We start from the raw sequence: 57347 nt of genomic DNA, 5'->3' as shown, positions 1-57347 counted from the left end.
TTACCATTAATCGTAGCCGCTGAGCGAACGTTTAATCCATTCACTTGGCTTTTTACATAAATTTTAGAAGACGCCTCTACTGGTTGTTGCGGTAAAAGCATGGCGAATGTCATGACCGTCAGTAATAAGACCGTTCCAATTTTTTTTAACATGAGGTTCGTCCTTTCCCAGTCGGTTTGTTTTGTCGTTTTTCATAGTTGTCAGTTCTTGGTGATTGTTACGTTTAAACATAAACACGATGCGTCAAGACGAGTAATGTTTCGTCCAGATAACTATATGACGAAACAACCGGACGTGCGTTTACAACTAAAATTCATTTGAGTGACACTAAAATTACAGGAGTGTTACAAAAGCGGACTATTTTAACGAGAGATGACAACTTTACAGAGATACCACTTTTTATGTCATATTAAATTCCAATTTTTGGTTGCAATATGACTCGAACGTTACAAACGTATCGTTTTTTGACTCTTTTTATTACAGCTCACATCTTTCGAATCATCCTTTAGACACAATTCCCCCGGATGAACTATGACAAAAGAACTAAAAAAAGTCGCGCTGTTCGAATGAACAGCGCGACTAGAGAGGTTAAATTGTGTGGATTAAGCGTGTGCTTCTACAAGGTTTGCGATCCGAACTGTATCGCGGGCGATGACCAATTCTTCATTCGTCGGAATGATGATGACTTTGACCGGCGAATGCGGATAGTTGATGAACAACTCTTTGCCGCGTGCTCCGTTGTTGAGCGATGGATCCCAGTAGACGCCCATGAATTCAAGCCCACGCAAGATACGCTCACGAATGACGTCAGAGTTTTCACCGACACCCGCCGTGAAGATGATGGCATCGACACCGTTCATCTCAGCAGCGTACTGACCGATGTAACCGTGAATCCGGTTCGAGAAGATTTTAAGTGACACTTCAGCCCGGTGGTTACCTTCTGCTGCAGCTTGTTCGATGTCACGTAAGTCACTTGAAATACCCGAGAGACCGTAAACGCCTGATTCTTTGTTCATGACGTTCAATACGTCTTCAGCCGACTTGCCCGTTTTTTGCATAAGGAACGGGATGAGGGCCGGGTCAAGTGATCCTGAGCGCGTTCCCATCGTGATTCCTTCAAGTGGCGTGAAGCCCATCGTCGTATCGATCGAACGACCGCCGGCAACCGCCGCGATTGACGCTCCACTGCCGAGATGGCATGAGATCAAGCGCAAATCTTCGAGCGGACGACCGAGTAGCTCAGAAGCACGTTGCGTGACATATTTGTGGCTCGTCCCGTGGAAACCATATTTTCGTACTCCGTGTTCCGTGTAGTACTCGTACGGGAGGCTGTACAGGAAGTTTTCTTCCGGCATCGATTGGTGGAAAGCCGTATCAAAGACGGCGACTTGCGGTACGTTCGGCAAAATCGTTTGGAACGCACGAATCCCAGTCAAGTTAGGCGGGATGTGAAGCGGTCCGAGTTCGACGAACGATTCGATGTTCTTCATGACTTCCTCATCGATCACGACTGAATCCGCGTACAGTTCTTTCCCGTGAAGAACACGGTGCCCGACACCCGAAATTTCATCGAACGAAGCCATGATTCCAAGGTCAATCAATTTTTCGAGCGCAAGCTCGACCGCTTCTTTATGTGTGTGAAGCGGCGTGACGACGTTGAACTTTTGCCCTTCGCCGTATTTAATAGTAAAGATCGCATCGTCTTTTCCAACGCGCTCGACGAGACCAAGCGCGAGCATGTTCTCAGATGGCATCTCGAGAAGTTGGAACTTCAGTGACGAACTACCTGCGTTGACTGCCATAATTTTTGTCATGTCATACACCTCTTACCTTTCGATTTAAACACGTTTCTTTATCTGTTCTCTTTAAAACCGATAACTGTATCATAATGAAGATACTTGATATGGCATATGTTTTTCAAGTCTTTTGCCCAATAAATATTATGTTGTTTTAAACCATTCATCAATCTGTTTCACAATATTGGCAACAGCTCGCACGTCAGTGAACGATGGTAACTCAACGAGGAGCGCTTGTTTCGGCCGTGTAACGCCCTCTCCTTGCTTCTGTAAGATGAGGATACTCTTCGCATACCGTTCATCTTTGAACATCGTTGTCGGTAGTTGGAGGACACCCTTCACGACCGCTTCTCGGTCCATCCACTGTTTTAATTTCCCTTCATCATCCTGTTCAAACAAATTGTTCGGGATGACGAAGACACCATGGCCTCCCGGCAACGTATGCCGCATCGCCTGCTCGATCATCAAGAAGTGAGAATAGGAATGACCTTCTTCTCGCTTCAACTCATAACCGCTCGCCACTTCGTCGTTCGGATAATAACCGATCGGCAAATCGACGAGTGTGAGGTCACTCGGCTCGACGAACAGCGGTGCAAGTGCGTCTTGATGGAAGTAAGAAACCGGCTTTTTGAGTAAATTGCTAATCGCATATGACAAACGAAGCATCAATTCATCGACTTCGACGGCTTGTGCGGTGGCGTCCTTCACTTGCGATAAAATGGCGTGGACGAGAGTCCCGGTGCCGCTTCCGAGTTCAAGCACGTTCGCTCCGTCTTTGACGAGCTTCGTCGCCAAATATCCGATAAATAAGCTGACTGCGTCCGGTGTCGGTTGATGGTTCGGCGGAAGCGTTGTCGTCTCTTCAAGCACAAGCAGACTCACTGCCTTGCGCACGTCATCCGGTTTCTCCGATTCAACGTCGACTCGCTCAAACACTTCGATCAATGCTTCGAGCGGCAATAAATCAAGGTCGGCCACCAATTTTTTCGTTTCTTTCTTCCAATCTCGGTACAATTGTTCAAATCGTTCCATAGTCGTTCATCTCCTCCATACAAAACCGGCTCTCGTTTCGAGAGCCGGTTGGTTAACTACAATATAGTGTAAGCTATTCGTCCACGTTTCGCCAAGTGAATCAGTTTGCCGCGTCGAACGCTTCAAGCGCCGCGTCAAAATCGACTTCGTCTGTCATCTCATCCATATACTGAACGTATTGGATAGTTCCTTCCGAGTCGATCACGAAGACTGACCGGGCTAGCAAACGAAGCTCTTCCATGAGCACGCCGTACGAATGCGCGAACGACTGGTCGCGGTGATCTGACAACATGATGACGTTATCGAGACCTGACGCCGCACACCAGCGTCGCTGGGCGAACGGTAAATCGTTCGAGACGGTCAATACCGTTCCACCGAGCGATGCCGCGTTTTCATTGAACGCACGAGTTTGCGTGTCGCATAGTCCTGTATCGATCGATGGGACGACACTAATCAATTTCTTCCCTGGGTAAGACGCGAGCGACACTTCTTCGAGTGCAGTCGTGAGGGCGGTGAAATCGGGTGCAGCATCTCCCACTTTCACTGGATTCCCTTGCAATGTGACTGTATTCCCTTTAAATGTTGGCATCAAATCATCCCCTTGTTCTGAATTTTACTTCTTCATCATATCGATGGTGCCGTCACGAAGACAAGCATCCTGCTTCAGACGGCCTGATTGTCATTTTCCCTATATAGGACGCCTAAAACAAGTTATAATGAGAAGGACACAATTGACAAAGGGGATGATTTAGATGAGAAACAACGTGTATCTGCACCATCGTAACGTCAACGAGTTCACGAAAGAGGTAAAAAAATTAAGAGAAATCGGGGAGAAACATGGTTTCAACATCATGGACCGCCCGGAAGATGCCAACATCATCGTCGCCATCGGGGGAGATGGCGCGTTTTTACAGGCCGTCCGTTACACCGGGTTCCGTCAAGACGCCATCTATGTCGGTTTTGGCCGCGGCCTCAACGAATTTTACTGTGACTTCGATATACATAAACTCGACGAAGTCGACCGTTTATTCTCGGATAACTCTGCCCGGATCGAAGCCGGTCTCGAAGTACGGAAATATCCGCTCTTATCCGCTTCGATTAACGAATCGTCGCCACTCCTCTGCCTGAACGAGGCATCGATCAAATCGAGTATCATCAAATCGCTCGCGATCGAAGTCTACATCGACGACCTCCACTTCGAGACGTTCCGCGGGGATGGAATGGTCGTATCGACACCGACGGGATCGACCGCCTACAATAAATCGTTGAATGGCGCGGTCGTCGACCCGCTCATCCCATGCATGCAAGTGAGTGAAATCGCTTCGGTGAACAACAACCGTTACCGCACGCTCGGCTCAGCATTCATCGTCCACGCATCACGCAAGCTGTCGCTCCGCATCGTTGAAGACGGAAACGATTATCCGATTATCGGCATGGATAACGAAGCGCTTAGTCTGAAATATACAGACCGGATCGACATCGAATTGTCGGACAAGGTCGTCAAAACGGTCAAGTTGAAAACCAACTCGTTCTGGCACAAAGTGCAACGCTCTTTCTTCTAAACTGACAAAGGCTAGTCGTCCATCGCGGACGACTAGCCTTTTCTCATGCTTTGATGACGTCCGCCTCGTAGACGGGCGAACCGTCGACGACGGTCATGACAAGTCGGTTGTTCAAAATATCTTGTCCGTTCAAGTCAAAGAAATCCTGCTCCCACACAGTGAACGTCGCGTTATAGCTTTGAATCAACAGGCCGTCACGGCCATGTGTTCCGGTCGCGACACGCGGCGAGTAGGTGAAACTCCGTAGCGCCTCGTACATCGATAGACGCTCGGACGGATTCAGTGCACCCGACGCTTCAAACGATTGTCGTGTCACAGCGGCATAGAGCCCCTTTCTAACATCGACAGAAGAGATCGGGGCATCACTACCCCCGAGTACGAGCGCGCCCGTATCGAGCATCGATTTGAACCGATACGCGTCATCGACCCGCTCGTTGCCTAGACGGTCGAACAACAAGTCCATATCATCCGACAAAAAGACCGGTTGCGCGTCGATGAGGACCGGCAACGCACTGATACGTTTCAACAGCGAATCGTTCAATAGCGAAGCGTGGATGATGCGGTCGCGCGTCCCTCGTTTCGCCGGATACTTCTCGAGCAGCGTGATGAACTGCTCAGCCGCCGCATCTCCGATGACATGAGCCGCAACGTTCATCCCGTATGAGCGCGCTTTTTTGACGAGCGCCTCGAGGTGGTCCGGGCGGTGGACTTCGATCCCGCGCTGTCCGACTTCATCTGCATACGGCTCAAACAAGAGCGCCGTCCGGCCGCCGAACGAACCGTCGACGAAAATCTTCATCGCCCCGAAGTCGAAGCGCAGGCGCTTCGCAAGCGCATCTTTTTGTAGCAATTGATCAACGACTTGTTCATGGACGAGCAGATGGGCATGGAACGGAAGTTCTTGAAGTACATCTTCATATGCTTGAATCGTCTCGAGCGGATCTCCGTGGTAGAACAAGTCTTCCGTGTGGGCTCCGACGATCCCATGGGCGAACAACGAGTCGACGGCCCGACGGATCGAGGCGACGTTCTTCTCACGATTTCCGCCGAGCTCTTTATGGAGCAGATCGAGCGCCGCATCGTACAACACGCCGTTCAATTTCCCGTCGTCATCACGTCCGAGCTTCCCGCCTTCAATGACGGTGTGATGAATGAGGCCTAAGCGCTCGAGGCCTTTCGAGTTGACGACGGCGACGTGGCGACAGACGCGCTTCAAGACGACCGGGCGATCCGGAATGACGGCATCGATCATCTCACGTGTCGGCATCTGTCCGAGCAGACGATCGTTAAAGCCTTCAGCGACGATCCAGTCGTCCCCTCCCGACTTCGCTTTCATCGCTTCGAGCAAGGCGTTTAAATCCGTCGTCTCGGTCGCGTCGATGCGGTCGAGCGCCTCGCCATATCCGATCAAGTGAATGTGCGAGTCTGTAAACGCCGGATACACGCTCTTCCCTTCGAGGTTCACAATCTGTTTGATCCGGCCCGCGTATGTACGGCGAAGATGACCTTCCTCCCCGAGTTTCAACACGCGTCCGTGCTCGACATACATCGCCCGTGCCATTTCATGTTCTTTGTTCAGCGTATAGATCTTTCCGTTTACCCAAAGCGTTCCCATCACAAAATTCCTCCTCGATTCAAAAAAGATTGACGTCTACGTTAATTCCCGTTTACGTCAATCTTCATGCATAGATTATTTTCGAAGCATATCTTGTTGTTCTAAACCTTTTTCAACACGTTGACGGATCTCGCGAGCCGCTCCTTCGTCGAAGCGCCCGAGCACACGTTCACCGATTTCGACGGCCGTACCGTACTCGCCGTGTAAAAACTTGTTCTCAGCGAGCGTCAAGGCGACATGCACCTCGTTATCACGACGACGGTACCGATTCGCATACTGGAGCAACTGTTCCGCATACGTCACTTGCCGGAGCAGTGCTTTGACGCGGTCACGGAAGTTATCCATCGTTTCCTCGACATCGTGACTGAGGCCGACGATATACGTCATGTTGAACGGTGCCTTCTCGAACTGTTCATCTAGCGACTGCACCCCTTTTTGAAGTTGTCGCATGTCACTCGTCAAATCAGTCGGAACGACCGGCATCGCGCTCTTCGCCAAGAGGCGACGGTGAGCGGACAATTCCTTCTTCCATGACTCGAGTTTATTTCGAACTTCGAGCTCTTCTTTACGAAGCGAGTTCGTATTTTCGATAAACCGTTCATGCATCGCACCGAACTGGTCGAGTGACCGTTTCGCATCTTGCACTTTTGATTTGATCAGACTGAACGGAATCACCTGAGCGACGAGTGCTTGTTCGATATCGAGGACGTTCGCAGCGAGCACCGCACGTTCCCGGTCCAATTGTTCGAACTCCTCACCGACCCGGGCATTGATTTCATAGTTGCTGACAAGCCGCGACATCTCTTGGTGAAGGCGCGTCATCAATTCGTTCGTCTGACGTTCGCGTTCTTTGACCCCAGCAAACTCTTTTTTTACGTACTGCCTTGCATCGACCTCGGAGCTGAACGCCTCGAACAATTGATCGATATCCGAACTGAGTTGCTGCATGTCCGTTTCAAAGTGTTCAAAATCAAGCTGTTCGATCCGAGTCATGAGCGCGAGACGGCGGTCTTCTGCCTGCTCGATCTCTTCGACTAAACCGAGCGTCTCGAGGGCGTAGCCATCCATCTGCATTTCTTTATGACCCGCACGCAGTTGATTCAGTTGGTGCTTTAAGTCAAATTGAACCGTCCGGACAAACTGGGGAATCACTTGAACGAGTTCACGGATCTTCGTCACCTTTTCAGACAGGACTTGGCCGGCCATGAACGCCTCTGAGACTTGTCCTTCTTGCTTGAGCGTCATCATCTCGGTCCGTTTCGATTCCGCAACAGCGATTTCGGTTTCGACGAGATCGTACGTCGGGCCAAAAGCGCTATTTTGAGAAATGAGCGTCTTGCGGAACTGATACAGTTCTTTCTCGTCTTTTTTGACGATATCTAGCAGGGAGGCATGATGGTCGTTAAACTCCGCCATTTCATCGAGCATCGCGTGAACCATCGATTCGAGTTCTTCGATCACCTGTTCGGTCGCAGCCAAGTCTGATTTGACTTTAAGGAAACGATATTTGTCGAGGTCTTCCTCTGAACGGTATAACGCCTCATCGATTTGACCCGTGTGGACGCTGACGAGTTCATCCCACGACTGGTGCCAGCGTTCGAATTTTTCTTTCGTTTCGCCTTCCATCGGCCACTGTTTGAACTTTTGAAGCTCGGCCGGGACACTCGCACTCAGGATGCCTTGTTTTCGCATATCCAAATCATCAATTTTCTGGTAAAAACTTCGTCTAGCTAGCATACTACCTAACATTGCTCCTAGAGCGATGACAATAATTCCAATTAAAATTCCGTATATTCCGTAATCCATCTCTGTAACAACCTCCAAGCCGCTTTCGTGGACTTATGTATCTTTAAGAAGAAAATGAAGTATTTTATAAGTATAGATATTAATAATCATATTATAGAAACAATGTTTTGCATAGGTTTTCCAACGGTTTAGGGAGAGAATGTTATTTTCCGCGAAATTCTTTTTGGGAGACAAAATAAAAAAATGCGTGTACCATGATGCTAATCTGAAGTACATCTTGATATAGGAGGGAAACAAATGTTCCAAACTACTACTTACTCTGGCGACCTGGCCGCCGGCTATGACTTACTTAACAAACAACTCGCTGCCCTGCTCGAAGGAGAGACGAACCAAGTCGCTAACCTTTCGAACGCGAGCGCTCTGCTCAACCAGTTTCTTGACCGCATCAACTGGGTCGGCTTCTATTTGACTGACGGTGACGACAGCCTCATTCTCGGACCGTTCCAAGGTCTTCCTGCTTGCGTCCATATCGCCTTCGGCAAAGGCGTCTGCGGCACCGCCGCCTCGACACAAGAGACACAGTTGATCGCCGACGTCCACCAATTCCCAGGCCATATCGCCTGTGATGCGGCCTCGAACTCTGAAATCGTCGTCCCGCTCATCCGTGACGGCAAAACGATCGGCGTCCTCGATATCGACAGTCCCGAGTTCGATCGCTTCTCAGAAGTCGATCGCCAAGGCTTAGAGCAATTTTGCCAGACATTACTTCGCTTCATCTGATTGACAAGCTGCTCGATCCATCGTATACTGATTTTTGTGCATGAAATGACGATAGCAGTCCTAGACAGACGTATCCACCTTTCGGGCCTCGACTGAGTCGGAGGAGCATCTTGTAGCTTCGCTATCAAGTGAAGGTGCTTGAACCTAGAAAGGGGCGTCACCCGTCTTTGACACCGTTGTTCTTTTGTGCAAAATACATGAACAACAAGGAGGAGTCCAATCATGGCTCGTTACACAGGTCCAGCTTGGAAACTCTCGCGTCGCTTAGGCATCTCGCTTAGCGAAACGGGTAAAGAATTAGCAAAACGTCCTTACGCACCAGGCCAACACGGCAATGGTCGTCGTAAAATCTCTGAATACGGTCTTCAGCTTCAAGCGAAGCAAGCACTCCGTCACATGTACGGAATCAACGAGAAGCAATTCCGTCGCATCTTCAACGATGCTGGGAAAATGCAAGGTATCCACGGTGAGAACTTCATGTTCTTGCTCGAGTCACGCCTTGACAACCTCGTTTACCGTATGGGCCTCGCTCGCACACGTCGTGGAGCACGCCAACTCGTCAACCACGGTCACATCCAAGTTGACGGTTCACGCGTAGACATCGCGTCTTACCGTGTAAAACCAGGTCAAGTCATCTCGGTTCGCGAAAAATCGAAAACTTTCAAAGCGATTGCTGAAGCTCTTGAAGTAGCACCAGCTACAAAAGAATTCATCACGTTCGACGCTGAGAAACTCGAAGGTACGTACGTACGTATCCCTGAGCGCGCTGAATTGAACGACCAAATCAAAGAGCAACTCATCGTTGAGTACTACTCACGTTAATGCTTTTATCCCCTTCTCTCGAGAAGGGGATTTTTTTATATCAAGATCTGTTCGCGAATCCGGCCCATCTGCGTATCGAGCGCGTCCGCCATTCGGGCCGCCTCGATGAGCTCTTGCCGTGACGTCTCGGGGATTTGATGCTGATATTTATATTGAAGCTTATGTTCGGTCGCCGCCCAAAAGTCCATCGCGAGCGTCCGAATTTGAATCTCGGCCGGCACCCAGATGACACGTTCCGCCAAGTACACTTTCGTCCGCACAATCAGATGGAGACTGCGGTAACCGCTCGGCTTCGGATGTTCGATATAGTCTTTGATGACGTCGATCTGTAAGTCGTCCCGCTTTTTCAAGTGATCGAGAATCGCGTAGATGTCATCGCGGAAACTCGTGACGATCCGTACGCCGGCGACGTCATAAATATTGTCCCATAACGCTTCCACTTCGAGTGGGAGCTGTTTTTGATTCATCTTCCGAATGATCGACGGCAACGTCTTCATCCGCGTCTTCACGTGCTCGATCGGCGAATAGCCAAGTCGGGTCTGCCAATCGAGGTCGATGATGCCAAGGTCGCTCTCAAGCTCCGTGATCGCCATCTCGTAATAACGGAACCGTTCCCGCCACTGATGAAACTGTTCGCCAAAAAACTCTTCGATATCCATTAGACGTCCTCCTCGGTCTCTATATTTGAAATGGTATCAGACCACACCTGATTTGACACAACAAAAAAAGTCCATGTCCGCAAACTTTGCGGACATGGACGGATCGGTTAGACGTGACGGATCACGAAGTATTTCTTTTTGCCTCGGCGGATGATTGTGAAGTCCCCAAGCGTGTCTTCACACGTGACGAGCTTGTCGAGCGCTTGCTCGCGTTCGCCGTTCAAGTAGATCGCCCCGTTTTGGACGTCTTCGCGCGCTTGGCGTTTTGATGGAGCGATTTTCGCCTCGACGAGAAGATCGACGAGATTGCGTTCGCCGTCGAGTTCGAACTGCGGCATCCCTTTGAACGCGGCATCCATATCCTCGGGCTCGAGCGTCTTCAAATCACCGCTGAAGAACGCTGTCGTGATGCGTTCCGCTTGATCGAGACCCGCTTCCCCGTGGACGAGCTTCGTCATTTCTTCGGCGAGACGGCGCTGTGCTGCACGTTTTTCAGGTGCTGCCGTCATTTCCGCTTCGAGCGCGTCGATCTCTTCATGCGTCATGAACGTGAAGTACTTGATGAACTTGATGACGTCGGCATCGTCGACGTTGATCCAAAACTGGTAAAACTCGTACGGTGTCGTCTTGTCCGCGTCGAGCCATACCGCACCACCGGCCGTCTTCCCAAACTTCTGTCCGTCCGACTTCGTGACGAGCGGCACAGTCAGACCGAACGCCTTCTCCGAATGGCCGAAGCGACGGATCAATTCAAGCCCGGCCGTGATGTTGCCCCACTGATCGCTGCCGCCGACTTGGAGGCGGCAATTCTCTGTCTCGTACAACTTCAAGAAATCAAACGATTGGAGCAACATGTATGAGAACTCCGTGTACGAAATCCCGTTTTCCATGCGCGAATCGACCGAGTCTTTCGCGAGCATGTAGCTGATCGGGAAGTGCTTGCCGATGTCACGTAAGAAATCGATGATCGACAGCTCTTCTGTCCATTCATAGTTGTTGCGGATCGTGATCGGGTTCTCCCCTTCGAGCGGGAGGAAGCGGCTCAACTGATCTTTGATCCGGTCCGAAAATTCTTTGACCGTATCGAGCGTGTTGAGCGAGCGTTCGTCCGACCGTCCTGACGGGTCGCCAATCATCCCGGTCGCGCCACCGACGAGCGCGATGACGTGGTGCCCCGCCTCTTGAAAACGCTTCAACGTCAAGATCGGTAGCAAGTGTCCGATATGGAGCGAGTCCGCCGTCGGGTCGAACCCTGTGTATAGTGTCGTCGGTTTGCTCAGTTGCTCTTTCAATCCTGCCTCATCCGTCATTTGGTTGACGAGCCCTCGAAATTCTAAATCTTTTAATAGTTCCATGTTTTCCACTCCTTCAATTGACATAAAAAAACGCCCCTTCTCAAATGAGAAGGGACGGAGATTCCGCGGTACCACCCTAATTGCCACAGCCGTGGCCACTTAAAACGAGAGATAACGGTCCCAACCCGGCCGAATGGCACGCTCCAAAAGTGTAATTCATCGTTGACATTGGCTAGTTCACAGCACCCACTAGCTTTCTGGACAAGCGGTCAACCGACTACTTCGTTTTTTTCATCGCGTCTACTATTATTGACTATGCTATCCATTTTATAAGTTCCGTTTCCTCGTTGTCAACTGCAAGATTGAAACTTGCATTAGTCTGCTCATTCACGATAAGGTGGGCAAGGACTTGTGCTATAATCGTATATAATACTGTCTAAAATAGTTTTACACCATATTAAGGAGGCTGTCATGCTGCAGAAGATTCGAGACATATGGAACACACCAAAGTCGTTGAAAGCCCGCCGTTATGCCACTGTATTTTATGATGTGTCGTGGAACGTTTTGCTCCTCACCATCATCTCTGTCGTCCTCATCGGTTTCTTAGGCGCCGGGATCGGGGCCGGGTATTTCGCATCACTCGTTAAAGATATGCCGGCTCCAGCCTATAAAACGATGACGTCACAAATCAATACGTACTCATCGACGTCCGATATTTATTTTGGAAGCGGTGAACGGATTGGGAACTATACGACCGATGAAGTTCGGGTACCGATCACGGTCGATAAAGTTTCACCTTTCGTCGTCGATGCCTTACTCGCCACCGAAGACGTCGAGTTTTATGAACACGACGGCGTCGTCCCGAAAGCGACGCTTCGGGCCATCCTGCAAGAAGCGACCGGTTCGGAAGAACGGACAGGTGGTTCGACACTAACCCAACAGCTCATTAAAAACCAAATGCTGACGAACGAGGTCTCATTCGAACGGAAAGCAAAAGAAATCTTGCTTGCCCTCCGTTTAGAGAAAGCGATGGACAAAGACGAGATTTTGAACGCCTACTTGAACGTCGTCTCGTTCGGCCGTAACTCGATGGGACGCAACATCTCAGGCATCGAGGCCGCCTCGCGCGGTGTCTTCAACACGTCGGCCGAGAAGCTGACGTTGCCGCAAGCCGCGTTCTTGTCCGGCATCCCGAAAAACCCGTTCCTTTACACCCCTTACTATCAAGGCGGGGTCATTAAAGAAGATGTATCACCGGCGATCAACCGGATGAAGACGGTATTGAACCGGATGTACGTCGCCGGCAAGATTACAAAAGCAGACTATGACGCCGCATATAATTACGACATCACGCAAGACTTCATGAAGACACAGTCGAAGCCGCGAGACCGGTATCCGTATGTAGTTGATGAAGCGGAACTTCAAGCGCGCCTAATTATCACCGACTACTTGCTCGCACAAGATAGCATCACGTTGTCAGAATTAAATGCTGATGATCAAGCCTCGATTAAGACGACATATGCCAAACGGGCGCATAATATGCTACGTCAAGGTGGCTTCAAGATTCATTTGACGCTCGATAAGCAAGTCCATGAAGCGATGCAGCAACCGGCCAAAAACGCAGGTAATTTCGGGCCGAATCAGTATGTAAAAGAAGAAAATCGCACGGTTCCTGAACAAACGTCGTCAGTTATGATTGAAAACAAGACGGGTCGCGTACTCGGATTTGTCGGCGGTCGCTATGTGAACGGTGAAACGGATGATTTGAACCGGGCATTTTGGATGGAACGTCAAATCGGATCGACAGCGAAGCCGATTTTAGTTTACGCCAATGCGATTGAATCCGGAATGGTCACACCGGCCACAACAGTCATCGACGAAGAATATTTCTATAAATTCACCGGTCCAGGACAACCTCCGAAACAAGTGCAAAACGAAGGAAAAACGTACCGTGGCCCTGTCACGGTTCGAGATGCACTTAAGCTATCTTTAAACGTCCCGGCAGTTAAGATTTACGAAGAGCGCAACCAAAAACCAACCGATACACAAAAACTAATCGACATGGGGATTCCAGTTTCTGATGGCAACCGCATTGCATCTGCCATGGCATTAGGTACTGGTGAAGTGAGACCTGTTGACCTCGCTTCAACATACGCCATGCTTGCCAATTATGGGGAGCACGTTGAACCTTACTTCATCGAACGAATCGAATATCAAGGCGAAACTATTTTTGAAGCTAAATCGAAAAAGACACGCATCTATAACGATCGCACTTCATTCTTGATTGTTGACATGCTTCGTGACGTTTACACGTCAGGTACGGCAACTTACGCCAAATCTTTGATGAACGTCCCTGGCGACTGGATGGGTAAAACAGGTACAACAAACAATCATCGTGATTCTTATCTTGTTGGATCAAACCCTGAAGTCACCCTCGCCGTTTGGTCCGGCTATGATTCTCAGCGAGCTGAAATGGTGAGTGATAATACGTCAGGTCAATACTATCAACGTACACAACGAATTTGGTCACAAACTATTAACCGTGTTTATGCTGACAACCCAGAAGCAATCAACGTAAACGCACGATTCAGCCAACCGTCTAGTGTCAAACCGGACGACTTCAAAGACTCTGGAACGTTCTCTGAGAAGAAAAAACTTGAAGAGAAGAAAGAAGAGGAAGCGAAGAAGAAAGCTGAAGAAGCAAAACAAAAAGCCGAAGAAGCCAAAGAAGAGGCTGAACAGGCGCAACAAGATGCCGAGGCACAGCGTGATGCTGATGCAAAAGCAAAAGCTGAAGCTGAAGCTAAGAAAAAAGCTGAGGCCGCAAAGAAAGCCGAAGACGAAGCGAAGAAAAAAGCTGATGCTGCTAAGAAAGCCGAAGCTGAAGCCAAGAAGAAAGCTGAAGATGAAGCGAAAGCAAAAGAAGAAGCCGAGAAAGAGGCGGACGCTTCATAACGCAAGCCAAACGAAAGGTCGACACATCGCGTGTCGACCTTTTTTATGCTCAATCTTCCATCGTCGATAAGTCTCCGGCCTCAAGGTTCAACTCCCATGCTTTGAGGACGCGACGCATAATTTTTCCGCTCCGCGTTTTCGGCAATTTGTCTTTGAACTCGATCTCACGCGGTGCCGCATGGGCCGCCAAACCTTCTTTGACGAATTTTTGGATTTCTGCTTTCAATTCGTCCGATGGCTCATAGCCTTTTCTGAGCGCGATGAACGCTTTGATGATCTCACCGCGGATCGGATCCGGTTTCCCGATGACTCCGGCTTCGGCGACAGCCGGATGCTCGACGAGGCGGCTCTCGACTTCGAACGGTCCGACCCGCTCTCCTGCCGTCATGATGACGTCATCCACTCGGCCTTGGAACCAGAAATAACCGTCCTCGTCCATATAGGCCGAATCACCAGATACGTACCAGTCACCCCAGAAGTAGCTCTCGTACTTCGCATCATTTTTCCAAATTTTACGCATCATCGACGGCCAAGGCGTCTTCAATGCCAAGTTGCCCATCCGATGCGGTGGTAGCGGTTGGCCACGGTCGTCTAAGATCGCCGCCTCACAGCCAGGAATCGCTTTCCCCATCGATCCCGGTTTAATGTCCATCGTCGGATAGTTACAGATCATCATCGCTCCTGTCTCCGTCATCCACCACGTGTCATGAATGCGTAGCCCGAACGATTCGTTGCCCCAGCGAATGACTTCCGGGTTGAGCGGTTCGCCGACCGATAGAATGTGGCGCAGTGATGACAAGTCGTACTTCTCGAACGCTTCCTCCCCCGCGCCCATCAACATCCGGAACGCTGTCGGCGCGCTGTACCAGACGGTGACGCCGAACCGCTCGATGACCGAGTACCAAAACTCAGGGTTGAACCGTCCGCCGACGATCACGTTCGTCGCCCCGTTCAAGAACGGCGCAAAAATTCCGTAACTCGTACCCGTCACCCAGCCCGGGTCGGCGGTGCACCAGTAAATATCGTCCGGTTGCAAATCGAGCACCCATTTCCCGGTCATCAAGTGCTGGATCATGGCGTTATGGACATGCAAGACGCCTTTCGGTTTCCCGGTCGAGCCCGACGTATAATGCAAGATCATGCCGTCTTCTCGGTCGACCCATGTAATATCGAGATCGGTCGATGCATCGTTCGCCAGTTTCCGGTAATCGATGATTTTCCCTGACTCGTCGACGTCGTCGCCAACAAGCAAAATCGTCTCAAGATGTGGCAATTGATCGACGGGTATACGCGGCAACAGCGCCTCTGTCGTCACGATGACTTTCGCTTCCGCGTCGAGCAACCGGTCGTGTACCGCCTGTTCCATGAACGCCTCAAATAGCGGTCCGACAATCGCACCGAGCTTTAACGCACCGAGTAAAATAAAATAAAGTTCTGGACTCCGCGGCATGAAGACAAAGACACGATCGCCTTTCTCCACCCCAACCGATTTCAGAACATTTCCAGCGCGATTACTTTCCTGTTTCATCTGCGCGTAAGTATACCGCTCTTCCCGATCCCCATCGAAATAGAGCAGTGCCAGTTTGTCCGCCAGCTCCCCTTCAGCGTGACGATCAATCGCCTCGTACGCCATGTTGACATTTCCAGTCAGGTTCCAAGACAATAATCCTTCTGCTTGCGTCCACTCGAACGACTGACAAGCCTCTTCATACGACGCTAATTGATGCTCCCCTGATAACGCTTTCAATTTTTCCATCGTCAAAGATTCGCCTCCCCCTATAATGAATGGTGTAACCACTTTCAGTATAGTGTTAATATTATGACAAATCAATGAATTTCCAAAAACTCCAAAACAGTGTGAACGTTGTGCAATGAAAGCGCTATAATAGAACGTGAAGAAGGTGGTGACTCCATGGAAAAACAATATCATTCAAAAGTGTGGGAAACCTCACTCGGAGCCGTAATCATCGATGGACCAATCGAGAGCGACGTGCTCGCAACGTATCGGCTTGATGAAGGCTTGACCGCGTTTCGAGAGCCAGAAGACCAACATAAGGCGCTCGTTGAAATTGCCGGGTTGAAAGAAGGACGGATCATCGTGGCGCGCGTTGACGACCTCGTCATCGGTTACGTCACGTATTTGTATCCAGACCCGTATGAACGTTGGAGTGAGGGGAATGATCCATATATTCTCGAGCTCGGCGCCATCGAGGTGAGTCCACGCTTCCGGGGACAACGGATCGGTAAACAGCTACTCGAAGTGTCGATGCTAGATCCCCATATGGATGATTTTTTAATCTTGACGACGGAATACTATTGGCACTGGGATCTAAAAGGAAGCGGTCTGTCGATTTGGGACTACCGCAAAGTGATGGAGAAAATGATGAACCACGGCGGTCTTGTCTTCTATCCGACGGACGATCCGGAAATCGCGTCCCACCCGGCCAACTGTCTGATGGCCCGCATCGGAAAAAACGTGCGGCAAGAATCGATCGATCACTTCGATTCACTCCGGCTTCGACGCCGGTTCATGTATGACTGAGGAGGGTTACGATGCTGATTGAGCAAATGATGAATCGCCACGTCGTGACGATTCAACCGACCAATACGATTGCGCACGCGGCAAAACTCATGCGCGACCATAAAGTACGCCACTTGATCGTCACCAATCCGGCCCGGCAAGTTGTCGGGATTATCGGTCAGTTCGAGATGAGCGGTGCCACAAGTGTATTTCATCCAGAGAGTGAGCGTGCCGACTTTAAAAACCCCGTCTCGAGCATTATGCGTCAAGACGTGACGACGGCCCACCCGTACGATTTTTTTGAAGACGCGGCCGCCCTGTTCTATGAATATCGTTTGACGTGCCTGCCGATCGTCGAGCAAGGGAAACTTGTCGGTGTGTTGACCGAAACCGATTTACTTCGTTATTTCGTCCAATTGACGGGCGCACTCGAACCGAGCTCACAAATCGAGATCCTTGTCGAGAATACGACCGGTGCACTTGAAAAAGTGACGCGGCTCTTAGCAAAAACGAACGTGAATATCATCAACGTCTTCGTCCATCCGACACCCGATCCATATAAGCGAATCATCTCATTCCGTGTTCAAACGATGAACCCGCTGCGCATCATCGATCGATTAAAGCGAGAAGGTTTTGACGTACTGGGTCCGGAGATGTTCCAATGAGACCCGCCTACATATTCGGGGAGAATGAGAACTCGTACCGCTTCCACGCGGATCATCCGTTCAATCCGATCCGTTTAGAGCTGACGACATCTCTTCTGGTCGATTCCGGAAAACTGTCAGCCTCTGAGTGGATCGCCTCACCGATCGCTTCAGTCGAGTCGCTCGCGCTTGTCCATGACGTTGACTACATCGAGGCCGTCCAAGCAGCTGCCGCGGGTAAACTGTCAGGGCTGAAAGCAAATAAATTCGGACTCGGGACGGAAGATACGCCCATCTTCCCAGCTATTCACGAAGGAGCTGCCCGGCTCGTCGGCGGAACGATGCATGCGCTTGAACTCGTCGCGAGCGGACAAGTCGAACGCGCTTTTCACGTCGGTGGCGGGCTCCATCACGGGATGAGACGAAAAGCGTCCGGCTTTTGCGTCTATAACGACGCCGCCGTCGCCATCGCTCACGTCCGCAAGCAATATGGGACACGGGTCCTCTACGTCGATACAGACGCTCACCACGGAGACGGTGTCCAATGGCTGTTCTATGATGACGAGGATGTGATGACGCTATCGATCCACGAGACCGGCCGCTACCTCTTCCCAGGCACAGGGGCGGTCACAGAGCGCGGCAACGGGAACGGCTACGGCTATAGTTGGAACGTCCCGATTGATGCTTTCACCCAAGACGAATCGTTCCTGCGCTGTTACGAGACCGTGCTCCGGGAAGCGTGTGAGTGGTTCAAACCAGATATCATCTTGACGCAGAACGGGGCTGATGCGCACGCGTTCGACCCGTTGACGCATCTCGCCTCGACGATTCATACGTTCGAACAAATCCCTCAAATCGCCTCTCGCCTCGCCGACGAGTACACGGAAGGACGACTCGTCGCCTTAGGCGGCGGCGGGTACGACTGGTTCCGAGCTGTCCCGCGCGCCTGGTCGCAAGTGTGGGCCGGATTGACACGCGAAGCTCCGTACGCAGGCGACATCCCGTCCGCCTGGATTGAACGGTGGCAAAACGAGTCAGACCAGCCGTTGCCGACGACATGGGATGACCATGCGTACACGTTCGACCATATTCCGCGACGGCAACAAATCGAAGAGAAGAACTGGGAAGTGACGAAACGCGCATTTTGGCCGTTCATCTCAAACGACCGCAAGTCACTTTACTTATGAAAAACCCGATGTAAGTTGGCAATTGCCAACTCACATCGGGTTTTTTGATTCAGTCTTTTCGTAACGAGTCACGACGCTCGATCCGGTGCGGCAAGACGACGTTCTTCTCTTCGATTTCTTCAGCATTCAAGATTTTCGTCAATAATCGCATAGCGACAGCGCCGATGTCATACATCGGTTGAACGACCGTCGTCAACTTCGGACGAATCATCGTGGCGAGACGCGTGTTATCGTGACCGACGACTTCAAAATCGTTCGGCACAGAATACCCTGCATCTTGGATCGCATGGATGACGCCGAGTGCCATCTCGTCCGTACCGGCGAAGATTGCTTTCGGGCAGTCATCGCGTCCGAGCATCTTTTGCATCGCTTCGAGGCCAGACGCATACGTATAGTTCCCAAGAATGACATCGTTCTCACGGAACGGAAGTCCCGCATCCTCAAGGGCACGGCGGTAGCCAGAGAACTTCTTCTCGCCATTGATTTGTTGCTCGAGCGGCCCCGTGATGAAGCCGACTTGTTTATGGCCGTGGCCGATCAACATTTTGGTTGCGTCATAGGCAGCCTGCTCATAGTCGATATTGACCGCTGGGAGGTCATACCCTTGGTTCAACGTCGCTGCAAGAACGATTGGGACCGGTGATTTTTTGAACTCATCAACGAGGTCTTCGTGAAGACGGCCGCCCATGAAGATGATCCCATCGACTTGTTTACCGAGTAACGTGTTCAACAAATGAATTTCCTTGTCGCGGTTCGAGTCCGAGTTGCCGAGGATGATGTTGTATTTATACATCGTCGCTACGTCCTCGATTCCGCGTGCTAAATCAGCAAAGAAGATGTTTGAGATGTCTGGCACGATGACGCCGACTGTCGTCGTCTTTTTACTCGCAAGACCACGTGCGACGGCGTTCGGACGATAGCCGAGTCGATCGATTGCGTCCTGTACTTTTTTACGGGTTGTCGGCTTCACGTTCGGGTTTCCGTTGACGACACGTGAGACGGTCGCCATCGACACCCCGGCTTCGCGCGCGACGTCATAGATTGTGATATTGTTACTATTCATTAAAACTCCTCCTACAAGCAATGATTTTCAAACGATTTTCAAAAAACGTATCAAAAAAGGAAGACAGGTATCTGTCATCATTTTACCCTGTCTTCACGCTATATAAAACGTTTCCAATTGGAAAGCTTATTTTTTCACCAAATCAAGTTGAGGGAACTGAGCTGTGAGCCCATCGATGAACTGATCAAATTGATTGAAATCAAGCTGCTGCTGGGCATCAGACAAGGCGATTGCCGGATTCGGATGCACTTCGACCATGACGCCGTCGGCACCGACCGCGAGCGCCGCTTTCGCTGCCGGAAGCAACAAATCGCGTCGTCCCGTTGAATGGGTGACATCGACCATGACCGGTAAATGTGTCTCTTGTTTTAAAATCGGAACGGCCGTGATGTCGAGCGTGTTACGTGTCGCCCGCTCATACGTCCGGATGCCGCGTTCGCACAAAATGACTTGGCTATTGCCGCTCGCCATGATGTATTCCGCCGCATAAATGAATTCTTCGATCGTCGCCGCAAGACCCCGCTTCAGTAGAACTGGTTTTGACGTCTTTCCGACTTCTTTCAACAAATCGAAGTTTTGCATGTTGCGCGCCCCGACTTGAATGATATCGACGTAAGGCAGCGCTGACTCGACCGCACCCGGTGTCATGATCTCTGAGATGACACGCAAGTCGTGGCGATCGGCCGCTTGTTTCAACAGTTTGAGGCCTTCAAATCCGAGACCTTGAAAGTCGTACGGTGAAGTCCGCGGCTTATAGGCGCCGCCGCGCATGATTTTCACGCCGGACAACGCTAACTTCTCAGCCACTGCATTCACTTGCTCGAACGATTCGACCGCACATGGACCGGCAATCAATTGCGGCCGACCGTTACCGATGACTACATCTTTCAATGTGACGATCGTATCTTCTGCTTGACGCTTGCGCGACACGAGCAACGTTTTATCTCGATCTTCTCCTTGCAACTCGGCAGACGCTTTAAACATTTCTTTGAACAAATGCTGAAGGCGTGACGTCTCGAAAGGACCGGGATTCGAGGCGGCGATGAAATCTAACATTTCTCGTTCTCGAATCGGGTCATACCGCTCCACACCTTGAAGACGTTTCACTTTTCCAATTTCGACCGCGAGCGTTCCACGACGACTAATCAAGTCGAGCATCTCCCGGTTCAACTCATCCATTTCACGACGTAATCGATTCAATTGATCTTGTGGACTCATAATTTCCCTCTCATTCCTAAGCCGTTCTTTCCAGAAACTTAATTATAGCGAACTTTATTCGCTTTGTCATAGACAAATGGGCTATGACACAAAATCCACAAAAAAAGTGTCCGGATTGTCCGGACACTTGAAGCATTATTTATTGCCGTTCTTCAAGTCGTTCTTCAATTCTTTCAGCTCTTGTTTTGATTCATCGTCGAGCAAGTCTTTGACAGGCGCTTCGAAATCCGACTCATAGTTCGCCGACTCGTCGCGACTATTCTTCGGCTCTTGCTTGCTCGCATTCGACTTATTCGTGTTCGACTTGTTTGCTTTCGAGTTTGATTCGCCTTTTGGTTGGGCCGATTCTGGCTTAGCGTCTGTGTCAGCTTGTTCTGTTGCTTCGCTTGACGTTTCTTCTGCTGCTTGATCGAGCTGTTCTTTCACTTCGGCTTCCGCTTCCGCGACGAGCTGATCCGCTTTTTCCATCGCTTCTTCGATAGAGAGTTCATCTTCGTCGACTTGCTGTTTCAGTTCAGCAGCCTCGCGTGCCTTATCCTTGACGAGATTGAGGACCGGAGCAGCCTTGTCGCTCGCTACTTTGATCCATTCTCCGACGACCGGCTCAGCTTTTTCACGTACTTCTTTTGATTTGACGGTCAAACGTTCACGTGAAGTCGATGTTTTCTCATCGAGATAAGTGCGTACTTCGCGTCCACTTTTTGGCGAGGTGAGCAAGGCAACGGCTGCACCGATGATACCGCCGAGGACGACGCCGGCTAGGAATCCGCCGCTTGATTGCTGATCTTGATTCGTTTGGTCTTTTTTAACGTATGTCATAATATATCCTCCTTGGGCTTGTTATGATTTGATTGTATCGTCTGTCGCGATTAATCCTGGTGAGACCGATGGCGTGTCTTGCTTACGCTCCCGGCGGCCACGACGGCGTGACGGGCGCTCTTCTGAAGAAGTTTCTGTTTTGTTTTTCTTGAATAGCTCTACCGCGACCGAGCCCCAACGTACGGCTTGGGCAATCTGGTCTTTATTTTCGTCTGCTGCCACGTGAACCGATGAAGAAACTGTTCGTACCGACTCGGTCACTTCATTTAGCGATGTGCCGAGCTCGTCGAGGGCATGTGCCACCGGTGCGAGCAACTCTGTCTTCTCTTCTACGTTATCTACGAGACGGTTCGTCTTATGTAAGAGCGCCGTCACTTCCATTGTAATGCCATCTAACTGACGTTCTAAATTTTCTGTCGTATTCGCGACGCTGCCGAGTGTGCGATTGACGTTCGACAAGACGCGAGCCAAGAAAAATACAAGTACGACAAATGCAAGTGCTGCGATGAGCCCTGCAATGCCTCCTAAGGTGATTTCCATTCGTCCATTCCTCCTGTTCGATTATGTGGTGGTTTCATTATAGCACCATTATGACTGAAAAGATTTGTCACTACCGTTTTCGCCATCCGGTCTGATTATTCCTTTACCCGTTTTTATGTTTTCGATTACACTAAAATAGAAATAAATTAAAAAAAGTTTAAGGGGTGTTTGTATGAGAGATCCAAGAATCACACAATTGGCAGACGGGTTGATCAATTATTCAACCGAATTAAAGCCAGGCGAACGCGTTCTCATCGAGAATTTCGGCGTCGAGGAGTCGCTCGTCGAGGCACTTGTCGAAAAAGCGTACGAAGCTGGGGGGCATCCGTTCGTCTTGTTGAAAGAAAGCCGTATCTTGCGGAAGTTATACACGCAAGCAAGCAAGGAACAACTCGAATTGATGGCCGACATCGAACGCAAGCAAATGCAAGCGATGGACGCCTATATCGGTCTCCGTGCGGGTGATAACATTAACGAGCTGTCGGACGTTCCCGCCGAGCAACAAAAGCTTGTCGGCGCCACAATCGGTAAAATGCATACGGAAGATCGCGTCAAAGGGACGAAATGGGTCGTCTTGCGTTATCCATCACCGTCGATGGCCCAACTCGCCGGAAAATCGACGGAGGCGTTCGAAGACTTCTATTTCAACGTCTGCACACTCGATTACGGCAAGATGGACCGGGCTATGGACGCACTCGTCACGCTCATGGACCAAACCGACCGTGTCACGATCAAAGGACCAGGCACGGAGCTCACGTTCTCGATCAAAGACATCCCAGCCATCAAGTGCTCGGGTCAAATGAACATCCCGGACGGAGAAGTGTTCACCGCGCCGGTCAAAGATTCGATCAATGGCGTCATCACGTACAACACGCCATCGCCGTACCACGGTTTTACGTTCGAGAACGTGACGCTGACATTTAAAGACGGAAAGATCGTCGAAGCAACGGCGAACGATACCGAGCGCATCAATGAAGTGTTCGATACGGACGAAGGAGCTCGTTACGTCGGTGAATTCGCGATCGGCGTGAACCCTTACATCCAACATCCGATGAAAGATATTTTATTCGACGAGAAAATCGATGGCAGTTTCCACTTCACCCCGGGACAAGCGTATGACGATGCCTATAACGGCAACAACTCTTCCATCCATTGGGACCTCGTCAATATCCAACGCCCTGACTATGGCGGCGGCGAGATTTGGTTTGACGACGTCTTGATCCGGAAAGACGGCCGTTTCGTCGTCGACACGTTACAACCGTTGAATCCAGAAAACTTAAAATGAACGAAAAAAGGTGCGCCTCCAAATTTGGCGCACCTTTTCATTATAGTTTCGTCTTTCTGCCGAGAGCGGCAGACATCATCCAAATTTCTTTTTCGAGGCGTTCGATGTGGGAAACGAACGTATCTTCGATCGCTTCGTCCCCGTCCTCAAAGTTTTCCATCGCATCTTGCATTTCTTGACGGATTTGTTTGAAATCAGTGATCACGTCTTTGATCATCTGTTCTGTATCGGCGTGACGATCACCTTCTTGTAGTGTCGAGTGCTCTAAATACTCTTTCATCGTCGCATACGGTTCCCCGTCATTCATGAGTAAACGCTCGGCGACATCGTCATACAGCTCAGCGACCAAGTTGTAAAGCTCCTCTAATTTTTCATGGTATGTGAAGAAGTGAGGTCCGCTAATATACCAGTGGTAGTTATGAAGTTTGACGAATAGTAGGCCGTAGTTGGCCACCTCTTTGTTCAACGTATTCAATGAGCCTTGGCTTGCCATTCTTAACATCTCCTTTTTTGTGTTCAGTCGATAATACTATTTCCTTCTTTATTCGAGTTTAAACACAAAAAAAGCGAATGGCCCGGGCCATCCGCTCACAACTTACGCTTCGAGTTTGACGAAGTTCTCATACTCGCGTTGATACGTCTGAATATCTCCTGCTCCCATGAACAACAAGACCGCATCACGATGTTGACGGAGAACGCCGACATCGGTACGTTTCAAAACGTTGGCACCGTCGATCCGCGACTGAAGGTCTTCAATCGTGACCGTTCCTTCTTGTTCTCGGGCTGAGCCAAAGATATCGCACAAATAAACGGCGTCTGCTTCGGCGAGTGATGACGCGAAGTCATCCATAAACGACTTGAGACGCGTGTACGTATGCGGTTGGAAAATCGCGACGACTTCCCGTCCGGCGTACTTTTTACGTGCCGCTTCAACAGTCGCACTGATTTCGCGCGGGTGATGCGCGTAATCATCGATCAGGACTTGCCCATCGAGCGTCGATTCACTGAAACGGCGTTTAACGCCGTTGAACGTCTCGAGGCGCTCTTTCACAAGATCTTTCGATAAGTTCTCGTAGTCGCACGTCGCGATGACGGCAAGGGCGTTCAAGACGCTGTGGTTACCATATCCCGGAATGCGGAACGTCCCATAGAAATCGTCACGCAAATAGACGTCAAACGTCGTCCCGTTATCCGTCGAGTTCACGTTTTCGGCACGGAAATCGTTATGGGCACCAAACCCGTAATAGACGATCGGCACGTTCGCTTGAATCTGTTGAAGATTCTCATCGTCACCACAAGCGATAATACCTTTTTCCACTTGTTTCGCCATTTCTTGGAACGCATCAATGACATCGTCTAAGCCAGAGAAATAATCTGAATGATCAAAATCGACATTCGTCATAATCGCATAGTCTGGGCGATAGTAAAGGAAGTGACGCTTATACTCACACGCTTCAAACACGAAGTTTTTCGAGTCTTCCACGCCTTCGCCCGTACCGTCTCCGATCAAGAATGATGTCGGCTCAATCCCACGCATGACATGAGCGAGCAGACCCGTAGTAGACGTCTTTCCATGCGACCCTGTGATGGCGACACTTGTATAATGATCCGCTAGTTCACCGAGGAACTCGTAATATTTATAAATCGTCAACCCGAGCTCACGCGCGCGTAAGATTTCAGGATGATCGTCAGTGAACGCATTTCCTTGAACGACGATTTGACCTTCAGTAATATTTTCAGGATCAAACGGAAGAATTTCGATACCTTTCCGTTTCAATGCTTCTTCTGTAAAAAATGTTTTGTCAACGTCCGAACCTCGGACTTCATTGTTCATATCATTTAAAATTTGAGCTAAAGGACTCATGCCCGTTCCTTTAATTCCGACGAAGTGATAACGGTTCATCTGTAAATAGCCCCCCTAATTCATTGCGGTTTGCAGAAAAAGCGACAAACCTTTGTCATTATAGCAAAACTCATGGAGTCGTGCTATTACAGATTATTGTTTTTTTGAGCAAGGCGTCGGCTGCGATACATCGCCATCCGGTCTTGCGGAGTCATCATGACGTTTAATGGGGGGCTATCCGCTTTGTAAGACACGTTGACAGCAGGTGTCAACTCGGCTTCGTCAAGAGCGTGAAAGGGCTCGTCGGTATCGGTCTGTAATGTTTTTGCAACATCCTCGACGACAGGAGCTACTTCTTCGACCGATGTCACTTCGATTGAAACGTCCGCTGAAGCTGCCTCTTCTTTTTCTTCACGGACGACGATCTTTGACGTTTTCAAATGGGTCGAACCCATGAACACAGAGGCAAAACCGTCTTCTAAAATAGATACGTCTCCGAGTAACGGTTTCAGATCACTCGACGAGTCCGATGCGTTGTCGGCCTCCGACACAGAAGACTCATCATCGAGCACGTCAGATGTTTCCGGGGAAATAGTCGTCTCTTCTGGCTCAGAAGGCTCGGTAACAGTCTGATGTTCTGCCGAGACCGTTTCCTCTACCACGAATGGTGACTCCATCGACTCGTTCACTTCCACGACAACCTCGTCTGGAACGAAAGATTCTGTAACTTGCACAGGTTCCTCTACGACTATTTCCTCGTTAGCAGGCACTGGAGTCGATGGTTCTGAATCAATATCAGGCTCGCTTTGATTGATAGACAAATCGTCTCTCGTCTCGGGCGAATGCTCGGTCGGTAAGTTGATCTTTGGTTTCGGTCGCGCATATCCATAAATCGGAGATGGGACGTCAGACGGAATAAACTCGCCCGTTGGTTCAGGTTTTGGTGCAGGCGCACTCTTCTTCCCTTCTTGGGATAGTTCGCGCCGAATTCGCTCTGCTTGCTGTTTTAATGAACGTTCATATGCATCCATACTTGATTCCTCGCTTTTTCGCTCAATCCTCATTTAGCAAAAAACCGGTCGAGTTTAGCGACCGATTTCAAATGCTTTCCCTACTTCATATTCGTCATCTAACACTAAAATTCCTTTTTCTTGCGGCGCATCAGGAAGGTTCAACTCGCGGGCTGAACAAATCATCCCGTGCGAGCTCTCGCCACGGAGTTTAGACGGCCGGATAATGAGACCAGACGGCATGACCGCTCCTGGTTTCGCGACGACGACCTTTTGCCCGGCCGCAACGTTCGGTGCTCCACAAACGATTTGAACCGTACCTTGATCGATTTCGACTTGGCAAATCGATAATTTATCCGCATCGGGATGTTTCTCAGCCGATTCGACATAACCGACAACGAACGTCGGCGTGAAGTTAACGCCCGATAAATCCACTTCGATATTTTGCTTGCGTAAAATGACACCGAGCGTCTCAATCAATTCTGCCGTCAAGTCGACCGGCCCGTGCCAGTCACTGACATTGAAATAATTACTCGCATTAAACACGTTGTAGCCGTTCACTGATCCGTCCGCCGCTTTAACGATGGCGACATCGTCTTTTCGTTCGACGACTTGATGATGGCGATCACCTTCTTTTAACAACACCATGAGAACATCGCCAATTCCTTCGCGGTTATAAAAAGCATTAATTTGCATACATAAATACGCCCCTTCTTTCAAACTAGACACAAATAGTTTAGCAGATTATGCGTCCGTTGGTGGGTTCTTTTTTCCAACAATAAAAATTGGTTCGAGAACGCCGTCCTCATAATGAAACGCAAGAGCTGTCACCGGGATGCGTCCGTTCGTAAAAAAGTCGAACATGAGCTGTTGCATCGCGTCGTATCCTTGATCGTTTCGGATATCGGCAATGATCATCACATCTTGATGCGGGACCCCGACTAACATGTCCCCTTCGATTCGTCGATCCATGACCCGTAAAAATTCGTCATTGAGGATACGGGACGCCTCGTATCCGTCGCGGGCAGACAGGAAATAGAATTTGTTGCCGGCGACATCGTCTTCTTTTAAGTCGGTCGGTAACTTTTTCACGTTATCCCGCGCCACTTGATCGACTCGCTCTTTCGTCATCGTCGCATTCAAATGCCGCTCTTCAATCAAACGATACCCGTGGCCAAGGTCGAGGGCATAGTAGATGGCCGTCTCCGCCGTATGCGGTGTCGTGAGGAGCGCTTGTCCGGTTTTTGTTTCTGTCGAGAACGAACCGGCCCGAATGACCGGGAAAATTTGGGCTTCGTTGCCGACTAATTCAATCTCTTGGTCGGCTGTAAGGGCCGTCTTTATATAGTCGACGACTTCTTCAACCGCAACATTGCCGCGAACTTTTGCTTTGGCAACAAGTGGGGCCAATCGAATGTTGACGCCGAACCGGTCAGCTGCCCGTTCGATTCGTAACACTTCATTTTCTCTGTCATAAGACGTCCGATACCCGTCAGTGAATTGACGTTCGATCGCTCGCCGCAGTTCATTCCGTTCCATCTAGATCACCCTAACTCGCTAAGAAATGCTTCGACTTGCTCCGGCGTTTTACGTTCGCGTCCGACATAGCGGTCCACTTCTTGTCCACTGTTGAAGGCGACAAAACTCGGAATTCCGAAAATATCGAGTTCTTGTGCGAGCTCCATCCAGTCGTCACGGTCGACGTAATAGAACGTCCACTCGTTGAACTTTGATTCTAGTTCGGGCATGAACGGATCGAGGAAGCGGCAATCGCCACACCATGTCGCCGAGAACATAAACACAGTCTTTCCTTGCTTCGCTTCCGTATATTCAGTCATCGTTGTCAGTCGTTTCATCTTCATCACTCCTGTTCTATTTTCCTCGTTAATGATAGCATAAGTCCGTTCTCACAATCCGCTCTCGTGTTTTGCTATAATCAAGGGCGAAGACTATTTGAAAAAGGTGACGATATGACAAAATGGACGCGTGAACAATTAAATCCGGATATGAAACACCCACTCGAACAGCTCGTCGGCGCCGTCGGAATGCTCTCCATTCTCCGCTACGGGTACTTGTTCATCGATACAGATAAGACACGAAGTCAGATTCTCGTTTGGCTCATCGTTGGATTCGCCATCATTTACATCGTAGAACGTGGGTTGAAACGCCTCGTCCGCTACTTGCCGATTGTCAGGAAACGTTTTTTACTTCCCATCTACGCGTTGATACTCACGCTGTTCTTCGTCAGCTTTAGAATCCCGCGCGAAACCGTCGAGACCGTCCGTAACTTCTTCGGCTGGTGATCTGCTCGGCGTCATATGAATAAGCGTCTCGCAACTTGGCGAGACGCTTATTTTTTGTGTGTCGGTTCAATATTCGATTTTCATATCATTCGGCTGAATCCGGTTCATCCGGGTCAATACTTGATATACCGCATAGCTGAGTATGGCCGGACCGACTATCAAGAAACCGAAGACGACGATCAACGTATGCCAACTGAAGCCCATCGTTTCGAGCATGACGATCGGACCGACGAGCCCGCTCGTCCCCATCCCGGCCCCTGCCGCGACACTCTCTAATTCAAACAGCAAGATGGCGATCGGGGCGAGCACCGCACCGGCAACCGTCGGGGGCAGTAGGATCCATGGATTTTTGACGATATTCCCGACTTGAAGCATCGATGTGCCGATCCCTTGGGCAACCGCTCCACCGATACCGTTGTCCCGGTAACTCGTGACCGCGAACCCGACCATTTGGGCCGCACAACCGACCGTCGCCGCACCGGCGGCGATCCCGCTAAGCCCGAGCATGAGCGCGATGGCCGCGCTTGAAATCGGGGCCGTCAACGCGAGACCCATGAGCGTCGCGACGATGACGCCCATAATGAGCGGTTGTTGTTCAGTCCCCCACTCGATCCACGTGCCGAGTTGGGTCATGAACAGACCGACATATTTCCCGATATACGTCGCACTCAAGTAACCAATCGCGATCGTCGTGAATGGCGTCACTAAAATATCAAGCTTCGTTGACTTCGAGACGAGCTTGGCCAGTTCGACCGAAAGAAGCGTCGCGACATAACTACCCGCCGGCCCGAACTCATAGCCGAACGTCCCGACGACGAGCGCTGAAAACAAGATGAGCGGCGGAGCCTGGAGCGCATAGGCGATCGCAATCCCGATGGCCGGTCCCGTCAAACTGATGGCGACGTCTCCGATTTGTTGGAGTGTATCGCCGAGACCGCTAACGCTCGTACCGAGCAGTTGTCCGCCAATCGTCTTCATGATCAACCCGATAATGAGTGTACTGAATAATCCGAGTGCCATATAGCTGAGCGCCGTCACGAAGTAGAGTGACGGGCTGAGCGTGATCCCTTTCTTCTTGAGCATGGGATTCACCCCTCTTTCTATTGTCTTGTCAGCCGTAAAGTTTATGTCTTCACACTTTTCTCAGTATAATCTTTTTCCGGTAAATATCAACAGGAAAAAACGCCACTCAGTTAAAGTGGCGTCGTTCATTAACGGGATGCGCGGAGCGTTTCCATCGTCGAACGGTCTAACCGTTTGACGAGCGCTTTTAGAAGCGCTTTGGCCGCATCGTAGTCATCCGTGTGCAAAATCGAGGCGTGCGTATGAATGTAACGGGCTGCGACGCCGATGACGGCGGTCGGCACACCTTGCCCACTCATATGAATACGACCTGCGTCCGTCCCACCTGGTGACACGAAGTATTGTGTCTTAATGTTTTCATCTGACGCTGTATCGAGCAAGAAGTCACGCATTTCCGGAGACATGACCATGACGCGGTCAAGAATCCGGATGAGCGCGCCTTCGCCGAGCTGACCGAATTCCGTCTTATTGCCGGAAGCATCATTGGCTGGCGACGCATCGAGCACGAGCGCGACGTCCGGCTGAATCATCTCGGCAGCCGTCTGGGCTCCGCGCAGGCCGACTTCTTCTTGGACAGTCGCACCCGAGAACAAAATGTTCGGATGATCTGCTTTGGTCGTCTCTTCGAGCAACTCGACGGCGAGACCGACGCCGTAGCGGTTGTCCCATGCTTTGGCCATAATTTTTTTCGGATGGTGGAGCGGAGTGAATTCACTCGTCGGCACGGCAGGAAGTCCTGGCCGGACGCCCCATGACTCCGCCTCTTCTTTTGAGTCGGCTCCGATATCGATGAACATCTGCTTGATTTCCATCGGCTTGTTCTGCGCCTCAGGCCCAAGTAAATGCGGAGGCGTCGAGGCGACAACACCCGGGATTTTCCCGTTCGATGTTACGATGTCGAACCGTTGTGCCATCAGTACTTGGCTCCACCAGCCGCCGAGCGGTTGTATGTACAGCATGCCGTTCTCTGTGATCCGTGTGACCATGAACGCGACTTCATCCATATGACCGGCGACCATGATGCGTGGTCCCGACTCGTCCCCGACTCGTTTCCCGAAGATTGAACCGATTCCGTCCATCATCACATCATCGACGTGCGGAGTGATCCGGTCACGGACAAATTGACGAACTTCTGATTCGAAGCCGGGCGCTCCTGGCAATTCCGTCAACGTCTTAAATAATTCTCTCGTTTTTTGTTCCATTTTATTTCATCCTTTCACTCGTTCTGGTCTCATTATATACAGAATATTTCGATGGAAGCGAATGCTTTTCATTCCAATGGGGTACAGGTTTTGGTACGATGTACATGATAGCCATAGTTCAAGGGGAGGTAGTCATATGAAGAAAAGATATTGGTTAGTTGGAATCGGGGTTGCCGTCGTTGCCGCACTTATGACGAAAAAAGTGTTAGATGAACGAAGCTTATCGGCTGAAGATGCGCTCGAGTACACGAAACGGGCGTTTTCAGCGAAAGGTCACGTCCAAGGCGCATGGATCTCGGCATCACCGGAGATCTATACTTATGACGGTCGTGAGTATGATGTTTACAAAGGCGGGATTTCGGTCCTCGAGAGCGACGAAGAAACGACGTACCAATTCACGGTCGATTCAGAGACTGGCGCTTTACTTGAATATGTATGAGACAAGGTCGGCGAAACAATTCGCCGACCTTTTTTGTTTAGTCCTTTCGAAAGAGTGGAAAATTGAAAATGGTAGTTTTCAAACTTAAAAAGGAGTGATCCCACGTGAAAAAACTGATTGGTGAAGCAAGTGAACTTGTGTCGCAAATGGTCGAAGGGATGGTACACGCCCATCCTGAACTGTACGGTCGCGTCGAAGGGGTAAACGTCATCTGCAGAGCGGACGGCGCCAAATCCGGAAAAGTCGGACTCGTCTCAGGTGGCGGAAGCGGGCATGAACCTGCACACGCCGGTTACGTTGGCGATGGGATGCTCGACGCCGCTGTTTGTGGTGAAGTGTTCACGTCCCCGACCCCAGACATGGTACTCGAAGGCATCAAAGCGGCGGACGGCGGCAACGGTGTGTTGCTCGTTGTCAAAAACTATTCCGGTGATGTCATGAACTTCGAACTGGCCGGCGAACTTGCCGACGCCGAAGGGATCAAAGTCGATCACGTCGTCGTCGCTGATGACGTCGCGATTTCAAATAAAGAAGACCGCCGTGGCGTAGCAGGCACGGTGTTCGTGCATAAGATTGCCGGAGCCGCAGCAGCGAGCGGGAAGTCATTGGAAGAAGTGAAAGCGCTCGCTAAAAAAGTCGCAGCTCACGTCCGCTCGATGGGAATGGCGGTCGAGCCGTGCTACATGCCAGTGAGCGGTAAACCTGGCTTTGACTTGAACGAGGAAGAGATGGAAATCGGGATCGGGATTCACGGCGAGCGCGGTGTCGAACGGAAACCGACGACCGACGTCGATTCGATTGTCGACGACCTGCTCGAACATCTGACAAAAGAAGTCGAGCCTGGAGAAGTCGCCGTCATGGTCAACGGTATGGGGGGGACACCGCTCTCTGAGCTTTACGTGACGTACCACTTCGTTGCCAAAAAATTAGAAGCGGCTGGTTACACGTTAAAACGTAAATACGTTGGTAACTATATGACATCTCTCGAGATGCATGGTTTCTCCATCACCCTGTTACCGCTCGACGATGAATTGACAAGCTATCTTGACGCGCCATCAGCGGCGCTCGGTTTCAAAATCTAACAAACGAGGTGTTTAATCGATGTTGACGATTGAAGGGTTCAAACAAGCGCTCCGACATGCCCAATCTGAGATTGAAGCGAATAAAGATACACTGACAGACCTAGACCGGGCGATCGGGGACGGTGACCACGGTATCAATATGTCACGTGGCTTTGATGCGGTCGTTGCGATCCTCGACGATGAGTACGCTTCTCTCGGTGAGTTGAGTAAAAAAGTCGGGATGACGCTCATGTCAAAAGTCGGCGGTGCGGCCGGCCCACTCTATGGCTCGGCATTCGTCAAGGCAGCACCGAAATTTGGTGACGCGACCGAGGCCGACTTCGCGCTCGTGAAAGAAGCGCTAGAGGAAGGGACGGCTGCGATCAAAGCCCGAGGCAAGTCCACCGCCGGGCAAAAGACGATGGTCGACGTCTGGGAGCCATTTTTAGACGGTTTGAGCGAGTCAGATAACTTTACCTCAAAGTTGGATCATCTCGTCAATGAGACGGAAAGGATGGTGGCGACGAAAGGCCGCGCCTCGTACTTCGGAGAGAACTCTCGCGGTACAATTGACCCTGGCGCGTTGTCCAGTTCAATCGTCTTGAAAGCGATTATGAAGGAGGTCGGTTAACATCGTAGAGCTCATCATCGTTTCGCATAGCGCTAAAATTGGTGAAGGGATTCAAGATTTGATGAAAGAGATGGCTCCAGCCGTTCCGATTCATCTTGCGAGCGGACTAGAAGACGGCAGTATTGGAACCGATGTGACCCGTATCCTCGAGGCCATCGAAACCGTCGACAAAGAGGCACTCATCCTGTCCGATATCGGATCGGCGACGATGAACGCTGAGCTTGCTATCGATATGTATGAAGGCGATAAGAAAATCAAGTTCTATGACGGCCCGATCGTCGAGAGCGCGTTCGTCGCAGCCGTCTCTTCAGGAAACGGCATGGGTCTTGATCAAATTATGGAACAGTTGAAAATGGCGTAAAAAAAGAGCCAATTCGCGAAAAGCGAATTGGTTCGTCTTTTTTTATGTTCGATGACCTTGAGGCGCTCTACCCGGCACAAGATTGAAAAAATGGTATGTATACGGTCTCTCCAGGCCAGTGAACTGGCCAGCTTCTTCATGTTTTATGCGGTGGCTGCCATAAGGTTGGCGCGATGGACGATGGAGAAGTCGACATGGCGGTCAATCTTACGGACGAGGTGGTTTTTCGGGACCAACTGGTCTAACAAGGCGTCGGTGCGGATCGGTTCATGATGATTCCCTTCCTGTTCGGAGGCGGTGACGGTCCATACATACCGTTTTCCGTTTTCATCGGTTCTAAGAACATATCCAGGGCTTTTTTCTTCGGCCATCGAGGCCTCAGAAAAAGACAAACGGCCGCCAGATGGCGACCGTTTGCGTTGCTCGTCCGACGGCGCCCCGACTCCTGCAGGAAAGCAATCCAACGGAGACCCAGCAGCGACGCGAGTCGCGATGCGGCTCCGGGATTGCCTGCGGAAAGCGTGGGCGCCGGAAGGACGAGCGATTCTATTGATGTTAGTCAACAAGCTGAAGAGCCTCTCGGCTCTTTTTTAACGTGGATTATCGTTTTTCTCATAAATCGGATTCATGTAATCTGTTGTCGAGTAGAAGCGTGGTACGACGAAGAAAAGAATGAGCGCCGGAACCGCGATTAAGAGCAACATGATCAGGACCGGCAACCAGTAGATGATCTGTTGACCGAGCATGTCGATGTTCGCGTCCGAAAACTCGGTCGCGCCTTCGACTTCGACAAGGTCAGCCGTCGTCAGAATCTTGTTGTCCGTCGCATCGTAATAATGGAACTCCGTCTTACGTGTGATGAAGATGCCGTCACGTACCGTATCGAGTTCGACGACCGCTGCGATGACTTCGTTGCCGTTCGAGTGCGTGAGCGTCTCTTCTTTGACGATCTTAGCCGTTCCTTCTTTATAGTCGTAATGCGTCGCTTTCAAATCCTCTTCGAGTGCGTCTAAGAACGCCTCGTTTGCCGAGGTATTGAGTGGTGCGATTGTTAGAATGAAGATTACTGCAAGCAGGCTTGCCCATGCTTTTTTCAACATCCCCATATTCCCCCTTCTCTAATTCCAATTTAGCGTCATTCCTATTGTACCAAGAAGAAAGAAAAAAGTGTGAAGAAAATGCTATCAAAATAAGAAAAAAGCGTGTCAAGTTTTCGGTCGGAACGCTGCTTCCATCCGGTAGATCGGCTGACCCATGGCGCTGAAGCGCTCTTCGTACTCGGTACGAACGTTGTCACCCGGTTCATTCACGTGCAAATCGAGTGAAATATCCGTGAAGTACATGCCGTATTGGCTCATGCTCTCGAGCGAATATTCGAACAGCCCCCGGTTGTCCGTCTTAAAGTGGATTTCGCCCCCACGAGGCAGAATCGCTTCGTATGTGGCCAAAAACGTCTTATACGTCAAGCGGCGCTTCGCATGTCTCGTCTTTGGCCAAGGGTCCGAGAAGTTCAAGTAAACGCGGTCGACTTCCCCTGCTTCGAAGTAATCGACGAGTTGCTTCGCATCGACGGTCAAGACGCGTACGTTTGGCATCGGCGTTTCGACGAGTTTTTGGACGATCGAGACGGCAACGCTCTCGAATAGCTCGATGGCGATGAAGTTGGCGTCCGGGAACTGTTGGGCCATCCCAAGAACGAATTGCCCTTTCCCAGAACCGACCTCGATAAAGAGTGGATTGTCGTTACCGAATTCGGTTTTCCAACCTCCTTTCAACTGTTCGGGATTCGTGATAAATACATGTTCTTGGGCCTGCATGTAATCTTTAGCCCAAGGTTTATGGCGTAAGCGCATTGAAATCCTACCTTTCGTTCATGAAATGTTCAAGTTTCTGCTGACTGAGCCGCTTCACGCGAGCAGTCCCCTTGCGATTATACACGAAATCATTGTTTAATGAACATGAATCATCCCTCACAAGGAGGTTAAATCAATGAGCACGTTAGATCAATTCTTAATCTTTTATGCGGCCCCGCTCACGTTTTTCGGCGCCGTCATCGCTACGTTCGTCTGGGCGTACTTTATGAAACCTGAAGATGTCTGATGTATATCGAAAGGGATGACTCACATTCGTGAGCCATCCCTTTTTTCATTGCGTCCGTTCATCCGCTTCGTCGAGAAGCTCACGAAGCACGGTCAAACCTTCAGCTCTTGCCATGGCGCTCTGTTCACCATAGATGGTCAACACCGTCTGGGCAATCGCGTACCAGTGCATCCGGTAATGCAGATCGGCGGTCAGCGTGATCCCGTAATGACTGAACCACTCTTCCCAATCGACTTCATCGACATAGCTATAGACGACCATCGCCAAATCAAACGCGCGATCCGCGATAATGGCGTCGTCCCAATCGGTCAAATAAAGAAGTCCCGACTCATCCTCAATCCAATTATTGTGATTGAGGTCAGAGTGACAAACGACCAGTTCGCGCTCGTCATCGGGCAGCCGATGGTCTGATAACCAACGGACCGCCTCATCGATCGTCTCATCTGCCTCATCCTGCTCATAGGCGGCACATTGCCGGTACAACAGTTCTGAAGTGACCGGTGTATGGTTTAACTGCTGTAACATGAATAATAGCTCTTTCGAATGATGGATCTTTCCGAGTTGCGCCGCCACTTCGGAACGCTCCATGTCGGCAGGCGATAACTCACGACCTTCGATGAACTGTTGGGCACTGAGAACGTCTCCGTTGAACATCCGCTTCGTCCACAATAGTTTCGGGACGATGCCTTCGGCGGATAGAATCGCTAAAAATGGAGACGAATTCCGTTTAACAAAGATTTTTTGTTGGTGCGTCGTCGCTACGTACGCTTCACCCGTAATCCCGCCTGCGGAAGCCACTGTCCACTCTTCACCGAGGGCACCGATTATATCTGAATACATGTTCATCACGCTCAAATCTCATTGGAAGTTAAAAAGATACAATCACAATATTAACACGCGATAATCGTCATTGACAACGACTCGACTTGAATCTGACTCGGGTTTCGAACAATCGGCGTCAAACTCGCCTTATCCCCTTGCACATATACGTTCCAGTCGCCTTCGGCTTGGAACGTCACTTGCTCGAACGTCCCGTTCAAATACACACGCACTCGCTGCCAAGCATCGTAAGAATGGCTCGCTGTCAGTTCGTAAGCGATCACGCCAGGCGGCGACGGGAGAAACTTGAACTGCTCGACTACTTTTTGACGGGTATCATATCGGAAACACGTGTGGCGCCGGCGTAACTTGAGCAGCGTTTTCACATACTCCACTTCTGTCGCCCGACTGTCACGAAGGTCCCAATCAAAATGATTGATTCGGTCAGGGGCGTTATAGCTGTTCTCTACGCCTTGTTTCGTCCGACCGAACTCTTGTCCGGCGTGAAGGAACGGAACGCCTTGTGACGTGATGACGATCGCTGTGGCCAGCCGTTGCATCCGTAACCTCGTCGTCTCATCCGTATCCTCACAAGCGAGCAGCAATTTATCAAACGTCGTATAGTTATCATGCGCTTCCACATAATTGATCGTATATTGCGGACTCGGGAACCGACCGACGGTGACGTTCGGAATCTGAACGGCACCGGTGATGCATTCACGAAGTTCCCACTCCCGCCATTCGTTCCCGGATACGAAGCCGCGCTCGCGCTCGTTGAACGATGAACCTTTCAGCGCATCTCGCATCATGTCGTTAAAATGACCAATTCGTGGCATATGCGCCGCATTATGGGAAGACGCCTTCAAGGACGGGCCGAGCGGTGTCGCCAAATCCCAACCTTCTCCATAAATCAAGATCGATCGGTCGACTTTATCAAGCGACATTCGAACTTGGTTCATCGTTTCCACATCATGGATTCCCATCAAATCGAATCGAAAACCGTCAACTTGATACGTCGTCGCAAAATAAGTGATGCAATCGACAATCATGCGACGCATCATATACCGTTCAGACGCTGTATCATTCCCGACACCGGTACCGTTTGCGACCGTTCCGTCGTGCTCATACCGGAAATAATAATACGGCACGAGCGCTTCGAGCGATGACTGTTCACGAATAAACACATGGTTCATGACGACATCGACGACGACGCGCATCCCGGTTTTGTGTAACTCATTCACCATTCGGGCATATTCGAGCACTCTTGTTGTCGGGGTGCTTGGATTTGAAGCGTAGCTCCCTTCTAAAGCGAACCAATGAATCGGGTCGTACCCCCAGTTATAAGGCATGCGTGTCAACTCGTCGACACTGCCGAAGTCATGGACCGGGAGCAATTGCAAATGTGTGACGCCTAACTCTTTCAAGTAATCGAGACCGGCACTCTTGTTACCGGTCGTCCGAATCCCGGTTTCGACGATGCTGCCATACAATCCGTTTAGACGGCTCGTCGAAGCGGGGTGGCTGGTGAAGTCGCGGATATGAAGTTCATAGATGACGGCGTCAGTCGCTTTTCGGAGCGGCGGCCGTAACACCGGTTCAACGTGTTTCGTAATCTCGGCTTCGACATCGACCAATACGCCAAATTCGCCATTCAGGCTGACGGCTTTCGCGTAAGGGTCGACGATATCGTTCGTTTCGACCGGTGTTTTGACGTGAAGACGATACAGCAACCCTTCGTAACCTTTCGGCACCTCGGCATGCCAGACGCCGCGGGTACCGCGCATCATCCGAAATCGCTCGATTTCCCGATGCGTGTCTTCATCATGCACCGTCACCCAAATCGAGAAAGCGACAGGCGACCAGACGAATACGTCAATCACATTTATGCCAAAGAGGAGTCCGAGCGGTCCATCGTAGGCGTATCTGCGTTCAAACTCATTCGTCTGGACAATTTCTCTCGGGACGACCACGATCGTTTTATGTCCAGGATGAAATACGGTATAAACCGATTCCAGCGTTACCGGGCGTGCGAGACGAATATCCCGTTCAATCGTCCCGGTCTCAGTTGATCGTTCTTCGAGCACCACGTAAGTGACAGGGCGCCCGTTTTGTTCGATTTGTACTGGAATAGACTCATATTCGGCGATGACTTCGAGTCGAATCGTCTCAAATGAGAGGAGCGTTGCCCGCTCGATCGTCACATGCGTTGTCGCCTGTTGGTCAGGTGTGTGATACATACTCGTTCCATCCTCTCCTACTGATCCAAAAATTGTCGAAACGGCATCTGAGCTGTCGTATCTAGAAGTTTCGCCACATCTCGAATTTGTTGGGCTTTCACGATGGGTGCCCTCGCATTGACTTGTTTCATCCATTGGTCGTAATCAGACCTTGAAACAAACTGGGTCGCGCGTGTCTCTGGCACATGATCGAAATAGCCGTTCGGAGCCAACGCCACTTTTTGGATGACCCCATCATAGGACGGAAGAAACTGTCTTACCATCTCTTCGGTGCGTGTCAATGCGATGAGCGGATTGACTACACGTTTATTTTCCCCTTTGAGCGGTTGATGAATCCAAGTCTTCTGTTTCGATACGTGATAGATGCTGCGGTCTCCTTCAAGCCATTCAACGAGATAAATATGCGACGGTCCAACGATGATATGGCTTAGTTCAACCATGGCCCCGTTCCACTCGACGACAGGACGATACATGAAAAAGTGATGCTCGTTCCATTCTGTGAGCATATGCCGATAACTATAGTCCCGCAAAAAAGCTAATAGTGGCACATCTGCTTCTGTTGCCCCTTCGCACGCAAATTGAAGCTTTTGGATGCGGCGCCGGTTTGTGAGCAGCGTTTGAAATTGCTTTTCCGTCAACGGGTTCGCTTCGAGCTCGATGCGCTCTGTACGACGCCAAAATTTCCACCACGGGTTTTCAAACTCCATGATTTCCGGCGGAGTTAGCCGATTCAAGTCGTGGAGCCTGCGCATTCGCGCCGTATCGGATTCGATATACTCTTGAAAACGATTGAATTGATCGAGCATGTTCCGTTCATATTTAGAAATTACGTCAAAAATTTTAATCGGGATCGCCATGTGTCCTCCTCTGAATGCGCTAGCGGAAATACTTCAACTGCTTCATAGGCAGGAGTCTGTGTCGGATTAATTCGATAGAGCACTACTTCTGTGATTGCTTCTTCCACGTCAAACGCAGGTGCGATATAAGGAATCCGCTCGCCGGTATCCCACTTCTTTGCAAGGGTGACGTGTGCTGCGAACGGTTTCCGATCGATGGCTGAAATCTCTTCTGTCAATTTTCGCCGAAGTGCACTGACGAATGTCGAAAGCGCTACAGACGGATTCGGGATGATTGTCAGCACGCGCGGACGATCGGGTCTCCCAAAATGATCAATCTGCTGAAAACGTAACGTGAACGGCGCCGTTTCGTGCGCCACGTCTCGAGTGATCTCTTTGACTGCCTCTACTTGGTCATCGTCTAACGCCCCTAAAAATTGAAGCGTCAAATGAAATTCCTCTGGCCGATAAACGCGGCGATAGGAATAGAACGGCAAGATGTCCCGTTGGATTTGTTCAAACTGTCGCGCTTCAATCGGGAGCGCTATAAAATAATGTGTCGACATCGCTCGTCATCCTTTCTCGCGGAACCGTCTCAGTCCCAAGAATAAAATCGCGCCGATGACACTGACTGCTGTGTACATCCAAAATACACCGATAATGCTGTCTACTTCAATGATTATCCCGCTCAACTGATTGAACGCGGCCGTCGCCAAGCCCGATGTGACAGCCATATAGACGCCAATCGCTGTCGAGGTGACGTTTAAGCTGACGAGACTTCGGACAAACTGAAGTGCAACCGGAATGAGCAACCCGACGACGAGTCCTTGAACGATGGCAAGCAACCAAACGACCCACAACGACGGTTCGAGTGCGAGCCAACCGTTCCGAAGCGCTGAAATCATAGCTGCCCCCGCGAGTACGTTGACGGTGCCGAGACGTGCGACAACTTGATGCGCCACTTTCATAAACGGGATTTCACAGAGCACCGCTACTAAAAACAACGTCCCGACGAGCGTCGTCGAGCCGCCGATGCTCGTCACATAAATGCCAAAGTAGTAGTTGTTTGCATAAATCGGACCGAAGACGAGCATGCCGCCGACTAAAAACGCCACGAACGGTGCATTCCAAATGGCTGACCAAGCGAACGGGGCGACTGTCGCCGTATGGGTTACACCCGTATCCGCAATTTGCTTCAAGGCGACGGTTCCGACGACGAGTACGATCGCACTAAGCAGAAACGTACTCGATAACCCCCATGACGTATCCGCAATCCGGCCGATCATGAAGACCGCGATGGCAAACCCGGCCGAGCCGAACAAACGGATGGCTCCGTAATCGATTTTAGCACGGGACGTGTAATCGAGCGTCATCATATCGACGAGCGGAATGTGGGCACATTGAAATATCGACCAGGCTACCATTAACAGAATGATCCAGACGTACGACGTCGCAAATAAAAATGTGATCGAGATCGCCGCAGCCGCAATCATTGCTAACATTAACCAGGCGCGGGTTCGGCCCGTGCGGTCGGCAAGCATGCCCCAGAGTGGTTGTACACCGATCGATAAAATAGGCAAGATGGCGACGATCGTCCCGACCTCACTCGGTGACAAATCAAAACGTGCTTGTGAGAAGAACAAGGCCATGTATGGGATGAGGGCGCCTTGTGCGAAAAAGATGGCGACATAAATCGATTGAAACGATTTTTTTTGCTGGTTCACGATCAACTTCCTTCCTAACAGACAGAGAGCCGACCGATGCAGTCAGCTCTCAAAGGTTATTATTTAGCGAGCTCGTAAATCGCTTCCGCATAGATTGCGGCAGCACGTAATAAATCTTCAACTTCCATATACTCGTCGACCTGATGGGCGACATCTTTCGCTCCCGGGAACAACGCACCGAACGCGACGCCGGCCTCGAGCGAGCGGGCATACGTACCGCCTCCGATTGCCATCAAGTGCGCTGATTCACCAGTCTGGCGCTCATAGACGCCTGCTAGTGTTGTCACGAGCGGATGGTCTTCCGAAACATGGTGTGGTGGCATATGGTGTCTTGTCGTCAATTCGAAACCGAATGACAACGCGATTTCTTTCAAGTTTTGTAGACGTTCCGTGAACTTCGCCGTATACGGATAACGGATGTTAACCGTCGCCATCCGCTCCGTGTCGTTGTAGCGGAAAACGCCACCGTTGATCGTCAAATCCCCGGTCTCATCACTCGCTTCAATACCGAGCGAGATGCCGCGTGAGTCCGCAAAGACGTGACGGACGAACTCGATGTAGCGCTCACCTTGAATATCGAGCGCGAGCGTGAGCAGGAAGCCTGCGAGCACGTAGGCCGCGTTCACCCCGTTGTCTGGTTCCATCGCATGGGCCGCGACGCCTTTTATTGTGAACGTGTACATCCCTTCTTCAAAAACACACGTCCCGTCCGCTTCATACTTCTCGAGATACGCCTCGAATTGCTCTTCGAGCACTTCATTCGTTTTCAACACCGCTGTCGCAACGTCTGGCACCATGTTCGGGCGTTCCCCGCTGATGAACGAGACGAGGTGATGTTTTGTTCCCGTGACGCGCTGGATTGGAAGTTGCTTGAGCACGCCATCGTATAGACCTTTCTCGGCGTTGATGATCGGGAAATCGGCGTCAGGCGCAAACCCATACGTCGGCATCTCTTCTTGTTTGAAGTACTCACGGACGCAACGCCACTCGCTCTCTTCGTCACAGCCCGCAATGAGCCGGACCCGTTTCGATAGCGGCAAGCCGAGTTCTTTGACGATCCGCAATCCGTAATAGGCAGCCATCGTCGGCCCTTTATCGTCATTGCTGCCGCGTGCAAAAATTTTGCCGTCGGTGATCGTCGGATTGAACGCCCCATATGTCCACCCGTCCCCGGCCGGTACGACATCGAGATGGCACAAGATGCCGACGAGTTCTTCACCTTCGCCGTATTCTAAATGTCCTGCATATCCGGCGACATCCTTTGTGATAAAGCCGTCACGTTGACCTAGCTCGAGCATATAGTCGAGCGCTTGACGGACTTCTGGGCCGAACGGCTCGTTCGGTCCTGTTTTCGATTCGTCTAACACGCTCGGGATTGTAAGTAATCCTTTAAGATCGTTTAAAAACGCTTCTTTTCGTAAGTCGACTTCTTGTCTCCAGTTCATGTCAATCTCCCCTTTGCGAATGTTCTCTCCCTTATTAGTATATCCAAATGTCAGAAAGACGAACATTTATTTCGAAAATATTTTTTTGTTCGTCTTTCGGTTCTATAATCGATTATTTACAGTTCATTCATTCGATATTTACGTTCATAACATGTTCTTTACATTGAAATCGTTCGTGCTTTCCCCTTGCTTTTCTGTATAGGAGCGTTATACTTAAGATGTAATTTTAGAAAATAACAATTTCATATTTCATTTGTCGTCCGTAGGTTTCGTCTTTCATCATTCTACGCATTGGGGGGTCATCCAATGAAAGGTTCAACAGATCGCATGCTAACCCGTATTAAGTCGATTTATTTATTTATCAACGAAAGGGATTGCGTTACCACTTCAGAACTAGTAGAAGAGTTCGGCATCACATCACGCACCGTCCAGCGTGATTTGAACGTACTTGAATACAACAATCTTGTAGAAAGTCCGAGCCGCGGCACGTGGACATCATCGAAACGTTCACTGAAGACGGCAAATTGAATATAATTACGAGGGGTTCCGTTCACGGATCCTCTTTTTTTTGCATAAAAAGTGAGACCGGATGCCTTTCCGACATCCGGTCTCACTGTTCACTCCTGATTCATGACAAAAACTGTTCGACTTCTGCTTCGGTCAGTTCACGGTATTCACCAGGCTGTAACGATTCATCGAGTTCGAGCGGTCCAATTTGGACTCGTTCGAGCCGTTCGACGTGCTTGCCGACCGCAGCGATCATCCGCTTGACTTGATGATACTTCCCTTCCGACAACGTCAGGCGGACGACAGATGTTTGGCCCGTCTGACTGAGCACTTCAAGACGCGCCGGTTTCGTCGTGTACCCGTCCTCGAGAGCGACTCCTTCCGCGAAAGTGCGGATGTCCTCGACCGTCATCTCACCGTCGACTTCGGCGATATACACCTTGTCGACGTGTTTACGCGGTGACATGAGGGCGTGGTTGAACGCGCCATCGTTCGTGATGAGCAGTAGGCCCGTCGTGTCTTTGTCGAGACGCCCGACAGGAAACAGCTCGTAATGGGCGTAAGCCGGGTCAATCAATTCGATGACCGTCGACTCAACTTTGTCCTCGGTCGCACTGATGACACCAGCCGGCTTATTCATCATCAAGTAGACGAACGGACGGTACTCGACCGGCTCACCGAGCACGGTGACCGTCTCACTGTCCGTGTCGACGTGACGTTTCGCATCTTTCACAGGTTGGTCATCGATTCGAACCGCTCCCTGTTTTAATAACAGTTTCACGTCTTTACGTGAACCATAGCCCATATTGGCTAACAACTTATCAATTCGCATTATTTTTCCTCCGATATTGGAATCGTTTTCCTAACAGTTTCCCGGCCAAGTGGCTTCTCCATCCGAGATAGCCATACACGACGAGCCCGATCCCGAAGCCGACGACGGTCGCGACGATGTCATTGCTCCAACTCGGTTCGTCATTTAGTGTGACGAACAACGACCCATACACCGCAACGAACATCGCCGCGCCCATCGCAAACATGAGGATCGTGCGACGTAACAGTTGTTTATATGGGAACTGAAGTGCCCGTTGAATCTTCCACACCATGAGGATGATCGCCACGATGTATCCGGCAATCGTCGCATACCCGGCGCCGATGCCACCGAGCGCGTACACGAACGGGACGTTCAAGACGACTTTCGCTAGTAACCCCATCGCTGTCGCGAAAATCGTGAAGTATTGTTTATTGATCCCTTGCAAAATTGCCGCAGCGACCGAGTAATAGGCGAGGAAGAATGCACTCGGTGCGTAATGGAGCAAGTAGACCCACCCTTCCCGGTCTCCCGGGAAGAGCGTCCCAAACAACGGCTCTGAGAGCGCGACGAGTCCGATGACGGCTGGAATCGTCACGAAGAACGACACTTGGAAAATATGATTGACTTGATTGCGTACTTTATCCATGTCCCCGTGTGTGAACGACCGGGTGACGAGCGGAATCGTCGCCATCGACACACTGGCCGCGATCGATACCGGGATCAAAACGATCTTGTGGGCGTTACCGGTCAAAAAACCGAACGCCGACGTCGCCTCAGCTACCGATTTCCCGGCGTTGAGCAGCGTGTTGACCATCGTCAACTGATCGACGAACTGGTAGAGCGGTGTCGACAAGCCGACCATGACGATCGGAATCGAATAGCTGAGCAATTCGAGCAAGAGCGATTTCATCGAGCGGACCGGCGTCCCTTCAGGGTTGTCGGTCTGTCGATGAATGTCTTTTCGTCTGCGCCAGTACATCGCGAGGACGACGATGCTTCCGATCGCACCGATGAACGCGCTGAACGTCGCGATCGTCACGGCGAGTACTTTCAATCCGTTCAGTTCCGTCGTCTCGACCGCCGCCGTCCCGCCGAGCGTGTCAGCGAGCGGACGGACGAACTCCGAGTCTGAGAAGACGAACAAGACGAGCATCGTTCCGCTGAGCAAGAACATGATGCGTACGATCTGTTCGATGACTTGTGAGATGGCTGTCGGGGCCATGTCTTGATGTCCCTGGAAATAACCACGGACCATACTCATCGCCGGGATGAGCAAGAGCGCAAAACTGACGCTTCGAGTGACGAGCGTGAGCGAGTCGATGTACTGTTGATTGTTTTCCGAATTGCGGACCATGAGCTCCGACAACCACGGAGCGGCAAAGAAGAGTAAGAAAAAGGCGACGACACCGGTCACGAGCATCAGCTTCATCCCTTGCCGGAACAGCCGTTGACTCGTCCCATACTCGCCGAGCGCGTTATACTTGGCGATGAATTTTGAGACGGCAACCGGGATCCCTGCCGTCGAGATGGCGATCATGAGCGCATAATACGTATATGCCGCTTGGTATAACGTAACACCGGCAATCCCGACCATCGCTTGGAACGGGAACGTGTACAGCAGTCCGAGCGCTCGGGAAATCAAGTTCCCGGCTGATAAGAGCAGCGTTCCTTTGACGAAGGATTCTCGTCCTGAATCTTGTTTGACGCTTGATGACATGAGATACCTCCATCTATTCATACAACGTTTGAAATGTCCTAGTTTTACAAAACGACCGTTTCTCATTATACTCTTACTGTTGCGGATAATAAAGTTACGATAATTTTACGTGTCGATTTGAAACAGAAACGAGGGATACTATGATGAAAGATGTCATCGTCATCGGAGGAGGCCCAAGCGGCCTGATGGCGACCTACGCCGCCGCGAAAGCCGGAGCGAACACGCTCTTGATCGATAAGGGCTCTAAGCTCGGACGCAAGCTCGCTATTTCAGGCGGCGGGCGTTGTAACGTCACGAACCGGAAACCGGTCGACGAGTTGATTCAGTTCATTCCTGGGAACGGCCGCTTTTTATATAGCGCCCTCGCCCAGTTCGATAACCAGTCCATCATCGATTTGTTCACGGGTTTCGGCATCCCGTTGAAAGAAGAAGACAACGGCCGGATGTTCCCGGTGACGGATAAAGCTCAGGACGTCGTCAACACGCTCCTCCGAGCGATCGATTCGCTCGGGGTCGAGAGTCGGAAGAACGCGAAAGTGAAAACGCTCCATTTTAATGAAGCAAATGAGTTCGAGGCGGTCGAGCTAGAAGACGGGGAACGAATCGAGGCCAAAGCCTGCGTCATCGCCGTCGGCGGACAATCCGTCCCCCACACTGGTTCGACCGGCGACGGGTACCCGTGGGCCGAGAAAGCGGGGCACACGATCACAGAACTATTCCCGACCGAGGTACCGATCCTCTTGAACGATTCGTTCATCGGGACGAAACAGTTGCAAGGGCTGTCGCTTCGTGATGTCGCCCTCACCGTGCACGGTAAAAAAGGCAAGCCGATCAAGACGCACCGCGGCGACATGATCTTCACCCACTTCGGTATCTCGGGTCCGATCGCACTTAGATGCAGTCAATATACGATCAAAGAACGCAAGCGCAGCAAAGAACGGGTCGTCGCACTGTCACTCGACTTATTCCCAGACATGGCGCGCGACGAGCTCGTTCAATCGCTATGGGATCAAGTGCAAGCCCAGCCGAAACGTGCCGTCAAAAACGTCTGGAAAGGGTTCATCCCGGAACGGATGCTCGACCTCCTCTTGGCTGAACTCGCTTTCGGCGAAGAAGACGCGAGCCAGTTGAAACGACAATCGGTCATCGATTTCGCGACGCGTCTCAAGACGTTCGAACTGCACGCGACCGGTACGCTCGACTTCGATAAGGCATTCGTCACGGGCGGTGGCGTCTCGGTCAAAGAGATCGCCCCGCAGACGATGATGTCAAAGAAAGCAGACGGTTTGTTCTTCGCCGGCGAGGTGCTCGATATTCATGGATACACGGGCGGCTATAACATTACGGCCGCTTTCACGACCGGCCACTGCGCCGGGTCACATGCGGCGGAATTCTCCACACTCGAGCCTACAACGTAAAGAGAGCGTGGACTAACAGGAGTGATATCGCTCGTCCTATCGGCGCCCACGCTTTCCGCAGGCAATCCCGGAGCCGCATCGCGACTAACGTCGCTGCTGGGTCTCCGTCGGATTGCTTTCCTGCAGGAGTCGGGGCGCCGGCGCCGTCTGACGAGCAACGTAAACGGTCGACATCGGGCTACTGCGGACTCGACTTCAATTTTATGTTAGGCAGAGCGCCTCAAGGCCCTCGAACATAAAAAAAGATGAACCAGATCGCTTTTTACGATTTGGTTCATCAACAAACTGAGAGCGTGGTCCTAGTGACCACGCTCTCTTATTTTTCTGCCATTTGGCGACGGACCTCAGCCTCGAGTTCCGGCTCAGGTGGCATCCACCCTTCAGGCTTCATGACTTTATTGTCTGACGCGCGCAGGATCGGCAATCCGTCCGGGCCGAGTTTCGCCATGTTGGCACGCTGGACGATTTCAAACAGCGGCACCGGGTCGAGCCCGAGCTCGACGAAACTCCCCATCACGAAATAGAGTGCGTCCGTGAGCGCGTCCCCTTGACCGACGAGCCGGTCGACGTCGTTCGTCGGCGGCGCTTCTTGGAGCGATTTGTGCACGGCTTTCTCAAACCCTTGTTGGAACGTCGCGACGGCTTGCAAAAACTCGTCTTCCGTCCGGGCTGACTGGTGCAAAAATTCGACGACCGCTTCTTCTGCCGTCCAGACCGACCGTTTCACGGCCCGGTCAAGTTCGAGCGGGCTCGGCACGCTTGCTTCCGGGTGACCGAACGTTTCGTGAAACTGACGTACTTCTTCATAAAAATAACGTTTACTCATTTGATCCGCTCCTATCAGTCGACCGAGACGAACGCGTCAAGATCGAACACGTCTGGTCGTACGATTGCAAAAATTTCATTGTCTTGCAGGAACATGCCGGTCGAACCGTAGACGCGAGGCGTCACCATTTGACCGTTCATCGTCCCTTCGCCTGGGTTGACCGTGTATAACACGAGTTCCTCCGAATCGAGGACGTAAATCCGTCCTTGCCGTTCGACAAGACCGACCCCACGGAACTTCTCAAACTTCTGTTGAATCGAGGCGCTCATCCCTTCCGTCGTGAGCGGCTTGCGTGATTCAATCGTCCACTCCGTCAACGGTTCGACGTCTTCTGTTTCTTCCGTTCCTTCCGATTGAAGTGCCTCGTTTTCCGGAGAGACAGCATCCGTCTCGATCGTTTCTTCAGCCGATTGGGTTGGTTCATCCGTTGCTGGTTCGGCTTCCTCCGGCGTTTCCGCCTTCATAATCCGTTCTTGAACGTAGATGAGTTCGATATCCGGTGTCGCTGCCGTGCGGTTCATGATGATGAGCCGTTCCGTCTCTTTGTCGTACCCGAGCCCGAACAGCCGATCGGTTGAGACAAGCCCGGCGATTGCTTTTCGTTCGCGCTCCATCCAACGTCCTTCTTCTCGCGCGATCGTCACGATGACACCGGTCGATGTAACGGCATAAATTTTATCTTCTGCAATCATACGCATCCCGATAAAGTCACCGAGCGGGAACGATTGATTCTCGGTCTCGAGCTTGAGCGAAGCGTTCACTCGATTCGCGTTTCCGCTCACTTCAAAGAAGTCGTGGTCTTTCGTCAAGACCAAATAAGCCCCGATTGTGTCGCTATAGTAAACCTCGTCGATATTCTGTATTTGTTCGAGCGCATCGGTCGTATCGATGTCTTCTTCGTCTGGCGAGGCCTCGACCGGAGGCATCGACGTCGCTTGATGACTCGTTTGAATCTCAATCTTTTCAAATGTCGCAGCGATTTGGCTTTGAATGTCTTCGTCTGAAAAAACGAACACGTAACAAAGAATCACGCCGACCACGACCGCAAACAATGTCGTGTACAGTACGTAAGATCGTTTCATGGACGCTTAGTCCCCTTTATATTCAGTGTCGCCCTTTAGTGTAACAAAACCGCCTCAAAAAGAAAACGGCATCCCCAAAAAGAAAGGAACGTGTGACAATGTCACACATTCCTTAACTTATCCTACGACGATGTTGACGAGTTTACCTGGGACGACGATCACTTTACGGACCGTTTTTCCTTCAGTGAACTCTTGTACACGCTCGTTCGCGAGTGCCTCCGCCTCAAGCGCTTCTTTCGAAGCGTCGCGCGTCACGTGCATCTTCGCCCGGAGCTTACCGTTCACTTGGATGACGACCTCGATCGTATCGCTGACGAGTTTCGACTCATCGAACGTCGGCCACGCCGCATACGTCAATTCTTCTTCCATCCCGAGACGCTCCCACAACTCTTCAGCCAAGTGTGGTGCGACCGGAGCGAGCATCTTGATGAAGTTGACCATCTCTTGCTTCGGTAACGTGTCTTGTTTGTACGCTTCGTTGATGAAGACCATGAGTTGCGAGATCGCCGTATTGAAGCGAAGCGCCTCGTAATCTTCCGTCACTTTTTTCACTGTCTGATGGTACGTGCGCTCAAAGTCGGCCGTCGCAGCGACGTCTTCGAGTTTCGCTTGTTCGAACAAACGCCAGACACGGTCGAGGAAGCGACGTGCCCCGTCAAGGCCGTTTGTCGACCAAGCGATGGCCGCGTCAAGCGGTCCCATGAACATCTCATAGAGACGAAGCGTGTCGGCACCGTGTGATTTGACGATATCGTCCGGGTTGACGACGTTGCCTTTTGATTTCGACATCTTCTCGTTGTTCTCACCGAGAATCATACCTTGGTTGTAGAGCTTTTGGAACGGCTCGTTCGTCGGGACGATCCCGATGTCGTAGAGCACTTTGTGCCAGAAACGCGCGTATAGCAAGTGCAGGACCGCGTGCTCCGTCCCCCCCACGTACAAGTCGACCGGGAGCCAGCGCTTCAACTTCTCAGGATCGGCGATCATGTCTTCGTTATGCGGATCGATGTAGCGGATGTAGTACCAGCAGCTGCCGGCCCATTGCGGCATCGTGTTCGTCTCACGACGACCCTTTTCACCCGTCACCGGGTCTGTGTACGTCAACCACTCGTCGGCGTTCGCGAGCGGCGACTCACCTGTGCCTGATGGCTTGATCTCATCGATGATCGGAAGTTCGAGCGGAAGCTCTTCGATCGATACCGTCTTGAGCGTCCCGTCTTCCATATGAACGATCGGGATCGGCTCGCCCCAATAGCGTTGACGGCTGAACAACCAGTCGCGGAGACGATACGTCGTCTTCGCCCGGCCCGTACCGGCAAGTTCGAGTTCTTCGATGATTTTGGCGATGGCATCGACTTTATTGAGACCGTCGAGCGCTCCTGAGTTCACATGTTCGCCGTCTTCCGTGTAAGCCGCCTCATCCAAGTTACCGCCTTTGACGACTTCGCGGATTGGGAGGTCAAACGTTTTCGCGAACTCATAGTCCCGCTCATCGTGGCCCGGTACGGCCATGACCGCACCCGTACCGTACGTCGACAAGACATAGTCAGCGATCCAGATCGGAAGTTTTTCCCCGTTGACCGGATTGACCGCGTATGCGCCCGTGAAGACACCCGTCTTCTCTTTAGCGAGGTCAGTCCGTTCAAGATCGGTCTTCTTCGAGACTTCTTCCGCGTACGCTTCGACCGCGTCGAGTTGTTCCGGCGTCGCGATTGCTTTGACGAACGGGTGCTCCGGTGCGAGTGTGACGTACGTCGCTCCGTAAAGTGTATCAGGCCGCGTCGTGAATACAGTCACGACTTTATCGTGCCCGTCGACTTTAAAGTCGACTTCGGCGCCGACCGATTTACCGATCCAGTTGCGTTGCATCTCTTTGACGCTCTCCGGCCAGTCGAGTGTTTCTAAATCATCAAGCAACCGCTCCGCGTAATGCGTGATGCGGAGCACCCACTGTTTCATCGGGACGCGGTAGACCGGATGGTTCCCACGTTCCGACAATCCGTCGATGACTTCCTCGTTAGCGAGTACCGTACCGAGGGCCGGACACCAGTTGACCGCCACTTCGTCGACGTAGGCGAGGCCACGCTCATAGAGCTGCGTGAAAATCCATTGCGTCCACTTGTAGTATTTCGGGTCGGTCGTGCTGATCTCACGGTCCCAGTCGTACGAGAAGCCGAGGTCTTTCAACTGACGGCGGAACGTCCCGATGTTACGCTCCGTGAACTCGCGCGGGTCGTTTCCTGTATCGAGGGCGTACTGTTCAGCCGGAAGACCGAACGCGTCCCAACCGATCGGGTGAAGGACGTTATAGCCTTGCATCCGTTTCATGCGGGCGATGATATCTGTCGCCGTATAACCTTCCGGGTGACCGACGTGAAGTCCGGCTCCTGACGGGTATGGGAACATGTCGAGGACGTAGAAACAATCCTTGTCCGGGTCTTCCGTCGTCCGGAATGAATCTTTCTCTTCCCAACGCTTTTGCCATTTCGGCTCGATGTCTTGATGTTTAAAATAGCTCAAATTTCTTCCTCCTCTGCATAATAAAAAGCCCTCCGCCCCGGTAAATGGGACGAAAGGCTTGAAAGCTCTCCGCGGTACCACCCATGTTGCATGTCTGCCACTTGAGACGCCGGTAACGAGGCGTAACTTCGGTTCACCTTACTTTTCGTTCAGGCGAACAGCTCCAAGGCGAGTTCTCGCGGTCCATATACCGGTTCACACCAACCACCGGCTCTCTACAATATCGACGCTACGATACTACTCCTTATCAACGCAATTTTCATCTCACCTCTTCATTTTAGCGCAAGATAAAAAACCACGTCAATGTGAACTTACAATCACGTTTTAATTTGTTTGAGCGTCGAGATCGTTTTCACCGCGAAGAAAGCGATCAATCCGAACCCGACCTTGTTGACCAAGTCGGCGACGTTGTAGATTAGCTCACGCACTAGCTGAACCTCCACCCCGGTCGCGAACAGCGTGACCGCGTAACCGATCGGGTAAATCGCCCAACCGATCAAGATGAACAAGCGCATGTTGAGTAGCGCTTTCCGAATCGGGGCCGGCGACGATTCAGCCGCTTTCGTAACGTTCGTGAACAGCAAGTAGATGATATAGATCCAGGCCAAACAACCGACTAGATAGCCCCACAATCCAAGTTGCGTGAAGCCACCGTTCAAGTTGATCGACGATTCACCGAGATATCCCGAAACAATCATAATAATGTCGGCGACGATCAATTTCGTCAGCAATCCAGACTTCATCTTCCCTTTCAAACTGAGTAGCAGCGGGAACTTCACGAGCAAGAGCGGTGTCGTCACGAGCCAGTCGATATAACGAATCTCGGTTGGGAAACCTGTGACCTCAGACAACAGTCCCGAATCCCCGACGGCGTCCTTCATGAAAAAGTAATGGATGGCAGCGACAAACGTGACCAAGGCAGCGACCGTGGCGACAGAACGATATTCTGGGTCAAGGCTGTTTCGTTCCACTAGAAAATAGAGCGTCGCGGCGGCCATTCCGACAAACCCGACCCAAAACATGTATTGGGTCGCGAGCACGAGTAAATTGACTTCTTCGTTCATGGTGTACATCTCCTCATCGGCTAGAAACAGGAAACGACGGAACGACGGAACGATTATGTGAAAGGATCCTCTGACTATATTTTACATGAATTTTACATGAGATTGCAATACCTCATGCGAATTGGATACGCGGTTGATGTGACATCCGGATCAAGTTTGACGATTCAACGAACTAATTTTCATAAAGAAGAACAGCGCCGTGACAATGAGTAGAAGCAGCAACCCAAATACAGCGTTCATCCCGAGTAAATCGAACGTGAGTCCTGAGAGCGTCGGTCCAATCATCCGCCCGACCGACGCGGCGATGTTGACGAGACCTTGGAACTGTCCGGCTTTACCCAGAGGTGCAAGTTTTGCGGCAATCGTTGGGACAGCCGGCCAGATGAACATCTCACCGATCGTCATGACGATCATCGCGACCATGAACATCGTAAATCCTCCCGCGAACGGGACGATGATGAAAGCAGCTAGGAAAATGATGGCACCGACGACGAGTTGGCGCTTCAAATCGTCTTCAAAGTAGCGCAGCGCCCGGTTGAGAAGCGGTTGGGCGAACACGATCAACGCCCCGTTGACCGTCCACAGCAATGAATATTGGCTGATCGTCACACCGAGGTCTTTCGAATGGACGGCGATCGTCCCTTGCCACTGGACGTAGACGAACCAGAGTGCGGCATAACCGATGGCGACAAACCACATCGATTTCATCGTCGCGCCAGAGAGCGTCGTCGCCGCGGCCTCGAGCTGAGACTGGACGATTGGGCGACCCGGGTTTTTTAAGTAACGCAGGCCGAACAGCAGCACAACGACGAAAAGGACCGACAAGAAGAAGTTCGCATAGAAGATCCACTCGATGTTGATTCGCGCGATTTGACCGCTCATCGCCGTCCCGAGGGCGACCCCGACGTTTTGGGCGACGTAGATCGCGTTGAACGAGCGCCGGCCACCTTCAGGCCAGATCAAACCGGCAAACGCGTACACGGTCGGAAAGACGAGTCCTCCCGAGAACCCGATCAAACCGAGCCATGCCAAATACCCGAAGAACGTGGCATGAAACAATAAGAAGCCGAGCGAGCTCGCGAGCAACAGCCCGACCGAGATGACGAGCGTCCGCTTCCCGCCGATGCGGTCGAACAACGTCCCGCCGATATAGTTACCCGCGATGGCGAGCGCTGAGTTGACGAGCAGCGCAATACCTGCGAGCGTCATCGACTCGCCTAAATATCCATTAATATAGAGTGTGTTAAATGGCCATAAAAAAGACGCCGCCGTTGTATTGAGCGCCATCGCAATGACTAGAATCCATACCGAAATCGGCATTTTATTGTTCATACCCGTTACTCCTTTCATTCCTTTAAACGATAAAAAATCCGGCACGAAGGCCGAATCTGTGATGAGTCCTTCTCCAAGCTAACGGAACGCTACATAACTGTCAAGAAAAATTACTTATTATGAAGTAAAGCAAGCCCCACCTTGTGATAGCATGAGCAAGGAAGGAGAGGATAGCATTGAATAACCCGTTTGGCCAAGCTAGATTTCACAAATTAAATGAAGCGTATCGTCGCGAATTCGGCGAGAAAGTGTTCAAAGTCCCGCTCGATGGCGGTTTCACTTGTCCGAACCGCGACGGCCTCGTCTCAAAAGGCGGCTGCACGTTCTGTTCGGATGACGGCAGCGGCGATTTTGCCGGCAACGCCTGTGATCCGATCCCGGTCCAGTTCGCCGAAGGCACGGCCCGTCTGCATCGGAAATGGAAGCATGCGTTGTATATCGCCTACTTCCAAGCGTTCAGCAACACGTACGCACCCGTAGAGCGCTTGCGCGAACTGTTCGAACCGGCACTCGTAGAAGAAGGCGTCGTCGGTCTGTCGATCGCGACACGACCCGACTGTCTGCCAGACGACGTCGTCGACTATCTCGCTGAGTTGAACGAGCGGACGTCACTCACGGTCGAACTCGGCCTGCAGACAATCCATGATTCAACCGCGAAAAAGATCAACCGGGGCCACGACTATAAGACGTTCCTCGACGGTCTCGCGAAACTGCGGAGCCGGAACATTTCCGTCTGCGTCCATATCATCAACGGTCTTCCTGGCGAAACGCCAGACATGATGCTCGACACGGCCCGAGAAGTTGCTAAAATGGACATACAAGGAATCAAGATCCATTTGCTCCACGTCTTAAAACAGACGCCGCTCGCCAGACAATACGAGTTAGGGCTGCTCGAACTCATGGACGAGACGACATACGTCTCGCTCGTCTGCGATCAGCTCGAGTACTTACCGCCTGAGATCGTGATTCATCGATTGACGGGCGACGGTCCACCCGACTTATTGATCGGACCGACGTGGAGCCGGCACAAAATGGCCGTTTTGAACGCCATCAACGCCGAGTTGGAACGTCGTGATTCCTTCCAAGGAAAAAAGAAGGATGAGATCTATGGGATTAATGAGAGTTTTACCGTTCGCGAAGCATCTATTAAGTGAACACGTTACAGACGGTGCCGTCGCCGTCGATATGACGGCCGGCAACGGACACGATACATTGTTTCTAGCAGAACGAGTCGGCAGCGGTCACGTTTACGCGTTTGACGTCCAAGAGGCGGCAGTCAAGGCGACGACAGACCGCATCACCGCCGCCGATCTGCTTGATCGTGTCTCGGTCGTCCACGACAGCCACGACACGGTCAAGGCGGTCGTCGCGGATGAAACCCGTCCGATCACGGCGGCCGTCTTCAATCTCGGCTACTTGCCTGGGAGCGACAAGTCGATCACAACGACCGGCAACACGACGATCGACGCCCTCGAGCAATTGCTCGACGTGATGGCCGTCGGCGGTGTCATCGTCGTCGTCATCTATCACGGTCATGAGAGCGGGAAAGTCGAGCGGGACGAGGTGCTCGCGTACGCCGAGGCACTCGACCAAAAACGAGCCGGCGTCCTCCGTTACGGCTTCGTCAATCAAATCAATCATCCCCCATTCATCGTGGCGATCGAAAAACGGGCATGAAAACAGGCGACTCGCGTGAGTCGCCTTTTGTCTATTCCCGAATCAATTCATAAAACGTGATGAGCGTCTCCGCGAACTTCGTGTTCAGCCGTTCATAGCCAAAGTGTGGGAACCCTTCGAGCCGACGGATGTAGACTTGATCGCCGCCGATTTTGCGGCAGACGTTCAACGTCAGCCTCACGTCGGCGAAACGATCGTCCGGCGCGTAGAAGCAAGCGAGCGGTAAGCGAGGTAAATGTTTCTTCTCCTCTTGATGCTCGACGATCTCTTCTTCGATTTCGCGGTACTGCGCGTATGTGATCTCGCCGAAACGAGACGACTCTTCCCCGCCGCCGGTGAACGTCATCATACTGAGCGGCAAATCGGGGCGGAACCGGTCGACCGCACTGGCGACGACTTGCTTGAGCCCGCCGATTTGGCGGGACGAATGCCAATCAAAGAGCGGGGAGATGTATGTCAAACTCCCGAGCGGCACGTCGTACTCTTGCAGGAGGCGGTTCGTCAAGAGCGCCCCGAGACTGAAGGCGATGACGTGAATCGGTAGTTTGGACTGACTCGCTTCCCGTAGCGTGTTCTTGATCAGCTGTTTATGGTCTTCTGCCGTCAGTCCGACCGTCTGTCCGGTCACGACAAGCACCTCATAGTCGACACTGAGTCGCTGCAAAAATGCTTCGCTGAGCCGGGACGTGAACTGCAACGGGTAAACGATCACGATAACCCCTTTTCGTGATTCTTCTTCATATGTCATGCTGTCACCTCATTATTAGTATATGTCTCATCAATTCTAACAAAAAACATCAGCCGCTGACTGATGTTTGAAAGAAAATCCGTCTGGAGTCTTAGCGTGGGTCGTAGCGCAAATGGATAAGCTCCATCGGTTGATCATACACTTCTTCTTGAATTCGGTTCAGTTCGGTGAACGCTTGATGGCTTAAGAACGCGATCGCCTGCTCGTTCGAACTCTCGACATACAGCTCGATCGGCTGCGCCTTCCGCTCTTGGAGATGTGTCAGCAGTTCTGCCCCAAGTCCTTGGCGATGGTGAGCCGGATGAAGATAGAGACGAAGCACTTCCCAAGTATCACCGCGGTCGATCGCATGGTAAAACCCGATGACGTCTCCTTCGGCCTCACCGACGATGAACAACTGTTCTTTCGCTTCTTCACTCGAACCGATGGCCCGGACGATCTCTTCTTGTTGATAGGCGCGCTCCATCACCTTAGACCGAACGTCATCTGTCACACTGATGGTCGCAAGTGCGATATCTCGAATCGTGGCGGCATCTTCTGGTACGGCTTCCCGCATCTTCATAACAGCTTCCCCCTTTTGGCCAATCTAGTACTATCATTCCCCATCACGTAAAAAATATCCTGCCCTTCTATTACTTTTTCGTGTCGAAATAAAGCAGAACGTTATTTTCTATTTTAACTAGGGTATATGAGTACCAATGCCAACTTACAAAGGAGTGTTTAGACATGGAACCAACATTACAAAACGATCCACACGCAGATAACGCCAACAACCCGAATCGCCAATTCGACCAAACCAACTCGGGTGGTCCTAGAATCAACGTCGTGACCGGGATGCTTCTCGGTGCGCTCGTCGGCGGTCTGATCGCCCTACTTAGCTCGTCGAACCGTGAGACGACGAAACAGTCGCTCACGAATGCGAAGTCGTCTGTCGGCGGTCTCGTCGACACGATCAAAGAAGATCCGGCCGGTAAAGCGTCTCAAGTCATCGAGCAAGTGAAATCGGCGTCAG

General features: G+C 51.3%; 58 protein-coding genes and 2 other annotated features (2 of these 60 cut by a window edge). Of the genes, 19 read left to right on the top strand and 39 right to left on the bottom strand.

Annotation, left to right across the window (positions count from 1 at the left end):
• The 4 genes from EVJ32_RS01105 to tpx form a co-directional block, all read right to left on the bottom strand.
• Window positions 1-152, bottom strand: the 5' end (the start) of a protein-coding gene (locus tag EVJ32_RS01105) for a 3D domain-containing protein (RefSeq protein ID WP_131456055.1). Its footprint begins 439 nt before the window's first position; 152 of the gene's 591 nt are visible here — the first part of the coding sequence; it begins with the start codon at window positions 150-152; its stop codon lies beyond the left edge, outside the window.
• A gap of 450 nt (window positions 153-602) precedes the next feature.
• Entirely contained in the window at window positions 603-1814 is a 1212-nt protein-coding gene (locus EVJ32_RS01100; protein WP_131456053.1) for an acetate kinase, read from the bottom strand.
• 126 nt (window positions 1815-1940) lie between these two features.
• Complete coding sequence (locus EVJ32_RS01095) at window positions 1941-2828, bottom strand: class I SAM-dependent methyltransferase (RefSeq protein WP_071397832.1); 888 nt, start codon at window positions 2826-2828, stop codon at window positions 1941-1943.
• A 100-nt stretch (window positions 2829-2928) separates the two neighbouring features.
• Window positions 2929-3417, bottom strand: coding sequence for a thiol peroxidase (tpx, locus tag EVJ32_RS01090; RefSeq protein ID WP_071397833.1), 489 nt, complete (start codon window positions 3415-3417; stop codon window positions 2929-2931).
• 163 nt (window positions 3418-3580) lie between these two features.
• Here tpx and EVJ32_RS01085 point away from each other — a divergent pair, with 163 nt between their 5' ends.
• A complete protein-coding gene (locus EVJ32_RS01085) occupies window positions 3581-4390 on the top strand; it encodes an NAD kinase (RefSeq protein WP_070329489.1) in 810 nt (269 codons plus the stop codon).
• Window positions 4391-4433: 43 nt separating this feature from the next.
• On the opposite strand, the gene EVJ32_RS01080 is transcribed toward EVJ32_RS01085, so the two are convergent.
• Both EVJ32_RS01080 and ezrA read right to left on the bottom strand, forming a co-directional pair.
• Complete coding sequence (locus EVJ32_RS01080) at window positions 4434-6005, bottom strand: amidohydrolase (RefSeq protein ID WP_131456050.1); 1572 nt, start codon at window positions 6003-6005, stop codon at window positions 4434-4436.
• A gap of 75 nt (window positions 6006-6080) precedes the next feature.
• A complete protein-coding gene (gene ezrA, locus EVJ32_RS01075) occupies window positions 6081-7811 on the bottom strand; it encodes a septation ring formation regulator EzrA (protein WP_131456049.1) in 1731 nt (576 codons plus the stop codon).
• Between the two features lie 237 nt (window positions 7812-8048).
• On the opposite strand from ezrA, the gene EVJ32_RS01070 reads away from it, so the two are divergent.
• Window positions 8049-8531 carry a GAF domain-containing protein gene (locus tag EVJ32_RS01070; protein ID WP_070329486.1) on the top strand — a complete coding sequence of 161 codons (483 nt, stop codon included), beginning with the start codon at window positions 8049-8051 and terminating at the stop codon, window positions 8529-8531.
• Between the two features lie 222 nt (window positions 8532-8753).
• Window positions 8754-9353, top strand: coding sequence for a 30S ribosomal protein S4 (rpsD, locus tag EVJ32_RS01065; RefSeq protein ID WP_016508465.1), 600 nt, complete (start codon window positions 8754-8756; stop codon window positions 9351-9353).
• Between the two features lie 35 nt (window positions 9354-9388).
• Here the strand turns inward: rpsD and EVJ32_RS01060 are convergent, their stop codons facing one another.
• Entirely contained in the window at window positions 9389-10012 is a 624-nt protein-coding gene (locus tag EVJ32_RS01060) for a GTP pyrophosphokinase (RefSeq protein WP_070329485.1), read from the bottom strand.
• A gap of 107 nt (window positions 10013-10119) precedes the next feature.
• Window positions 10120-11367, bottom strand: coding sequence for a tyrosine--tRNA ligase (gene tyrS, locus EVJ32_RS01055; RefSeq protein ID WP_131456047.1), 1248 nt, complete (start codon window positions 11365-11367; stop codon window positions 10120-10122).
• 47 nt (window positions 11368-11414) lie between these two features.
• Window positions 11415-11611, bottom strand: a binding site (T-box leader).
• Window positions 11612-11778: 167 nt separating this feature from the next.
• Here tyrS and EVJ32_RS01050 point away from each other — a divergent pair.
• Complete coding sequence (locus EVJ32_RS01050; protein ID WP_131456044.1) at window positions 11779-14262, top strand: transglycosylase domain-containing protein; 2484 nt, start codon at window positions 11779-11781, stop codon at window positions 14260-14262.
• A gap of 49 nt (window positions 14263-14311) precedes the next feature.
• On the opposite strand, the gene acsA is transcribed toward EVJ32_RS01050, so the two are convergent.
• Window positions 14312-16018, bottom strand: a complete 1707-nt coding sequence (gene acsA / locus EVJ32_RS01045) for an acetate--CoA ligase (protein ID WP_131456086.1) — start codon at window positions 16016-16018, stop codon at window positions 14312-14314.
• Window positions 16019-16174: 156 nt separating this feature from the next.
• On the opposite strand from acsA, the gene EVJ32_RS01040 reads away from it, so the two are divergent.
• The 3 genes from EVJ32_RS01040 to EVJ32_RS01030 are packed head-to-tail and all read left to right on the top strand — an operon-like array spanning window position 16175 to window position 18614.
• Window positions 16175-16804 (top strand): GNAT family N-acetyltransferase, encoded by a 630-nt coding sequence (locus tag EVJ32_RS01040; protein ID WP_071397839.1) that lies wholly within the window; start codon window positions 16175-16177, stop codon window positions 16802-16804.
• An 11-nt stretch (window positions 16805-16815) separates the two neighbouring features.
• Window positions 16816-17448 (top strand): acetoin utilization AcuB family protein, encoded by a 633-nt coding sequence (locus EVJ32_RS01035; protein ID WP_016508472.1) that lies wholly within the window; start codon window positions 16816-16818, stop codon window positions 17446-17448.
• The gene (locus EVJ32_RS01030) at window positions 17445-18614 is read left to right on the top strand and encodes an acetoin utilization protein AcuC (RefSeq protein ID WP_131456043.1); all 1170 of its coding nucleotides are present in this window, start codon (window positions 17445-17447) and stop codon (window positions 18612-18614) included. Before EVJ32_RS01035 ends, EVJ32_RS01030 begins: the two co-directional genes overlap by 4 nt.
• A 49-nt stretch (window positions 18615-18663) precedes the next feature.
• Here the strand turns inward: EVJ32_RS01030 and ccpA are convergent, their stop codons facing one another.
• From ccpA to EVJ32_RS01010, 4 genes are all read right to left on the bottom strand, one after another.
• Window positions 18664-19677, bottom strand: a complete 1014-nt coding sequence (gene ccpA / locus EVJ32_RS01025) for a catabolite control protein A (RefSeq protein WP_131456040.1) — start codon at window positions 19675-19677, stop codon at window positions 18664-18666.
• Window positions 19678-19803: 126 nt separating this feature from the next.
• Entirely contained in the window at window positions 19804-20895 is a 1092-nt protein-coding gene (locus EVJ32_RS01020) for a bifunctional 3-deoxy-7-phosphoheptulonate synthase/chorismate mutase (RefSeq protein WP_131456038.1), read from the bottom strand.
• A gap of 135 nt (window positions 20896-21030) precedes the next feature.
• Window positions 21031-21714, bottom strand: coding sequence for a YtxH domain-containing protein (locus EVJ32_RS01015; RefSeq protein ID WP_131456036.1), 684 nt, complete (start codon window positions 21712-21714; stop codon window positions 21031-21033).
• Window positions 21715-21735: 21 nt separating this feature from the next.
• Window positions 21736-22254 (bottom strand): DUF948 domain-containing protein, encoded by a 519-nt coding sequence (locus EVJ32_RS01010; protein WP_070329435.1) that lies wholly within the window; start codon window positions 22252-22254, stop codon window positions 21736-21738.
• A 172-nt stretch (window positions 22255-22426) separates the two neighbouring features.
• Between EVJ32_RS01010 and EVJ32_RS01005 the strand changes: the two genes are divergently transcribed.
• Entirely contained in the window at window positions 22427-23539 is a 1113-nt protein-coding gene (locus tag EVJ32_RS01005; RefSeq protein WP_071397843.1) for an aminopeptidase, read from the top strand.
• Window positions 23540-23579: 40 nt separating this feature from the next.
• Here EVJ32_RS01005 and EVJ32_RS01000 read toward each other — a convergent pair whose 3' ends face one another.
• The 6 genes from EVJ32_RS01000 to EVJ32_RS00975 all read right to left on the bottom strand — a co-directional run bounded on the left by EVJ32_RS01000 (window position 23580) and on the right by EVJ32_RS00975 (window position 28248).
• Entirely contained in the window at window positions 23580-24032 is a 453-nt protein-coding gene (locus tag EVJ32_RS01000; RefSeq protein ID WP_070329433.1) for a Dps family protein, read from the bottom strand.
• Between the two features lie 102 nt (window positions 24033-24134).
• Window positions 24135-25442 carry a UDP-N-acetylmuramate--L-alanine ligase gene (gene murC, locus EVJ32_RS00995; protein WP_131456034.1) on the bottom strand — a complete coding sequence of 436 codons (1308 nt, stop codon included), beginning with the start codon at window positions 25440-25442 and terminating at the stop codon, window positions 24135-24137.
• 86 nt (window positions 25443-25528) lie between these two features.
• A complete protein-coding gene (locus tag EVJ32_RS00990) occupies window positions 25529-26413 on the bottom strand; it encodes a hypothetical protein (RefSeq protein ID WP_131456032.1) in 885 nt (294 codons plus the stop codon).
• A gap of 54 nt (window positions 26414-26467) precedes the next feature.
• On the bottom strand, window positions 26468-27088 hold the full coding sequence (ytpR, locus tag EVJ32_RS00985) for a YtpR family tRNA-binding protein (RefSeq protein ID WP_131456030.1): 621 nt from the start codon (window positions 27086-27088) through the stop codon (window positions 26468-26470).
• 48 nt (window positions 27089-27136) lie between these two features.
• On the bottom strand, window positions 27137-27931 hold the full coding sequence (locus EVJ32_RS00980) for a DUF1444 family protein (protein WP_131456028.1): 795 nt from the start codon (window positions 27929-27931) through the stop codon (window positions 27137-27139).
• Window positions 27932-27936: 5 nt separating this feature from the next.
• Window positions 27937-28248, bottom strand: a complete 312-nt coding sequence (locus EVJ32_RS00975; RefSeq protein WP_131456026.1) for a thioredoxin family protein — start codon at window positions 28246-28248, stop codon at window positions 27937-27939.
• A 114-nt stretch (window positions 28249-28362) separates the two neighbouring features.
• Here EVJ32_RS00975 and EVJ32_RS00970 point away from each other — a divergent pair, with 114 nt between their 5' ends.
• Window positions 28363-28695 (top strand): MLKL N-termimal domain-containing protein, encoded by a 333-nt coding sequence (locus EVJ32_RS00970; RefSeq protein WP_016508496.1) that lies wholly within the window; start codon window positions 28363-28365, stop codon window positions 28693-28695.
• A 66-nt stretch (window positions 28696-28761) separates the two neighbouring features.
• Here the strand turns inward: EVJ32_RS00970 and EVJ32_RS00965 are convergent, their stop codons facing one another.
• Both EVJ32_RS00965 and EVJ32_RS00960 read right to left on the bottom strand, forming a co-directional pair.
• A complete protein-coding gene (locus EVJ32_RS00965) occupies window positions 28762-29778 on the bottom strand; it encodes a PTS sugar transporter subunit IIC (protein WP_131456024.1) in 1017 nt (338 codons plus the stop codon).
• A 128-nt stretch (window positions 29779-29906) separates the two neighbouring features.
• Window positions 29907-30980 carry a M42 family metallopeptidase gene (locus EVJ32_RS00960; RefSeq protein WP_131456022.1) on the bottom strand — a complete coding sequence of 358 codons (1074 nt, stop codon included), beginning with the start codon at window positions 30978-30980 and terminating at the stop codon, window positions 29907-29909.
• 136 nt (window positions 30981-31116) lie between these two features.
• On the opposite strand from EVJ32_RS00960, the gene EVJ32_RS00955 reads away from it, so the two are divergent.
• The 4 genes from EVJ32_RS00955 to dhaM all read left to right on the top strand — a co-directional run bounded on the left by EVJ32_RS00955 (window position 31117) and on the right by dhaM (window position 33472).
• Window positions 31117-31419 (top strand): PepSY domain-containing protein, encoded by a 303-nt coding sequence (locus EVJ32_RS00955; protein WP_131456020.1) that lies wholly within the window; start codon window positions 31117-31119, stop codon window positions 31417-31419.
• A gap of 104 nt (window positions 31420-31523) precedes the next feature.
• Complete coding sequence (dhaK, locus tag EVJ32_RS00950) at window positions 31524-32501, top strand: dihydroxyacetone kinase subunit DhaK (RefSeq protein WP_131456018.1); 978 nt, start codon at window positions 31524-31526, stop codon at window positions 32499-32501.
• 19 nt (window positions 32502-32520) lie between these two features.
• The gene (gene dhaL / locus EVJ32_RS00945) at window positions 32521-33111 is read left to right on the top strand and encodes a dihydroxyacetone kinase subunit DhaL (protein WP_131456017.1); all 591 of its coding nucleotides are present in this window, start codon (window positions 32521-32523) and stop codon (window positions 33109-33111) included.
• Window position 33112: 1 nt separating this feature from the next.
• Window positions 33113-33472, top strand: a complete 360-nt coding sequence (gene dhaM / locus EVJ32_RS00940) for a dihydroxyacetone kinase phosphoryl donor subunit DhaM (protein WP_131456015.1) — start codon at window positions 33113-33115, stop codon at window positions 33470-33472.
• 143 nt (window positions 33473-33615) lie between these two features.
• Here the strand turns inward: dhaM and EVJ32_RS16145 are convergent, their stop codons facing one another.
• The 3 genes from EVJ32_RS16145 to trmB all read right to left on the bottom strand — a co-directional run bounded on the left by EVJ32_RS16145 (window position 33616) and on the right by trmB (window position 35325).
• Window positions 33616-34038, bottom strand: a complete 423-nt coding sequence (locus tag EVJ32_RS16145; protein WP_161568761.1) for a hypothetical protein — start codon at window positions 34036-34038, stop codon at window positions 33616-33618.
• A gap of 24 nt (window positions 34039-34062) precedes the next feature.
• Window positions 34063-34572: a hypothetical protein gene (locus tag EVJ32_RS00930; protein WP_236633357.1), complete on the bottom strand. Its 510-nt coding sequence runs from the start codon at window positions 34570-34572 to the stop codon at window positions 34063-34065.
• 105 nt (window positions 34573-34677) lie between these two features.
• Window positions 34678-35325: a tRNA (guanosine(46)-N7)-methyltransferase TrmB gene (gene trmB, locus EVJ32_RS00925; RefSeq protein WP_131456011.1), complete on the bottom strand. Its 648-nt coding sequence runs from the start codon at window positions 35323-35325 to the stop codon at window positions 34678-34680.
• A gap of 136 nt (window positions 35326-35461) precedes the next feature.
• Between trmB and cydS the strand changes: the two genes are divergently transcribed.
• Window positions 35462-35572 carry a cytochrome bd oxidase small subunit CydS family protein gene (gene cydS / locus EVJ32_RS16565; RefSeq protein WP_438802343.1) on the top strand — a complete coding sequence of 37 codons (111 nt, stop codon included), beginning with the start codon at window positions 35462-35464 and terminating at the stop codon, window positions 35570-35572.
• Window positions 35573-35617: 45 nt separating this feature from the next.
• Here cydS and EVJ32_RS00920 read toward each other — a convergent pair whose 3' ends face one another.
• The 6 genes from EVJ32_RS00920 to pepV are packed head-to-tail and all read right to left on the bottom strand — an operon-like array spanning window position 35618 to window position 42633.
• A complete protein-coding gene (locus EVJ32_RS00920; RefSeq protein WP_070329440.1) occupies window positions 35618-36412 on the bottom strand; it encodes a phosphotransferase family protein in 795 nt (264 codons plus the stop codon).
• Window positions 36413-36462: 50 nt separating this feature from the next.
• Window positions 36463-38628 (bottom strand): type I pullulanase, encoded by a 2166-nt coding sequence (pulA, locus tag EVJ32_RS00915; RefSeq protein WP_201738324.1) that lies wholly within the window; start codon window positions 38626-38628, stop codon window positions 36463-36465.
• Between the two features lie 17 nt (window positions 38629-38645).
• Window positions 38646-39485, bottom strand: a complete 840-nt coding sequence (locus EVJ32_RS00910) for an NERD domain-containing protein (RefSeq protein ID WP_131456008.1) — start codon at window positions 39483-39485, stop codon at window positions 38646-38648.
• Window positions 39455-40030, bottom strand: a complete 576-nt coding sequence (gene thpR, locus EVJ32_RS00905; RefSeq protein WP_131456006.1) for an RNA 2',3'-cyclic phosphodiesterase — start codon at window positions 40028-40030, stop codon at window positions 39455-39457. The genes EVJ32_RS00910 and thpR overlap by 31 nt, the downstream gene beginning before the upstream one ends.
• A gap of 6 nt (window positions 40031-40036) precedes the next feature.
• Window positions 40037-41188 carry an MFS transporter gene (locus tag EVJ32_RS00900; protein ID WP_236635488.1) on the bottom strand — a complete coding sequence of 384 codons (1152 nt, stop codon included), beginning with the start codon at window positions 41186-41188 and terminating at the stop codon, window positions 40037-40039.
• A gap of 59 nt (window positions 41189-41247) precedes the next feature.
• Window positions 41248-42633, bottom strand: coding sequence for a dipeptidase PepV (pepV, locus tag EVJ32_RS00895; RefSeq protein ID WP_131456004.1), 1386 nt, complete (start codon window positions 42631-42633; stop codon window positions 41248-41250).
• Window positions 42634-42939: 306 nt separating this feature from the next.
• Between pepV and EVJ32_RS00890 the strand changes: the two genes are divergently transcribed.
• Entirely contained in the window at window positions 42940-43161 is a 222-nt protein-coding gene (locus EVJ32_RS00890; RefSeq protein WP_083274163.1) for a DeoR family transcriptional regulator, read from the top strand.
• Window positions 43162-43261: 100 nt separating this feature from the next.
• On the opposite strand, the gene EVJ32_RS00885 is transcribed toward EVJ32_RS00890, so the two are convergent.
• Complete coding sequence (locus EVJ32_RS00885; protein WP_070329415.1) at window positions 43262-43972, bottom strand: pseudouridine synthase; 711 nt, start codon at window positions 43970-43972, stop codon at window positions 43262-43264.
• The gene (locus EVJ32_RS00880) at window positions 43962-45668 is read right to left on the bottom strand and encodes a putative polysaccharide biosynthesis protein (RefSeq protein ID WP_131456002.1); all 1707 of its coding nucleotides are present in this window, start codon (window positions 45666-45668) and stop codon (window positions 43962-43964) included. Before EVJ32_RS00880 ends, EVJ32_RS00885 begins: the two co-directional genes overlap by 11 nt.
• A gap of 140 nt (window positions 45669-45808) precedes the next feature.
• Between EVJ32_RS00880 and EVJ32_RS00875 the strand changes: the two genes are divergently transcribed.
• Window positions 45809-47086, top strand: a complete 1278-nt coding sequence (locus EVJ32_RS00875) for a BaiN/RdsA family NAD(P)/FAD-dependent oxidoreductase (protein WP_131456000.1) — start codon at window positions 45809-45811, stop codon at window positions 47084-47086.
• A gap of 316 nt (window positions 47087-47402) precedes the next feature.
• On the opposite strand, the gene EVJ32_RS00870 is transcribed toward EVJ32_RS00875, so the two are convergent.
• The 5 genes from EVJ32_RS00870 to EVJ32_RS00850 form a co-directional block, all read right to left on the bottom strand.
• Window positions 47403-47912, bottom strand: coding sequence for a pyrophosphohydrolase domain-containing protein (locus EVJ32_RS00870; RefSeq protein ID WP_131441468.1), 510 nt, complete (start codon window positions 47910-47912; stop codon window positions 47403-47405).
• Between the two features lie 14 nt (window positions 47913-47926).
• Window positions 47927-48994, bottom strand: a complete 1068-nt coding sequence (locus tag EVJ32_RS00865; RefSeq protein WP_131455998.1) for a hypothetical protein — start codon at window positions 48992-48994, stop codon at window positions 47927-47929.
• A gap of 117 nt (window positions 48995-49111) precedes the next feature.
• The gene (gene leuS, locus EVJ32_RS00860) at window positions 49112-51514 is read right to left on the bottom strand and encodes a leucine--tRNA ligase (protein WP_131455996.1); all 2403 of its coding nucleotides are present in this window, start codon (window positions 51512-51514) and stop codon (window positions 49112-49114) included.
• Window positions 51515-51556: 42 nt separating this feature from the next.
• Window positions 51557-51774, bottom strand: a binding site (T-box leader).
• 57 nt (window positions 51775-51831) lie between these two features.
• Complete coding sequence (locus EVJ32_RS00855) at window positions 51832-52578, bottom strand: bacteriorhodopsin-like (protein ID WP_131455993.1); 747 nt, start codon at window positions 52576-52578, stop codon at window positions 51832-51834.
• Window positions 52579-52728: 150 nt separating this feature from the next.
• Window positions 52729-53910 carry an MFS transporter gene (locus tag EVJ32_RS00850; protein ID WP_131455991.1) on the bottom strand — a complete coding sequence of 394 codons (1182 nt, stop codon included), beginning with the start codon at window positions 53908-53910 and terminating at the stop codon, window positions 52729-52731.
• 176 nt (window positions 53911-54086) lie between these two features.
• Between EVJ32_RS00850 and mnmL the strand changes: the two genes are divergently transcribed.
• Together mnmL and mnmM are read left to right on the top strand one after the other, a co-directional pair.
• Window positions 54087-55064, top strand: a complete 978-nt coding sequence (gene mnmL / locus EVJ32_RS00845) for a tRNA modification radical SAM protein MnmL/YtqA (protein WP_131455989.1) — start codon at window positions 54087-54089, stop codon at window positions 55062-55064.
• A complete protein-coding gene (mnmM, locus tag EVJ32_RS00840; protein WP_131455987.1) occupies window positions 55018-55587 on the top strand; it encodes a tRNA 5-(aminomethyl)-2-thiouridylate-methyltransferase MnmM in 570 nt (189 codons plus the stop codon). Before mnmL ends, mnmM begins: the two co-directional genes overlap by 47 nt.
• Window positions 55588-55618: 31 nt before the next feature.
• Here mnmM and EVJ32_RS00835 read toward each other — a convergent pair whose 3' ends face one another.
• Together EVJ32_RS00835 and EVJ32_RS00830 are read right to left on the bottom strand one after the other, a co-directional pair.
• Complete coding sequence (locus tag EVJ32_RS00835) at window positions 55619-56335, bottom strand: alpha/beta fold hydrolase (RefSeq protein WP_131455985.1); 717 nt, start codon at window positions 56333-56335, stop codon at window positions 55619-55621.
• A 91-nt stretch (window positions 56336-56426) separates the two neighbouring features.
• The gene (locus EVJ32_RS00830; protein ID WP_071397869.1) at window positions 56427-56897 is read right to left on the bottom strand and encodes a GNAT family N-acetyltransferase; all 471 of its coding nucleotides are present in this window, start codon (window positions 56895-56897) and stop codon (window positions 56427-56429) included.
• Window positions 56898-57061: 164 nt separating this feature from the next.
• Between EVJ32_RS00830 and EVJ32_RS00825 the strand changes: the two genes are divergently transcribed.
• Window positions 57062-57347, top strand: partial view of a YtxH domain-containing protein gene (locus tag EVJ32_RS00825; RefSeq protein ID WP_131455983.1) — the 5' portion only. The gene runs 212 nt beyond the window's last position; 286 of the gene's 498 nt are visible here — the first part of the coding sequence; it begins with the start codon at window positions 57062-57064; its stop codon lies off the right edge, out of view.

The sequence above is a fragment of the Exiguobacterium sp. SH5S4 genome (genome assembly GCF_004337045.1).
GTDB lineage: Bacteria > Bacillota > Bacilli > Exiguobacteriales > Exiguobacteriaceae > Exiguobacterium > Exiguobacterium aurantiacum_A.
The sequence above is the reverse complement of the archived record's forward strand: the minus strand, read 5'-3'. Positions and strand labels throughout refer to the sequence as shown.

Bases quoted from the DNA above. Each gene is read 5' to 3' on its own strand.
- EVJ32_RS01095 (WP_071397832.1), bottom strand. From the start codon at position 2,828: ATGGAACGATTTGAACAATTGTACCGAGATTGGAAGAAAGAAACGAAA.
- pulA (WP_201738324.1), bottom strand. From the start codon at position 38,628: ATGTATCACACACCTGACCAACAGGCGACAACGCATGTGACGATCGAG.
- EVJ32_RS00850 (WP_131455991.1), bottom strand. From the start codon at position 53,910: ATGAACAATAAAATGCCGATTTCGGTATGGATTCTAGTCATTGCGATG.
- EVJ32_RS00885 (WP_070329415.1), bottom strand. From the start codon at position 43,972: ATGCGAATTGATAAGTTGTTAGCCAATATGGGCTATGGTTCACGTAAA.
- EVJ32_RS00920 (WP_070329440.1), bottom strand. From the start codon at position 36,412: ATGTATTCAGATATAATCGGTGCCCTCGGTGAAGAGTGGACAGTGGCT.
- EVJ32_RS00880 (WP_131456002.1), bottom strand. From the start codon at position 45,668: ATGTCATCAAGCGTCAAACAAGATTCAGGACGAGAATCCTTCGTCAAA.
- EVJ32_RS01040 (WP_071397839.1), top strand. From the start codon at position 16,175: ATGGAAAAACAATATCATTCAAAAGTGTGGGAAACCTCACTCGGAGCC.
- murC (WP_131456034.1), bottom strand. From the start codon at position 25,442: ATGAACCGTTATCACTTCGTCGGAATTAAAGGAACGGGCATGAGTCCT.
- EVJ32_RS00970 (WP_016508496.1), top strand. From the start codon at position 28,363: ATGACAAAATGGACGCGTGAACAATTAAATCCGGATATGAAACACCCA.
- EVJ32_RS00960 (WP_131456022.1), bottom strand. From the start codon at position 30,980: ATGGAACAAAAAACGAGAGAATTATTTAAGACGTTGACGGAATTGCCA.
- EVJ32_RS00965 (WP_131456024.1), bottom strand. From the start codon at position 29,778: ATGCTCAAGAAGAAAGGGATCACGCTCAGCCCGTCACTCTACTTCGTG.
- ytpR (WP_131456030.1), bottom strand. From the start codon at position 27,088: ATGCAAATTAATGCTTTTTATAACCGCGAAGGAATTGGCGATGTTCTC.
- mnmM (WP_131455987.1), top strand. From the start codon at position 55,018: ATGGGATTAATGAGAGTTTTACCGTTCGCGAAGCATCTATTAAGTGAA.
- trmB (WP_131456011.1), bottom strand. From the start codon at position 35,325: ATGCGCTTACGCCATAAACCTTGGGCTAAAGATTACATGCAGGCCCAA.
- rpsD (WP_016508465.1), top strand. From the start codon at position 8,754: ATGGCTCGTTACACAGGTCCAGCTTGGAAACTCTCGCGTCGCTTAGGC.
- acsA (WP_131456086.1), bottom strand. From the start codon at position 16,018: ATGGAAAAATTGAAAGCGTTATCAGGGGAGCATCAATTAGCGTCGTAT.
- EVJ32_RS01030 (WP_131456043.1), top strand. From the start codon at position 17,445: ATGAGACCCGCCTACATATTCGGGGAGAATGAGAACTCGTACCGCTTC.
- EVJ32_RS00955 (WP_131456020.1), top strand. From the start codon at position 31,117: ATGAAGAAAAGATATTGGTTAGTTGGAATCGGGGTTGCCGTCGTTGCC.
- EVJ32_RS01060 (WP_070329485.1), bottom strand. From the start codon at position 10,012: ATGGATATCGAAGAGTTTTTTGGCGAACAGTTTCATCAGTGGCGGGAA.
- EVJ32_RS00875 (WP_131456000.1), top strand. From the start codon at position 45,809: ATGATGAAAGATGTCATCGTCATCGGAGGAGGCCCAAGCGGCCTGATG.
- EVJ32_RS00980 (WP_131456028.1), bottom strand. From the start codon at position 27,931: ATGGAACGGAATGAACTGCGGCGAGCGATCGAACGTCAATTCACTGAC.
- ccpA (WP_131456040.1), bottom strand. From the start codon at position 19,677: ATGAATAGTAACAATATCACAATCTATGACGTCGCGCGCGAAGCCGGG.
- EVJ32_RS00930 (WP_236633357.1), bottom strand. From the start codon at position 34,572: ATGTTGAAAAAAGCATGGGCAAGCCTGCTTGCAGTAATCTTCATTCTA.
- tpx (WP_071397833.1), bottom strand. From the start codon at position 3,417: ATGCCAACATTTAAAGGGAATACAGTCACATTGCAAGGGAATCCAGTG.
- EVJ32_RS00990 (WP_131456032.1), bottom strand. From the start codon at position 26,413: ATGGATGCATATGAACGTTCATTAAAACAGCAAGCAGAGCGAATTCGG.
- EVJ32_RS00830 (WP_071397869.1), bottom strand. From the start codon at position 56,897: ATGAAGATGCGGGAAGCCGTACCAGAAGATGCCGCCACGATTCGAGAT.
- EVJ32_RS00910 (WP_131456008.1), bottom strand. From the start codon at position 39,485: ATGGCGATCCCGATTAAAATTTTTGACGTAATTTCTAAATATGAACGG.
- EVJ32_RS01070 (WP_070329486.1), top strand. From the start codon at position 8,049: ATGTTCCAAACTACTACTTACTCTGGCGACCTGGCCGCCGGCTATGAC.
- thpR (WP_131456006.1), bottom strand. From the start codon at position 40,030: ATGTCGACACATTATTTTATAGCGCTCCCGATTGAAGCGCGACAGTTT.
- EVJ32_RS00855 (WP_131455993.1), bottom strand. From the start codon at position 52,578: ATGAACGAAGAAGTCAATTTACTCGTGCTCGCGACCCAATACATGTTT.
- EVJ32_RS00870 (WP_131441468.1), bottom strand. From the start codon at position 47,912: ATGAGTAAACGTTATTTTTATGAAGAAGTACGTCAGTTTCACGAAACG.
- EVJ32_RS00975 (WP_131456026.1), bottom strand. From the start codon at position 28,248: ATGAAACGACTGACAACGATGACTGAATATACGGAAGCGAAGCAAGGA.
- EVJ32_RS01085 (WP_070329489.1), top strand. From the start codon at position 3,581: ATGAGAAACAACGTGTATCTGCACCATCGTAACGTCAACGAGTTCACG.
- EVJ32_RS01050 (WP_131456044.1), top strand. From the start codon at position 11,779: ATGCTGCAGAAGATTCGAGACATATGGAACACACCAAAGTCGTTGAAA.
- EVJ32_RS01100 (WP_131456053.1), bottom strand. From the start codon at position 1,814: ATGACAAAAATTATGGCAGTCAACGCAGGTAGTTCGTCACTGAAGTTC.
- cydS (WP_438802343.1), top strand. From the start codon at position 35,462: ATGAGCACGTTAGATCAATTCTTAATCTTTTATGCGGCCCCGCTCACG.
- dhaL (WP_131456017.1), top strand. From the start codon at position 32,521: ATGTTGACGATTGAAGGGTTCAAACAAGCGCTCCGACATGCCCAATCT.
- EVJ32_RS01080 (WP_131456050.1), bottom strand. From the start codon at position 6,005: ATGGGAACGCTTTGGGTAAACGGAAAGATCTATACGCTGAACAAAGAA.
- ezrA (WP_131456049.1), bottom strand. From the start codon at position 7,811: ATGGATTACGGAATATACGGAATTTTAATTGGAATTATTGTCATCGCT.
- EVJ32_RS01005 (WP_071397843.1), top strand. From the start codon at position 22,427: ATGAGAGATCCAAGAATCACACAATTGGCAGACGGGTTGATCAATTAT.
- tyrS (WP_131456047.1), bottom strand. From the start codon at position 11,367: ATGGAACTATTAAAAGATTTAGAATTTCGAGGGCTCGTCAACCAAATG.
- EVJ32_RS01035 (WP_016508472.1), top strand. From the start codon at position 16,816: ATGCTGATTGAGCAAATGATGAATCGCCACGTCGTGACGATTCAACCG.
- EVJ32_RS00865 (WP_131455998.1), bottom strand. From the start codon at position 48,994: ATGAAACGATCTTACGTACTGTACACGACATTGTTTGCGGTCGTGGTC.
- EVJ32_RS01010 (WP_070329435.1), bottom strand. From the start codon at position 22,254: ATGGAAATCACCTTAGGAGGCATTGCAGGGCTCATCGCAGCACTTGCA.
- pepV (WP_131456004.1), bottom strand. From the start codon at position 42,633: ATGAACTGGAGACAAGAAGTCGACTTACGAAAAGAAGCGTTTTTAAAC.
- EVJ32_RS00835 (WP_131455985.1), bottom strand. From the start codon at position 56,335: ATGACATATGAAGAAGAATCACGAAAAGGGGTTATCGTGATCGTTTAC.
- EVJ32_RS00890 (WP_083274163.1), top strand. From the start codon at position 42,940: ATGAAAGGTTCAACAGATCGCATGCTAACCCGTATTAAGTCGATTTAT.
- EVJ32_RS01015 (WP_131456036.1), bottom strand. From the start codon at position 21,714: ATGACATACGTTAAAAAAGACCAAACGAATCAAGATCAGCAATCAAGC.
- EVJ32_RS01020 (WP_131456038.1), bottom strand. From the start codon at position 20,895: ATGAGTCCACAAGATCAATTGAATCGATTACGTCGTGAAATGGATGAG.
- EVJ32_RS01000 (WP_070329433.1), bottom strand. From the start codon at position 24,032: ATGGCAAGCCAAGGCTCATTGAATACGTTGAACAAAGAGGTGGCCAAC.